This window comes from Sphingomonas sp. FUKUSWIS1 (assembly GCF_000733135.1).
Lineage (GTDB): Bacteria > Pseudomonadota > Alphaproteobacteria > Sphingomonadales > Sphingomonadaceae > Sphingomonas > Sphingomonas aerolata.
On record NZ_JPJC01000041.1, the window covers coordinates 1 to 57671 of the forward strand.

The 57671-nt window shown below is 58.5% G+C and carries 48 protein-coding genes and 3 pseudogenes (1 of these 51 running past the window's edge); 23 read left to right on the forward strand and 28 right to left on the reverse strand.

The annotated features are described in order from the left end of the window. Positions 1-246 (reverse strand): annotated as a pseudogene (locus tag sphsw_RS03495) (cytochrome c-550 PedF); the annotation flags it as partial. A 130-nt stretch (positions 247-376) separates the two neighbouring features. Between sphsw_RS03495 and sphsw_RS03500 the strand changes: the two are divergent. The 8 genes from sphsw_RS03500 (at position 377) to pqqE (ending at position 8037) form a co-directional block, all read left to right on the forward strand. After that, on the forward strand, positions 377-1339 hold the full coding sequence (locus tag sphsw_RS03500) for a PQQ-dependent catabolism-associated beta-propeller protein (protein ID WP_031439389.1): 963 nt from the start codon (positions 377-379) through the stop codon (positions 1337-1339). 104 nt (positions 1340-1443) lie between these two features. Continuing rightward, a complete protein-coding gene (locus sphsw_RS03505; RefSeq protein WP_031439390.1) occupies positions 1444-2865 on the forward strand; it encodes a porin in 1422 nt (473 codons plus the stop codon). Between the two features lie 57 nt (positions 2866-2922). Further along, a complete protein-coding gene (gene acs, locus sphsw_RS03510; RefSeq protein ID WP_031439391.1) occupies positions 2923-4860 on the forward strand; it encodes an acetate--CoA ligase in 1938 nt (645 codons plus the stop codon). A 111-nt stretch (positions 4861-4971) separates the two neighbouring features. After that, positions 4972-5052, forward strand: a complete 81-nt coding sequence (gene pqqA / locus sphsw_RS03515; RefSeq protein WP_042466497.1) for a pyrroloquinoline quinone precursor peptide PqqA — start codon at positions 4972-4974, stop codon at positions 5050-5052. Positions 5053-5058: 6 nt separating this feature from the next. Then, positions 5059-5961, forward strand: coding sequence for a pyrroloquinoline quinone biosynthesis protein PqqB (gene pqqB / locus sphsw_RS03520; RefSeq protein WP_031439392.1), 903 nt, complete (start codon positions 5059-5061; stop codon positions 5959-5961). A 23-nt stretch (positions 5962-5984) separates the two neighbouring features. Then, positions 5985-6695, forward strand: coding sequence for a pyrroloquinoline-quinone synthase PqqC (gene pqqC, locus sphsw_RS03525; protein WP_235188273.1), 711 nt, complete (start codon positions 5985-5987; stop codon positions 6693-6695). Continuing rightward, positions 6692-6955: a pyrroloquinoline quinone biosynthesis peptide chaperone PqqD gene (pqqD, locus tag sphsw_RS03530; RefSeq protein ID WP_031439394.1), complete on the forward strand. Its 264-nt coding sequence runs from the start codon at positions 6692-6694 to the stop codon at positions 6953-6955. The genes pqqC and pqqD overlap by 4 nt, the downstream gene beginning before the upstream one ends. Next, entirely contained in the window at positions 6952-8037 is a 1086-nt protein-coding gene (gene pqqE / locus sphsw_RS03535) for a pyrroloquinoline quinone biosynthesis protein PqqE (RefSeq protein WP_081874103.1), read from the forward strand. Before pqqD ends, pqqE begins: the two co-directional genes overlap by 4 nt. Here pqqE and pip read toward each other — a convergent pair. After that, positions 8034-8978 (reverse strand): prolyl aminopeptidase, encoded by a 945-nt coding sequence (pip, locus tag sphsw_RS03540; protein WP_197975369.1) that lies wholly within the window; start codon positions 8976-8978, stop codon positions 8034-8036. The genes pqqE and pip overlap by 4 nt on opposite strands. A gap of 602 nt (positions 8979-9580) precedes the next feature. On the opposite strand from pip, the gene sphsw_RS03545 reads away from it, so the two are divergent. After that, a complete protein-coding gene (locus sphsw_RS03545) occupies positions 9581-9763 on the forward strand; it encodes a hypothetical protein (protein ID WP_235188274.1) in 183 nt (60 codons plus the stop codon). A gap of 7 nt (positions 9764-9770) precedes the next feature. On the opposite strand, the gene sphsw_RS20855 is transcribed toward sphsw_RS03545, so the two are convergent. From sphsw_RS20855 to sphsw_RS03565, 3 genes are all read right to left on the reverse strand, one after another. Next, a complete protein-coding gene (locus sphsw_RS20855; protein WP_031439398.1) occupies positions 9771-10088 on the reverse strand; it encodes a hypothetical protein in 318 nt (105 codons plus the stop codon). A gap of 1100 nt (positions 10089-11188) precedes the next feature. Next, positions 11189-13243 (reverse strand): PAS domain-containing sensor histidine kinase, encoded by a 2055-nt coding sequence (locus sphsw_RS03560; RefSeq protein ID WP_031439400.1) that lies wholly within the window; start codon positions 13241-13243, stop codon positions 11189-11191. Beyond that, positions 13233-14729, reverse strand: a complete 1497-nt coding sequence (locus sphsw_RS03565) for an ATPase domain-containing protein (RefSeq protein WP_031439401.1) — start codon at positions 14727-14729, stop codon at positions 13233-13235. Before sphsw_RS03565 ends, sphsw_RS03560 begins: the two co-directional genes overlap by 11 nt. A 146-nt stretch (positions 14730-14875) precedes the next feature. Between sphsw_RS03565 and sphsw_RS03570 the strand changes: the two genes are divergently transcribed. Together sphsw_RS03570 and sphsw_RS03575 are read left to right on the forward strand one after the other, a co-directional pair. Then, on the forward strand, positions 14876-15385 hold the full coding sequence (locus sphsw_RS03570) for a GAF domain-containing protein (RefSeq protein ID WP_042466498.1): 510 nt from the start codon (positions 14876-14878) through the stop codon (positions 15383-15385). Next, positions 15385-17442 (forward strand): putative bifunctional diguanylate cyclase/phosphodiesterase, encoded by a 2058-nt coding sequence (locus sphsw_RS03575; RefSeq protein ID WP_052380825.1) that lies wholly within the window; start codon positions 15385-15387, stop codon positions 17440-17442. Before sphsw_RS03570 ends, sphsw_RS03575 begins: the two co-directional genes overlap by 1 nt. 406 nt (positions 17443-17848) lie before the next feature. Here the strand turns inward: sphsw_RS03575 and sphsw_RS03580 are convergent, their stop codons facing one another. Together sphsw_RS03580 and sphsw_RS03585 are read right to left on the reverse strand one after the other, a co-directional pair. Then, positions 17849-18253, reverse strand: coding sequence for a type II toxin-antitoxin system VapC family toxin (locus sphsw_RS03580; protein ID WP_031439404.1), 405 nt, complete (start codon positions 18251-18253; stop codon positions 17849-17851). Continuing rightward, entirely contained in the window at positions 18250-18495 is a 246-nt protein-coding gene (locus sphsw_RS03585; protein ID WP_031439405.1) for an AbrB/MazE/SpoVT family DNA-binding domain-containing protein, read from the reverse strand. The genes sphsw_RS03580 and sphsw_RS03585 overlap by 4 nt, the downstream gene beginning before the upstream one ends. Positions 18496-18764: 269 nt before the next feature. Between sphsw_RS03585 and sphsw_RS03590 the strand changes: the two genes are divergently transcribed. The 3 genes from sphsw_RS03590 (at position 18765) to sphsw_RS03600 (ending at position 20324) form a co-directional block, all read left to right on the forward strand. Further along, complete coding sequence (locus tag sphsw_RS03590) at positions 18765-19427, forward strand: recombinase family protein (RefSeq protein WP_042466501.1); 663 nt, start codon at positions 18765-18767, stop codon at positions 19425-19427. 220 nt (positions 19428-19647) lie between these two features. After that, positions 19648-19941 carry an AbrB/MazE/SpoVT family DNA-binding domain-containing protein gene (locus sphsw_RS18610; protein WP_081874105.1) on the forward strand — a complete coding sequence of 98 codons (294 nt, stop codon included), beginning with the start codon at positions 19648-19650 and terminating at the stop codon, positions 19939-19941. Further along, positions 19938-20324, forward strand: a complete 387-nt coding sequence (locus tag sphsw_RS03600) for a type II toxin-antitoxin system VapC family toxin (RefSeq protein ID WP_031439408.1) — start codon at positions 19938-19940, stop codon at positions 20322-20324. Before sphsw_RS18610 ends, sphsw_RS03600 begins: the two co-directional genes overlap by 4 nt. A gap of 727 nt (positions 20325-21051) precedes the next feature. Here sphsw_RS03600 and sphsw_RS03605 read toward each other — a convergent pair. Continuing rightward, the gene (locus sphsw_RS03605) at positions 21052-21636 is read right to left on the reverse strand and encodes a DUF4142 domain-containing protein (protein WP_052380831.1); all 585 of its coding nucleotides are present in this window, start codon (positions 21634-21636) and stop codon (positions 21052-21054) included. Between the two features lie 152 nt (positions 21637-21788). Between sphsw_RS03605 and sphsw_RS03610 the strand changes: the two genes are divergently transcribed. Beyond that, on the forward strand, positions 21789-22199 hold the full coding sequence (locus tag sphsw_RS03610; RefSeq protein WP_031439410.1) for a DUF3597 family protein: 411 nt from the start codon (positions 21789-21791) through the stop codon (positions 22197-22199). A 408-nt stretch (positions 22200-22607) separates the two neighbouring features. On the opposite strand, the gene sphsw_RS03615 is transcribed toward sphsw_RS03610, so the two are convergent. The 9 genes from sphsw_RS03615 to sphsw_RS20860 all read right to left on the reverse strand — a co-directional run bounded on the left by sphsw_RS03615 (position 22608) and on the right by sphsw_RS20860 (position 31404). Beyond that, positions 22608-23132 carry a DUF937 domain-containing protein gene (locus sphsw_RS03615; protein WP_031439411.1) on the reverse strand — a complete coding sequence of 175 codons (525 nt, stop codon included), beginning with the start codon at positions 23130-23132 and terminating at the stop codon, positions 22608-22610. 423 nt (positions 23133-23555) lie between these two features. Beyond that, positions 23556-24848 (reverse strand): cation:proton antiporter, encoded by a 1293-nt coding sequence (locus sphsw_RS03620; RefSeq protein ID WP_031439412.1) that lies wholly within the window; start codon positions 24846-24848, stop codon positions 23556-23558. A gap of 116 nt (positions 24849-24964) precedes the next feature. Further along, positions 24965-25657, reverse strand: coding sequence for a CsbD family protein (locus sphsw_RS18235; protein WP_152555365.1), 693 nt, complete (start codon positions 25655-25657; stop codon positions 24965-24967). A 26-nt stretch (positions 25658-25683) separates the two neighbouring features. Then, complete coding sequence (locus sphsw_RS03630; protein WP_042466503.1) at positions 25684-26304, reverse strand: OmpA family protein; 621 nt, start codon at positions 26302-26304, stop codon at positions 25684-25686. A 283-nt stretch (positions 26305-26587) separates the two neighbouring features. Continuing rightward, on the reverse strand, positions 26588-27082 hold the full coding sequence (locus tag sphsw_RS18615) for a MucR family transcriptional regulator (RefSeq protein WP_081874106.1): 495 nt from the start codon (positions 27080-27082) through the stop codon (positions 26588-26590). A 274-nt stretch (positions 27083-27356) separates the two neighbouring features. Continuing rightward, positions 27357-27941 carry a recombinase family protein gene (locus sphsw_RS03635; protein WP_031439415.1) on the reverse strand — a complete coding sequence of 195 codons (585 nt, stop codon included), beginning with the start codon at positions 27939-27941 and terminating at the stop codon, positions 27357-27359. Between the two features lie 355 nt (positions 27942-28296). After that, positions 28297-28788 carry a MucR family transcriptional regulator gene (locus sphsw_RS18620; RefSeq protein WP_081874107.1) on the reverse strand — a complete coding sequence of 164 codons (492 nt, stop codon included), beginning with the start codon at positions 28786-28788 and terminating at the stop codon, positions 28297-28299. 701 nt (positions 28789-29489) lie between these two features. Beyond that, complete coding sequence (locus sphsw_RS18625) at positions 29490-30992, reverse strand: recombinase family protein (protein ID WP_152555366.1); 1503 nt, start codon at positions 30990-30992, stop codon at positions 29490-29492. Between the two features lie 256 nt (positions 30993-31248). Next, entirely contained in the window at positions 31249-31404 is a 156-nt protein-coding gene (locus sphsw_RS20860) for a DUF4113 domain-containing protein (RefSeq protein WP_081874109.1), read from the reverse strand. 144 nt (positions 31405-31548) lie between these two features. Between sphsw_RS20860 and sphsw_RS03640 the strand changes: the two genes are divergently transcribed. Beyond that, complete coding sequence (locus sphsw_RS03640) at positions 31549-33378, forward strand: sensor domain-containing diguanylate cyclase (RefSeq protein WP_052380827.1); 1830 nt, start codon at positions 31549-31551, stop codon at positions 33376-33378. 400 nt (positions 33379-33778) lie between these two features. Here sphsw_RS03640 and sphsw_RS18240 read toward each other — a convergent pair whose 3' ends face one another. From sphsw_RS18240 to sphsw_RS20215, 4 genes and pseudogenes are all read right to left on the reverse strand, one after another. Next, positions 33779-36355 carry a sensor domain-containing protein gene (locus sphsw_RS18240; RefSeq protein ID WP_152555367.1) on the reverse strand — a complete coding sequence of 859 codons (2577 nt, stop codon included), beginning with the start codon at positions 36353-36355 and terminating at the stop codon, positions 33779-33781. A gap of 150 nt (positions 36356-36505) precedes the next feature. After that, on the reverse strand, positions 36506-36760 hold the full coding sequence (locus sphsw_RS20865) for an integrase core domain-containing protein (protein WP_081874110.1): 255 nt from the start codon (positions 36758-36760) through the stop codon (positions 36506-36508). Between the two features lie 1530 nt (positions 36761-38290). Further along, positions 38291-38440, reverse strand: a complete 150-nt coding sequence (locus sphsw_RS19625; protein ID WP_160172596.1) for a hypothetical protein — start codon at positions 38438-38440, stop codon at positions 38291-38293. Positions 38441-38599: 159 nt separating this feature from the next. Next, positions 38600-38829, reverse strand: a pseudogene (locus tag sphsw_RS20215) (IS5/IS1182 family transposase); the annotation flags it as partial. A gap of 985 nt (positions 38830-39814) precedes the next feature. Between sphsw_RS20215 and sphsw_RS03665 the strand changes: the two are divergent. Beyond that, positions 39815-40006: pseudogene (locus tag sphsw_RS03665) on the forward strand (transposase); the annotation flags it as partial. 233 nt (positions 40007-40239) lie between these two features. Then, positions 40240-40986 (forward strand): Crp/Fnr family transcriptional regulator, encoded by a 747-nt coding sequence (locus sphsw_RS18640; RefSeq protein WP_081874111.1) that lies wholly within the window; start codon positions 40240-40242, stop codon positions 40984-40986. Between the two features lie 722 nt (positions 40987-41708). Here sphsw_RS18640 and sphsw_RS03670 read toward each other — a convergent pair. Further along, positions 41709-42299, reverse strand: coding sequence for a DsbA family protein (locus tag sphsw_RS03670; protein WP_235188275.1), 591 nt, complete (start codon positions 42297-42299; stop codon positions 41709-41711). A 313-nt stretch (positions 42300-42612) separates the two neighbouring features. On the opposite strand from sphsw_RS03670, the gene sphsw_RS03675 reads away from it, so the two are divergent. After that, positions 42613-43161 (forward strand): FxDxF family PEP-CTERM protein, encoded by a 549-nt coding sequence (locus sphsw_RS03675; RefSeq protein WP_042466505.1) that lies wholly within the window; start codon positions 42613-42615, stop codon positions 43159-43161. A gap of 720 nt (positions 43162-43881) precedes the next feature. Here sphsw_RS03675 and sphsw_RS03680 read toward each other — a convergent pair. Together sphsw_RS03680 and sphsw_RS03685 are read right to left on the reverse strand one after the other, a co-directional pair. Beyond that, on the reverse strand, positions 43882-45696 hold the full coding sequence (locus tag sphsw_RS03680) for a vanadium-dependent haloperoxidase (protein ID WP_152555368.1): 1815 nt from the start codon (positions 45694-45696) through the stop codon (positions 43882-43884). Between the two features lie 679 nt (positions 45697-46375). Further along, positions 46376-48760, reverse strand: a complete 2385-nt coding sequence (locus sphsw_RS03685) for a hybrid sensor histidine kinase/response regulator (protein WP_052380830.1) — start codon at positions 48758-48760, stop codon at positions 46376-46378. A 276-nt stretch (positions 48761-49036) separates the two neighbouring features. Here sphsw_RS03685 and sphsw_RS03690 point away from each other — a divergent pair, with 276 nt between their 5' ends. Together sphsw_RS03690 and sphsw_RS03695 are read left to right on the forward strand one after the other, a co-directional pair. Next, positions 49037-50143 (forward strand): PAS domain-containing protein, encoded by a 1107-nt coding sequence (locus sphsw_RS03690; protein WP_031439426.1) that lies wholly within the window; start codon positions 49037-49039, stop codon positions 50141-50143. Continuing rightward, on the forward strand, positions 50140-50592 hold the full coding sequence (locus tag sphsw_RS03695; protein ID WP_031439427.1) for a response regulator: 453 nt from the start codon (positions 50140-50142) through the stop codon (positions 50590-50592). The genes sphsw_RS03690 and sphsw_RS03695 overlap by 4 nt, the downstream gene beginning before the upstream one ends. Before the next feature lie 166 nt (positions 50593-50758). Here the strand turns inward: sphsw_RS03695 and tnpC are convergent, their stop codons facing one another. The 4 genes from tnpC to sphsw_RS03715 form a co-directional block, all read right to left on the reverse strand. After that, entirely contained in the window at positions 50759-52312 is a 1554-nt protein-coding gene (gene tnpC, locus sphsw_RS03700; RefSeq protein WP_031439428.1) for an IS66 family transposase, read from the reverse strand. Positions 52313-52373: 61 nt separating this feature from the next. After that, complete coding sequence (gene tnpB / locus sphsw_RS03705; protein ID WP_031439429.1) at positions 52374-52721, reverse strand: IS66 family insertion sequence element accessory protein TnpB; 348 nt, start codon at positions 52719-52721, stop codon at positions 52374-52376. Beyond that, positions 52718-53116 (reverse strand): IS66-like element accessory protein TnpA, encoded by a 399-nt coding sequence (gene tnpA, locus sphsw_RS03710; protein WP_031439430.1) that lies wholly within the window; start codon positions 53114-53116, stop codon positions 52718-52720. Before tnpA ends, tnpB begins: the two co-directional genes overlap by 4 nt. Before the next feature lie 584 nt (positions 53117-53700). Beyond that, complete coding sequence (locus sphsw_RS03715) at positions 53701-54087, reverse strand: hypothetical protein (RefSeq protein WP_152555369.1); 387 nt, start codon at positions 54085-54087, stop codon at positions 53701-53703. A gap of 133 nt (positions 54088-54220) precedes the next feature. On the opposite strand from sphsw_RS03715, the gene sphsw_RS03720 reads away from it, so the two are divergent. Both sphsw_RS03720 and sphsw_RS03725 read left to right on the forward strand, forming a co-directional pair. Next, a complete protein-coding gene (locus sphsw_RS03720; protein ID WP_160172597.1) occupies positions 54221-56479 on the forward strand; it encodes a bifunctional diguanylate cyclase/phosphodiesterase in 2259 nt (752 codons plus the stop codon). A gap of 131 nt (positions 56480-56610) precedes the next feature. Next, positions 56611-57671: the 5' end (the start) of a TonB-dependent receptor gene (locus sphsw_RS03725; protein ID WP_160172598.1), read on the forward strand. Its footprint extends 1123 nt past the window's final position; 1061 of the gene's 2184 nt are visible here — the first part of the coding sequence; the start codon lies at positions 56611-56613; the stop codon falls past the right edge of the window.

A 57671-nucleotide genomic window follows, 5' to 3' on the forward strand; every position in this document is an offset into this window, starting at 1 on the left:
GGAGATGGCCTCCAAGCCGTGGCAGCGCGCGCAATTCTGGCCATACGCGCTCTCGCCGATCTTGATCGCGGTCGCGTCGCTGCGATACGGGTTCACCTTCAGCCATGTAGTGCCAATGTCCTTCAGCGCGGTCGTGTCGACGGCTTGGGGCGTTACATTGCCATGCGCATACACATTGATGCCGATCGATCCGGCCGCGACCATTGCCGAAGCCGCGAAGACGAACCGCGATACTCTTCCAGCCATTCCAAACACCTCACCATTGCCGTCGGCCGATCTGACGCGGCATGGCAGAACCCTATGGACGGCCCACGCGCTAGTCCTATTGCACTTTGGTATCAGGGTGTTGCGCGCTCATCGGAGTTAGTGTCGGCAAATGCGAACCCTGACCCTGCTTCCCCTGCTGGCGTTGACCGCCGCCGCTCCTGCACTTGCGGAGACGATCTACGTTTCCAACGAGAAGGGAAACTCGATCACCGTCATAGACGGCGCGACGCTGAAACCGATCGCGACGTGGCCAGTTGGCCGTCGCCCGCGCGGCATCATCCTGTCGCGTGACGGTACTCAGCTCTACGTCTGCGCCAGCGACGAGAATGCCGTGCAGGTGATTGACAGCAAGACCGGCAAGCTCATCGCCGACCTGCCTTCGGGCGAGGATCCGGAGACGTTCGCGCTCTCCCCCGACGGCACGCTGCTGTTCGCCTCCAACGAGCGGGACGCCGCGGTCACCGCGATCGACGTGCCGGGGCGGAAAGTCGCGTTCCAAGTCGTGGTCGGCGTCGAGCCCGAGGGGATGGCGGTCAGTCCCGACGGCAAGACCGCGGTATCGACCGCGGAGACCGACAATTCGCTCCACTGGATCGATATCGCCAGCCACCAGCCGACCGGCGTCACCGCGGTCGAGCAACGTCCGCGTCATGCCGAATATACGCGCGACGGCAAACAGTTATGGGTTTCGGCCGAGATCGGCGGGACGGTTCAGATCGTCGACACCGCAGCTCGGACGGTAACCGACACGATCCGCTTCGCAATCCCCGGCACCAACCCCGAGAAGATCATGCCGGTCGGCATCCGGTTTACCCCCGATCACAAGACCGCGTTGGTTGCCTTGGGCCGCGGCAACGCCGTCGCGTTCATCGACGTTGCCAGCCACAAGGTGACGCGGATCGTTCCCGTCGGCCTCCGCGTCTGGCACCTCGCGATCAGCCCCGACGGCAGGCGCGCCTTCGCCGCCAATGGCCTCAGCGACACCGTGTCGGTGATCGACATCGCGACCGCCAAGGTGACCGCGACGATCCCCGCCGGCCGCGCACCCTGGGGAGTCGCGATCGCACCCTGACGTCATTCGCACGCCGGACCCAAAGTCTAATTTTCGCGACCGCCTGTATCCGCCAGCCTTTGCAACAAGGCGCAGATCACATCGCGTCGCAAAGGGAGGTTTCGATGATCGGACTAGGCAATCTGCTGGCAACGGCGGCAGGCGGGACTTTACTGTGCTGTGCGGCAACGCCCGCTTTCGCACAGGCCGATGACACGACCAGTCAGTTGCTCTTGCGCTTGAAGGAAAAGGGCATCCTCACCAATGACGAATACAACGCGCTCGTTGCCCGCAAGACCGCCGAAGTCGCACCGTCTCAGCCTACCGCCGTCGCCACCAGTGCGCCCCAGGCGCCGCAACAGGCCGCGCAGGCTCAGCTTGACGACAAGCGCTCCGTCCGCATGACCGAAGCCGGCGTCGGCATGGAGTTCGGCGGCGTGACCGTGAAATTCTCCGGATCGGTCAACGGCTTCTACGTCCACGACAATGGCGACCGCCCGATTGCCAGCAATACCGTCGTCGGCGGCCTCGCCGCCGTTGGCAAAAGCAGCTCGTCGATCCGCAACGGCCTGTTGCCCGGCATCTTCGGCATCGACGTATCGACCAACCAGGGCGGTTGGGACGTCGCCGCGCATATTGGCCTGTATCCCGGCATCAACAGCGTCTCCAATGTGGGCGGGGCCAATTCAGCCGGTACGCCGCAAGCGCTCGCCACATCGGGCATCGACGCCCGCCAGACCTACCTTACCTTCGGAAAGCCCAATTTCGGCACGATCAAGGTCGGTCGCGACATCGGCCTGTTCGGCTCGGACGCGATCCTCAACGATATTACACTGCTCGGCGTCGGCTCGACCGGCGGCAACGTCGCGCCGTCGAACACCTCGCTCGGGCGGATCGGCATCGGCTATATCTACACCGACTTCCAGCCCCAGATCACCTATTCCAGCCCCAAATTCGGTGGGCTCCAGGTAAGCGCCGGCATCTTCCAGCCGCTCCAGACGATCGGCAATTCGGAGGTCAATGGTTCGCCCGGCTTCCAAGCTAAAGTCACCTATGACTTCAAGTCGGATCAGCTCGGTGGACACTTTTGGGCTGGCGGCATCACCCAGAAGCATGACGGGGTCGATGGATCTCCCAGCTACACCGGCAGCGGCTTCGATGTCGGCGCGAAGCTGACCTATGCCGGCTTTGGTTTGCTTGGTTACTATTACAATGGCTCGGGCATCGGTACGACCGGCTTGTTCATCCTCTCCACAGACGCCGCCGGGCGCAAGCGCGACAGTAGCGGCTATTATGCCCAGGGCACGTACACGATCGGCAAGCTCACGCTCGGCGGAAGCTACGGCGCGAGCTTCCTCGATCTTGCCCGCAACGAGGTCAACCCGACGCTGCTTGACAAGAACAGCAGTTGGGTCGGTCAGGCGCGCTACGGCCTGACCAGCTGGGTCACGCTGATCGGCGAATACACGCGGACCAAGGCCGAGGCCCATAACGGCAACGATGCCAAGTCCGATACTTTGGCAGCGGGTGCGATCCTGTTCTTCTGATCCGACGCCCGGCCGCGGGACATCATCGCCCCGCGGCCTCTTCTTTCCGGGACACCTATGACCGAACAGACCATCTTCCCCGTAACCAGTGGCTGGGCCGACCACGCCCGCATCGACGGGGACGGCTACGACACGCTGTATGAAGCGGCGTCGAGCAATCCGGGCGCGTTCTGGCTGGAACAGGCGAAGCGGCTGGACTGGACGAAGGTACCCGAGATCGCAGGCGACTGGTCGTTCGCGAAAGATGATTTCCACATCAAATGGTTCGAGGACGGCGAACTGAACGTCGCCGCGAACTGTCTAGACCGGCATCTCGATACACGCGGCGATCAGGTCGCGATCATCTGGGAGCCGGACTGCCCCACCGATGCGCCTCGTCACATCACCTACCGCGAACTCCATGCCGGAGTGTGCCGCTTCGCCAACGTGCTGACCGCGCAGGGCGTTGCGAAGGGCGATCGCGTCACGATCTACCTGCCGATGATCCCCGAAGCGGCATTCGCGGTACTCGCCTGCGCGCGGCTCGGTGCGGTGCATTCGGTGGTGTTCGGCGGCTTCTCCCCCGAGGCGATTGCCGGGCGGATCGAGGATTGTGGATCGACGATCGTCGTCACCGCCGACGAAGGCTGTCGTGGCGGCAAGCGCATTCCATTGAAGGCCAATGTCGATGCCGCCGCCGAAAAGGCTCCAGGCCTCAAGCGCGTCATCGTCGTCAAGGCGACCGGCGGCGACGTGACGATGCACACCCGCGACGTCTGGTATCACGAAGCAGCCGAGGGAGTCGGCACCGACTGCCCCGCGGTGCCGGTCGCCGCCGAAGATCCGCTGTTCGTGCTCTACACCAGCGGATCGACCGGCAAGCCCAAGGGCGTGCTGCACACTAGTGGCGGCTATCTGCTCTGGGCGGCCTACACCCATGAGATGGCGTTCGATTACCAGCCCGGCGACATCTACTGGTGTGCCGCCGATATCGGTTGGGTCACCGGCCACACGTACATCCTCTACGGCCCGCTAGCCAATGGTGCGACGACCTTGATGTACGAGGGGCTTCCGAACTGGCCGAACGCCAGCCGGATCTGGGAGATCGTCGATCGCCACAAGGTCCACACACTGTTTACCGCACCGACCGTGCTGCGCGCGCTGATGAAAGAAGGCGACGATTTCGTCACGCGCACCGATCGCTCGTCGCTCAAGCTGCTCGGCAGTGTCGGCGAACCGATCAATCCCGAGGCATGGCGCTGGTATCACGATGTCGTCGGCGGCGGACGAGCGCCGATCATCGACGCGTGGTGGCAGACCGAGACCGGCGGTATCATGATCTGCCCACTGCCCGGCGCGACCGCATTGAAGCCGGGTTCGGCAACCAAGCCCCTGCCCGGCGTGACGCTGGAACTGGTCGACGAGAAGGGCAACGTGCTGGTCGGTCCGGCGGAAGGCAACCTCGTCATCACGCAGAGCTGGCCAGGCCAGATGCGGACCGTCTGGGGCGATCACGAACGCTTCTTTCAGACCTATTTCTCGACCTACCAGGGCAAGTATTTCACCGGCGATGGATGTCGCCGCGATGAGGACGGTTATTACTGGATCACCGGCCGCGTCGACGACGTGATCAACGTTAGCGGGCACCGGATGGGCACGGCCGAAGTCGAAAGCGCGCTGGTGCTGCACAAACACGTCGCCGAGGCGGCAGTGGTCGGCATGCCGCACGACGTGAAGGGCCAGGGCATCTACGCCTATGTCACACTCAACGACGGCATCGACCATAGCCACGACCTGCGCGACGAGCTGTGCCGCTGGGTACGCACCGAGATCGGCCCGATCGCAACCCCCGACAAACTCCAATTCGCTCCGGCTTTGCCCAAGACGCGCTCGGGAAAGATCATGCGCCGCATCCTGCGCAAGATCGCGGAAGGCGACACCTCGAGCCTCGGCGACACCAGCACGCTGGGCGATCCAAGCGTCGTCGATCACCTGATCGCCAACCGGGTCGGATGATCAAGCAGCTAGTCCGGCGCGATTTGGCCAAGTCGTACTTAAGGCCAATTCCCTCGCATCGACCGATCGCTAGGGTCCAGCAGGCGCATATCCGCGCACAGGAGACAGTGAATGGCCTGGAAGAAGCCCCGGATCGTCGAGATCGCCCTCGGTGCCGAAATCAACTGCTATGCGTGCGCCGAACTCGTCTGATAGCAGATGGACGTCATCGTCCTGGGGGCGGCGGCCGGCGGCGGCTTCCCCCAATGGAACTGCCATTCGCCCGCCTCCCGCCGCGCCCGCGCCGGTGACACTGCAGCACGTCCGCGGACGCAAGCCAGCATCGTGGTCAGCGGCGATGGTCAGCGCTGGCACCTTTTCAACGCCTCGCCCGACCTACGTCGCCAGCTTGAACTCACGTCGGCGCTGCATCCCACCCATGGCCGACGCTCGACCCCGATTGCTAGCGTCGTGCTCACCGGCGGCGACGTCGACGTGATTGCCGGACTGTTGACCTTGCGCGAACGCGAGCCCTTCGCACTGCATGCGACCACAGCCGTGCACGCCATCCTCACCGCCAATCCGATCTTCGACGTGCTGGCGGATGGCATCGTCGACCGTCACACGGTCATGCTCGGCCAGCCCATAGCGCTGGACGACACGCTAACCGCGACGCTCTTCGCGGTGCCGGGCAAGGTCCCGCTTTACATGGAGGATGGCGACCGCATGCAGCCGATCCTGGTCGACGACACCACGGTCGGCGCAGAGATTTCCGACGGCACGCACCGCGTCCTCTTCATTCCCGGCTGCGCGGCGATGACGGACGACCTGCGTGCGCGGATCGACGGCGCCGACCTGCTCTTCTTCGATGCGACTTTGTGGGACGACGACGAGATGATCCATGCCGGGCTCGGCGCCAAGACGGGCCGCCGTATGGGCCATATGAGCATGGCCGGTGCAGGAGGCTCGATAGCATCGCTTGCCGACCTGACGATCGGACGACGCATCGCGCTCCACATCAACAATTCCAACCCCGTGCTGCTAGACGACAGCCCCGAGCGCACCGAGGCCGAAGCCGCGAAGTGGATCATCGCCGAGGACGGTTTGCGGTTCACATTATGACCGAATTGATGGACGACGATGGCTTGGAAACAGCGCTTCGCGCGATCGGCGCCGAGCGTTATCATATCCTCCATCCGTTCCACCGCCTCCTCCACGACGGTAAGCTCACCCGCGGCCAGGTTCAGGCCTGGGCACTGAACCGTTATTACTACCAGAATCAGATCCCGGTGAAGGACGCGCATCTGCTCGCGCGCCTGCCGACTTCGGAGCTGCGCCGCGAGTGGCGCCGAAGGATCGAGGATCACGACGGCGATGGCAGCAAGCCCGGCGGTATCGAACGCTGGATCAAGCTGGCCGAGGGCGTCGGCCTGGACCGTGCGCTGGTCAAGAGTACCGACGCGATCCTGCCGACCACCCGTTTCGCGGTCGACGCCTACGTCCATTTCGTCCGCGACCGCACGTTGCTGGAGGCGGTGGCATCGTCGCTGACCGAACTCTTCTCGCCGACCATCATCGCCGAGCGCGTGTCCGGCATGCTCGCGCATTACGACTTCATAACGCCCGATACGCTGTCCTACTTCACCCCGCGCCTCACCCAGGCGCCGCAGGACAGCGACTTCGCGCTCGCCTATGTGAAGGCGCATGCCGATACGGCGGAGAAGCAGCAGGCGGTGCTGTCGGCGTTGCGCTTCAAGTGCGACGTGCTCTGGTCGCAGCTCGATGGGCTGTACCTCGCCTATGTCGCGCCCGGACTGATCCCGCCCGGCGCGTTCGTGCCGCAGGACGTACGATGACTGCAGTGCCTCGTTTCAAGCGCGGCGTGAAGTTCCGCTTCGACACCGTCCGCAACGTCTGGATCATCCTCGCGCCCGAAAAGCTGTTCATGCCCGACGACATTGCGGTGGAAATCCTGAGGCTCGTCGACGGAGCGCGCACGACCGACCATATCGTCGACGACCTTGCCCGCCGGTTCGATGCCCCGCGCGAGACGATCGCGGACGACGTCGTGGCGGCCCTCGACGACCTTTCCCTCCGCGGAGCGATACAGCTATGACCCCACCCCCGATGGGACTCATCATTGAACTCACCCACCGCTGCCCCCTCCAATGCGCCTATTGCTCGAATCCGCTGAAGCTCGATCCGCCGTCCAGCGAACTGGCGACCGACGAATGGCTCCGCGTGCTCGACGAGGCGGCCGCGCTCGGCGTGCTGCAGGTTCATTTCTCGGGTGGCGAACCGATGGCGCGGCGCGATCTGGAACAGCTCGTAGCCCATGCGAACGCCGCTGGGCTTTATACCAACATCATCACCTCCGGGGTGCTGCTCGACGCCGAGCGGATGCGCGCGCTGATCACGGCGGGGGTGGATCATGTACAGCTGAGCTTCCAGGACAGCGAGGCGCTGCGCGCGGACGTCGCGGGCGGTTATCGTGGCGGCCATGCGAAGAAACTGCTCGCCGCTGCGCTGATCCGCAACTCTGGCCTGCCTCTGACGAGCAACTTCGTCGTTCACCGCCAGAATATCGATCGGGTCGAGGAGATGATCGCGCTTGGCGAAGCGCTCGGTTCCGAACGCATGGAGATCGCTCACGTCCAGTATTACGGGTGGGCGCTGCGCAATCGCAACGCGCTGCTGCCGACGATCGACCAGCTTGAGAGCACCACCGCGATCGTCGAGGCTGCGCGCGCTCGACTGCACGGCCGGATCGCGATCGATTACGTCGTCCCCGATTATTATGCGGCGCGGCCCAAGGCCTGTATGGGCGGCTGGGGCCAGCGTTTCATCAACATCTCGCCCTCCGGCAAGGCACTGCCCTGCCATGCCGCCGAGACGATCCCCGACATGGAATTCCCCTCGGTCCGCGAATGGTCGCTCTTCGATCTTTGGCATGACGCCGAAGCATTTGCGCGGTTCCGCGGCACCGACTGGATGCCGGCACCATGCCAAGGCTGCGACCGCCGCGAGATCGATTGGGGCGGATGTCGCTGCCAGGCGCTAGCACTTGCCGGCAACGCCGCCGCGACCGATCCCGCCTGCACGCGCGCGCCGATGCACCACGTGATGGCAACCGCGATCTCAGAGGCTGGCGAAACCGACTTCACCATTCCTCGCCGACTGGCCCGCGCGCCCGCCTAATCGGCGGCGTAGCGGTCCGTCGCGCGGATCAATTGGTTGAGGATACCCGGCTCGTTCCAGGCATGACCGGCGCCCTCCACCAGATGAAAGTCCGCTTCGGGCCAGGCGTGATGCAGATCGTACGCGGTGCGTGCCGGGCAGACCATGTCGTAACGGCCCTGGACGATCGTGCCGGGAATGCCCGCGAGCATGCCCGCATTGCGGATCAACTGTCCCTCGTCGAGCCAGCCGTTATTGACGAAATAATGGTTCTCGATCCGTGCGAACGCCAGCGCGAAATGCGCGTCCTCGAACCCCGCGCTGGTCGCCGGATCGGGCAGCAAGGTGATCGTCTCGCCCTCCCACAACGCCCAGGCCTTGGCCGCCTCGATCTGTGCCGCGGGATCGTAGCCGGTCAGACGCTTGCGGTACGCGCCGCGCATGTCGTCACGCTCAGTAATCGGGATCGGCGCCTCGAATGCTGCCCATTTGTCGGGGAACACCTCCGACGCGCCAAACTGATAATACCAGTCGAGCTCCGACGTCCGCAAGGTGAAGATGCCGCGCAGGACCAGCTCGCTGACTCGTTCGGGATGCGTCTGTGCATAAGCTAGCGCCAGCGTCGATCCCCAGGATCCACCGAACACTAGCCAGCGTTCGACACCGATCATCGTGCGCAGTTGCTCCATGTCAGCGACCAGATCCCAGGTGGTGTTCGCGTCGAGCCCGGCATGCGGCGTCGACCGCCCACATCCTCGCTGATCGAACAGCAGCACATCGTATCTCGCAGGATCGAACAGCTGGCGATGTTTTGCCGAGATGCCCCCGCCTGGCCCGCCATGGAGGAACACTGCGGGCTTGCCCCCAGGCGTGCCGCAGCGCTCGAAATACACCGAATGCCCGTCACCGACGTCGAGCATGCCGGAATGATAGGGCTCGATCGTTTCGTATAGCGTGTGCAAATCCAAGTCCTCTTACAGTTCACCGACGCTATCAGCCTGGGTCTAGGTTTGCCTGCTCGGTATTTTAAGGCGTACTCATGGTTATCACTACCCACGGGGATTTAACGCCCTTGTCCCGCTGCATCAACGATAGTCAGGTTACGGCACATCGTCACCCGTAACAGGCCGAGCTGCTAAACGGGCGACCAGCGGCTTACCCCGTGACAGATCAAGTGAACTAACGAATGCTTGATGCAACTGCACGCCGAAAGCGGCCCGTCCGGTCTACCAGAACCCGGCCAATTAGGCTCCTGCCCTATCAAATGAACGAACGGCTGCTTACAGCGACCGCTGCCCGAAAGCGGCCGGGCCGCTTTCCACCAGTTTTACCGCAAATGCGGGCAGTCCGCATGCACCGCGATGGCGCCGTTCGCTCTTTGAAGCTGTGCGTTCCTGCAGCTTTGGGATCTGCTGCCAGAACGCGGTGCGGTTCTCCGTCAAAGAAGCTTCTTCCGCCTGCAGATAGCAGGCATTTTTGGCCGATTTATCTCAGCCAACCGGCCGTAAATGCCCCTGCCGCCCCCGCGACGTTTATGATAAAAGGCGGCATGCTCAAGACAAGAATGAAGCGGGTCGCCGATCGCGGCGATCACGCCGTGCGGCGCCTTGCCGAGATCGAAGCCTCGATCGCGGACCTTTCCAACGAGGATCTGCTCGATTTGGCTGACATCTTTAAAGCCGAGCCCCGCTCACCAATCGGGGATATGGCATTCGTTGAAATGGCGCGGCGGAATATCAGTCTTTAGAGACCGGTCAGGAATGAATTAGCAGGATCATGGGACTACCAAGGAGCATCGGCTGCCCCAAGGATCGCCCGCAATTTTGCATGATCATCAACGGAGCGACGACATAGCGATGATAGCGATTGGTACGCGGATCAACGAGATAGGCACGTTGGTCCGCGATGGCGGAGCCTTCTATCTTCGCCGCGATGTCGGTGGCCGCTACGAGCTGGAATTGCATCGTACCCCCGTAGATCTGGTAGAAAAGCGCGTCCGGCTCATCGGCACACTGGTTGGCCGAAATCTGGTGAACGCTGACGGCGTTGCGCCAGCTTAGTTGGCTGGACATTCCCGTTCAGTCGTCAGCCACTGGCCGCGATTCTGATTCAACCTGACTCATTGGCGTTGCGCACAAACCACGAACGGGCATCATCCATGCCATGGAACAGCGGATCATTCATGCCTGCGGTCATGAGCAGGCTCATCATCTTACCGGCTTTGAAAGCCAGCAGGAACGTAAGGCCAAGTGGCTGAAGACGACTACCTGTCGAGACTGCTTCGTTGCGAAAAAGCGGGCTGAGGAGGTCGCTGCGGCAGCGTTGAGCAGCGCCGCTGTCTCACACCTTGTTCTTCCGCCGCTAGCGGGGACCGATCGGCAAATCGGATGGGCGTCGACGATCAGGACCAAGCGGCTCGCAGCGCTAACCAACTCAAACAGCGACGCCGACTGTAGCGCATGCCTTCGGGTCACTGACGCCAAATGGTGGATCGATCACCGCGATCTGACGGACGTCGATCTGATGGCAGCAGTTACGAAGGCATCGGACATCCAGGACGTCAGGGCAGTGACGGCGTCGATAACCGACATGCCTCGGACGGCATGATCACCTAGCTGACGCCGTCGCACGACCAGCCTTGCAGAAACGGTGTCATTGATAGCACGAACTTTAACGGGATACCGCGCGCTCCCCCCCCTGCCCGAGATCCAAGCCGGTGCGAAACGTCCGTCTTCATCACAGTGCTTTTAGGGTATGCTCTAAGTGCACTAGTGGCAGGTGGGTCTGTTTTCCGTGAGAACACGACGTATACATTTCTGGTCGATTTAGTCGCTTGGTCCGCCTGAAGTCCGAACCAAGGAGGACCATACGGAACCTAATCAAACGGCACCGTTGAACCTCCGTGCCGGTAACAAGGAACGTCTCCGTCTCTGCCTTGAGCGCATCCTCGAGACGGAGTCCGGGCGAGAAAGCTTTCCGTGCTGAATCCGGATCTAAACGGCTACGATTGGGGACTTTCCAGCCAGTCAGCTATTAGGAACTTCGAAGCGGATAGCTGCCGCTCCATGATACCTATAGCTGTCCTGAAAACGATCATAATTTGGGACTGAGCTTATTTACTCAAACTTGTCTAAAAAGACGAGAGAGCCCTAAAATACCGATAAAAGGTGGCTTATCCGCCAAGCATTTCGGTGATCTTAGCCCCTAGCGCGTCCAGGGCGAAGGGCTTGGTTATCATGTCCATGTTGGTGCCGAGGAAACCGGCCCGAATGGCGGCATTCTCGGCATAGCCGGTCACAAAAAGCACCGGCAGTTCGGGCCGATGCGTCCGTGCAATCTCGGCCAGCTGCCGACCGTTCATACCCGGCAGACCGACATCCGACACCAAGAGATCGATCGTTTGGTCTGACGCCAGCACCGGGATTGCCTCGTCAGCATCTTTGGCAAGGATCGTGCGATAGGCCAGTTCGCTCAGCACCTCGTGGATGAGTACGCGGACCGAGTCATCGTCCTCGACCAGTAGAACCGTCTGGCCGTCACCCTCCTGAAGCTGCGGGGCAACAGATGAATCGCTGCCTTCCGGCGCTTCGCCGGCCGGCAAGTAGAGCTTGACCGAAGTTCCTTCACCGGGGCGGCTATGGATGCGAACCTGCCCACCCGATTGCCGGGCAAAACCGTAGACCATCGACAGACCGAGGCCGGTCCCCTGGCCGATCGGCTTGGTGGTGAAGAACGGATCGAACACTTTGGCAACGAGGTCAGGTGACATGCCCACGCCGGTGTCGGAGACGGCAACCATGACGTATCGCCCGGCCGCAATGTCAGGCTTGGCGGTTGCATAGGCCTCATCGAGCTCGACGAGCGATGTTTCAATCGTGAGCTGTCCGCCATCGGGCATTGCGTCGCGCGCGTTGATGACGAGGTTCAGGATCGCGTTCTCGAGCTGGTTGGCGTCGGTGACGGCAAAACCGACCTGCTCGTTGGAAACGATGGCGAGAGCGATGTTTTCGCGGATCGTTCGGCGAAGCAGATCCTCCAGCGACTGCGTGAGTGCATTCACATCGACCGGACGGGTATCGAGCGACTGCCGGCGTGAGAAGGCGAGCAGTCGCTGGGTCAGCGCTGCGGCACGCTGTGCCGACGCCGACGCCGCATCCATGAACCGGTCGAGGTCGTCAAGCCGACCGGACGCGATCCGGCGTTTGATGATGTCGAGACCGCCGATGACACCGGTCAACATGTTGTTGAAGTCGTGAGCGATCCCACCGGTGAGCTGTCCCACCGCCTCCATCTTCTGGCTCTGTCGCAGCGCATCCTCGGCCCGCGCGCGCGTTGCCATTTCCGCTTCAAGTTCGGCGGTGCGTTCGGCGACCTTCTCTTCCAGCGTCCGGTTGAGCCGATCGAGCGAGTCCTCGGCGTCCTTGCGCGCCGTTATGTCGATGATCGTGCCGATGAAACGGATCGCCTGGCCGTCAGCAAAGAAGCTGCCACCACGCGCAGCAACCCATCGCGTAACGCCATCGGTCATTCCGATTGTGCGGTATTCGATGTCATAGCCACCATCGCCGGCGGGATCGACAGCGCCGTTTAAGGCGGCCTCGACATTCGCCCGATCGCTATCGTGGACATGAGCGAGGAACAGCGCATTATCGACAATTGTGTCTGCCGGCATGCCGAACAGCGCCTTGCAGCGGGCATCCCACCGGATCGTTCCGTCACGCGGATCGTGGTCCCAGGTCCCCACATCGGCCGCATCGGTCGCCAGGCGCAGCCGGCTCTCGCTCTCGGCAAGTTCAGCCTGCCGATCGCGCATGTCGAACTGCTTCTGACGCGACCGCATGGCGGAGGCGACAGCGCTGACCAGCGACGCCTTTCCCAGCGGCCGTTCCAACACGATGCTGTTATCGGGCCGACCAGCCGGCATTGGTCTCGGACGCGCAGCTTGATTGGTACGCTGTGCAGCGAGCAGGATAGTCGGAATGTCAGACCAGGCCGGCTGTTTTTGAAACGCCTCGCGCAGGCTCACATCGCCCTGCTTCAACGCCTCTTCGGTGAGGAGGAGAACCCCGATACGCCAGTCGAGATGTGCTGCAACAGCGCCCAAATTAGGACAGATCGCGACATCATAGCCATCGGCGTCGAGTAGCGCCTTGATGCTTGGCGCGTCCCGGCCAAATGGTGCGCAGACGAGGACGCGGTGACCTTCCGACGCCGTCTTATGATCCACCGAAGCGATCTTCCATCAAAGGTGTCTGAGCGCCGAGATATTCCGGCGTGCCGGTGAGTACGCCCTTGAACGCGGACAGCGCTTCACCGACGCGCACGCCCTGCTGGTCGATGCGCAATTCGCGAATGGTATCCTCGTGCATGCCACCACGGTTCTTGATGACCGATATCGCCTTGCGGATGCGACCTTCGGCTTCGAAAAAGCGCAGTAGCAGCACCGTGTCAGCGACGTAGGATATGTTGAGGTTGGTTGCCATCGTGCCCACCAACCCATGCTGCGGGTTGATGAGGAAGGTGACGACACCCCTCTGGCTCAAAAACGACAGCATCTCATGCATCTGCAAAATGAGCTGCTGCTCCTGCGGCATCGCAGCCATATACCCGTTGAGGCTGTCGATGACGATCATGTTGGCGCCGCGATCCTCGACCTCGCTCACCACGCGCGAGGCAAACTCACCCGGTGACAGTTCGGCCGGGTCGATCTGCTCGATGACGAGGCATCCGTTGTCGACATGATCCTGCAAGCCGAGGTTGAAGGCGCGTGCCCGCGCCATCAGCGTGCCCACCCGCTCATCGAACTCGTAGATCGTGCACTTCTCGCCACGTCGACACGCGGCATCGATATATTGCAGCGAGATCGTCGTCTTGCCGGAACCCGCCGGTCCCGTCACCAGGACGCTGGTGCCGCGCATAGGGCCACCGCCGAGCAGATTGTCGAGCTCCACCACACCGCTCGGCGTCACCTCGCCGCTGAACTCGGCATGATGGGTTGCCGCAATCAGGCGCGGGTAGATGTCGAGGCCACCCTTGCGGATCGTCATATCATGATAACCGGCGATGAAATCGACGCCGCGCAGCTTTTGTACCTGGAGCCTTCGCCGAGCCGCGCCGAAGTCCAGGGTCAGCCGCTCCAACGTGATGACACCGTGAGCAAGACTATGAAGGTGATTGTCGTGGCCCGTTGCACTACCGGTCATGTCATCGACGAGGATCACCGTAGCATCACGGCCGGCGAAAAATTGCTTCAGCGCCAGCACCTGACGGCGATAACGCAGCGGATCCTGCGCCAGCAGGCGCATTTCTGACAGGCTGTCGAACACCACCCGCCGCGGCTGCACCCGCTCGACTTCGGTCTGGATAAGCTGGACTGTCTCGCTTAGCTCCATCTCCCAGGGGTGGAGAACCGACTGTTCGCTCCCACCGCCTAGAATGTCCGAGGCAGCGCTGAACTCAAACACATCGAAATCGTCGATGCTCCAGCCGTGCGAGGACGCGACCACGGCCAGCTCTTCGCGGGTTTCCGAGAGGGTAATGTACAGGGCCTTTTCGCCCTGCCGCACGCCTTCGCGCAGGAACTGGAGCGCCAGCGTCGTCTTGCCCGACCCCGGCGTGCCTTCCAGCAGGTAAAGACGGTTGGCCGGCAGCCCCCCGGTCAGGATCGTATCGAGACCGGCATTGCCGGTCGAAATTGTTGGTGCCTGGCTCATATCTTGACCGTTGTTCGCGCTATGTCCAGTTCTTAGCCGCTTCTCGCGTGCAGAGAAAGCTCTCCTCAACAGTCCGCAACGGTGCAAACCTTTCGTAAGCTATTTCAAAATATGAAGGAAAATCCAAAGTTACGTGGTGGGTATCGATGTTCTGGAAAATGTTACGGGAGCGTAATCGGTCACGAGCCGTCCAAAGGACTGGTGCCCTGGACAATCTTGCCGAGCCAAGCTTTGACAGCTTCGTCCACAAGGCAGCCAGTGCCTTTGATGCGCCGATCTCGCTTCTGACGCTTCTCCACGACGACACCTTGTGGGTAAAGGCCTCGACCGGCCTTGATATGCAATGCGCGCCTCGTGAAGACGGATTTTGCACGCATGCCGTTGATCGTAGGGAACTGCTTGAAGTCTGTGACGCGCGCGCCGATCCGCTATTTGTCAAACTGCTGATTGTCACCGGTGAGCCCCACATCCGCTACTATATCGGAGCACCCCTGACGCTCATGGATGGTACCGACATTGGAGCTTTGTGCGTGCTGGACACACAACAGCGCGAACCCGCTTCCCGGGATCAGAAAGCGTATTTGACCGGTTTGGCGCGACAGGCGACTCAGGCACTCGAACGGAATGCTCATATCAAGGGTAGTCTGGCCGCGTGATGGAAGTGGTCAGTTGCATCGTGCAAGAGCATGATCTCCGCCTCGTGGCGGTAGCGATCGTTGTCGCCCTGATCGGCTCTGCCGCAACCGTACAGCTCTTCGGACGTATTCTCGCATCACGCGGGAAAAGCAGGACCGGATGGATCGCACTGTGCTCGGTGGGTACAGGCACGATGGTCTGGTGCACGCATTTCGTCGCGATGATGGGGTTTCAGGCTGGCGTGCCGGTCAGGCTTGATCCGGTCCTCACTCTCGGTTCGCTTGGTATTGCAATCCTGCTTGCCGCACCGGGATTGGCCTTAGCGGCACGACGCTCGCGTTCGTTCGTGCTCATCGGTGGTGCTATCGTCGGTGTCGCCGTTTCCACCATGCACTATGTTGGCATGATGGCTTACCGGATCGATGGTATCGTCGAGTGGCGATGGTCCTATGTGGCTGCATCTGTCCTGTTGTCGTCGGCGCTCTCTGCCGCAGCCTTTCACGTTTTCCGCAGCAACCGCACCGCCCGCCGTGTCATCGGAGGATTGCTGCTCGGGCTTGCGGTCGCGACGCTGCACTTCACCGGCATGGCGGCGATGAGGATCAGCGTTCTGGTTCTGAGACCGGAACTTGGGCTCTCCGATGCCACAATGATCCAGCTAGCCCTCGGCACGGCCTGTGCCGGGCTGCTGTTCATCGGCTGCGCTGCGGTCAGCGCGCTTATCGATGGCGAAACGCAGAGCGAAGCCTATCGGCGGATGCGGCGCATGGCGCTTCATGATGGCCTGACCGACCTGCCAAACCGTTTGTGCTTCAACGAAGAACTGGCGATCCGGCGGGAGCGAAAGGGTGGAACACCCCACCTTGCGGTCGTCATGCTCGATCTGTCGCGCTTCAAGAACGTCAACGACACCTACGGTCACCAAGCCGGGGATCAGCTCCTGATGGCGCTTGCCGCACGCATGAGCGATGCGCTTCTTCCTGGCGAATGCATTGCAAGGCTTGGCGGCGACGAGTTCGCAGCGCTCGTTTCCTATACGGAGCGGGCCGAGGTCGACAGCTTTCTGGAACGTGTCGGCAAGGTCTTTGCCGAACCATTCACCTTTGAGAGATTTTCCGCCTCAGTCGGTGCCAACATCGGTATCGCCTTGGCACCGCAGGATGGCACCGACGCCGACACGCTCCTCGCCCGAGCCGACCTCGCGATGTACCGCGCCAAAGGCGCGCATTCGGCTACCCCATGCTTTTACGACCCTACTATGGATGAAGTCGCGCGGGATCGGCGCGAATTGGCCAACGAGCTTCGCGACGCCGTCGCCAAGGGTGACTTTGAGCTGCACTATCAGGTGCAGGCTTCGGTCACGACTGGGGAGATCAGCGGCTACGAGGTGCTGGTGCGATGGCGGCATCCGTCCCGCGGACTGATTTCTCCTGTAATTTTCATCCCGCTCGCTGAGGAAATCGGCGCGATCATCCCGCTCAGCAACTGGATCATCGCCCAGGCCTGCTTCGAGGCCGCGCTTTGGCCGAACCGGCACGTGATCGCGGTCAACCTGTCGCCATTGCACCTGTCCGATCCTGGGTTGGTCGGAACCGTTCGCCGCGCGCTCGATGATAGCGGCCTGCCAGCGGAACGGCTGGCACTGGAATTGACTGAAAGCGCGATCATCCGCGACCGTCGTTACGCGCTCGATCAGTTGCGTGAACTCAAAGCGATGGGTATCGGATTGGCCCTAGACGACTTTGGCGTCGGCTACTCCTCGCTCGACGTGCTGCGGTCATTTTCGTTCGACAGGATCAAGCTCGACAAGTCTTTCGTCGACGAGATTGAACGGGACGAACAGGCCGTCGCGCTTCTGCGCTCGATTGTGGCGTTGGGCACGACGTTGCATATCCCTGTGCTTGCGGAAGGGATCGAGGAACCCGGACAACTGCGGATCGCAGCACGCGAGGGATGTTCGGCAATTCAGGGGTATCTGATCGGTCGACCATCACGTGATCTCGTCGACCCGAATCAGGTGCGCTTGGTGGTCAAACGTGCAAATTTCCAGGGTCCAGAAGTCAGTCTCGTCGCATAGAAACCCGTGTTTCGTGAGTGACTATCGTGACTGGCAGTCCTAATCCACTGCCCGGGTTGGAGCGGGGACCAAAGCACAGGATTTTCCCGCAAAGCAAGGAACAGCCAGGGTACGCACGGTCTCTCGATGCCTCCGGGTTGAGCCGATTCCCGGAAACGTGTTCCCGATTGCGTTTTCCCGAAACGGTCCGTCGGAGATGGAGAACCGGGACTGCTGCGAGTTGAGAAAACGGCCGGTTTTGGAATGCCCAGCCGATCTACCGAACGGCCGGAAGTGGGTCGGAAGTCGCCCGGCAGCTTTTGCCGGAACGCCGTCCAACAGCGGACAGGCGGTTTTCCACCAGAATGCAGACGTTCCGCGTTCAGAGGAGCGACAGGTGGTTGCCCCCTGCCCTTTCCGCCAAGTTCTAGCGGATCGTCATGACCTTGACCTCGACCGCATCCGCGATCTTCTTCCAATTCTGGTCACTGGTCCAAGCAGGCAACCCGTCCCGTCGGGCTAGAGCCAGACAAAAGCGATCTCCAAGGCTAAGGCCCGCCTCGGCCGTCGCGGCGCGCAGTCGCCCGGCGATTTGCGCCAAGGCCTTGTCGGCCGGCACTACGGTCAGTGGCAGCGGATCGAGCATGGCGTCCACTTGTCGCTCGGGCATTCCGGCATGTATGAAGTGGGTCACTACCTCGGCGTAGTTCACGCTGCTCACTCGCGCACCGGCGATACCGGCGATACCGGCGATACCGGCTGCAACCTTGGCGGACCCCTTTTCACCCTTGATCATCGCGATGAGAGCCGAGGCGTCGAAAACCACGCTCATTCGCCGCTGTCCTCACGACGCCGTTGTAGGAATGCGTCCACCGAGGCGTCGGGATTACCGCCGGTATATTGCGCGGCCAGCGCCTGCGCCCTTGCCACCGCTTGGCTGGCGGTTCGCAGAACAACGCCATCTTCGGTTTCGTCGAGATATACTGCACCGCCATTCGTCAGGCCCAACCGCTTGCGAACGTCAACAGGCAGGCTCATGCGCCCATTTGGCGTTATGTTGATCTGTAGCGTCATAACGGCCTCTGCACCTTCGACCAGCATCATTATCGTCTTTTAGGCATTTACTGGCCTGGCAACAACCGTCCTCACTGTATGCTAAAATGCCTCGTGCGTGCCACATCGGTAGGACTATGGTTCTCCGACTCGAAGTTGCCCGAAACGCATAATCTCCGGTGCCTTTGACGTATGCCTTTCGCAGACCCCCCAATCGCTGGTACTTTATCACCGTCCTGAATGCGTAAAAAGGACTGGACTAATAAGTACCACATATAGCAGACTGCGGCATGTTCATCCGAGCCTATCTTCGCGCATCTACCTCCGAACAGGATGCCGCGCGCGCCAAGAGCGCCCTCGACGTGTTTGCGACGGAGCACGGGCTTAGGATTGCGGCCCGCTATGTTGAAAACGAAAGTGGTGCCAAGCTTCACCGGCCCGAGCTGTTCCGCCTGCTATCGGATTGCGAGCCGGGAGACGTGCTCCTGGTCGAGCAGGTTGATCGGCTTTCTCGCCTCACCTCACCGGACTGGATCAAGCTGCGCAATCTGCTCGACACGAAGCAGGTCCGGATCGTCGCGCTCGACCTGCCGACGTCCTGGATCCTGACGGCACCGACCGATGAGTTCACCGGCCGGATGTTCGCAGCGGTCAACGCCATGATGCTGGACGTACTCGCCGCGGTTGCCCGCAAGGACTATGAGGATCGTCGTCGTCGACAGGCCGAAGGCACTGCGAAAGCCAAGGCAGCGGGCCTTTATAAGGGACGCCCCGAGAACAAGACCCGCAACGCGGCGATCTCGAGCCTTCTCCGCGATGGCCGAAGCTGGCGCGATATAATGGATGCGACTGGGTGCAGTCGAACGCTGCTCGCCAAGATTGCTCGTGATCGCCGTCTACAGGCAGAGGCTGACGCAGCGATCCGCGCGGCTGAGTCAGTCGCGCATCGCTAATGTGTTCAGGCAGCCTCTAGACCCTCATAATGAGGTGTTCATTTTAGCTGCTGCCGACCCTGATTGAACGGGTTTCGTGTACCAAAGCCCATGCCCACTCAGGGTATACCCAGAATGACATACCTGACGTGATAGGGGCGGCCTTAGGCCACAGGTGGAGTTGTGTCATACTGCCTGAAGTGGCATAGACTCCATAGAGGCATTAAGGAGACTCGCTGCCATGGCCACGCAGTCCATAGACGTTAAAGTAGCCAGTAACGGTCGGATGGTTCTGCCCGCATCGGTTCGCAAAGCGATGGGCCTGCATGGTGATGCGAAGGTCATCTTGACGGTTGAGGACGATGAGGTCCGCCTGTCGCCGATTGGCCACGGGGTTTCTCGAGCTCAGGCGCTTTATCGAGAGCATGCCAAGCAGACCCGAACAGTCGACGACTTTCTGTCTGATCGTAAGGCAGAGGCCGTCGCGGAGGCAGGCGAGCCTTCCCATTCGGACCCGCAGGGAAATCCAGCATGACATCTGTTGTAATGGATGCATCTGCGGTGTTGGCGCTGGTTCGAGATGAGCCAGGCGCTGACAAGGTCACACCGCACGTCGGACGAGCAGCGATCTCGGCCGTGAATCTACAGGAGGTCGTCAAGGAGCTCCTGCTTAGCGGTTTGGACGCGGCCACCATCCGCGAGATCCTAGACGAGCTTCGTCTCGATGTACGTTCCCACGACATGGAGGCAGCGTACGCGGCCGCTGGCCTGCACACTCAGACGAAGGAGTTTGGGCGCGGCCTCGGCGATCGTTCCTGTCTAGCGCTCGCGATGCAGCTTAGTGTTCCCGCGCTTACCGCGGACCGGGAGTGGAAAAAGGTAAAGGTCAAAGGGCTTAAGGTGGAGCATATCCGCTAGCCGCCTATCCTGCCCCGCCGTGCCCCCAGCATTTATCCCCAAACTAAGCGTCGCAAATGTGTCTCGGAACTGGTTCGTTTTGCAACGGAGTTATGCGACGATCGAACATCTGAAAGCCGGCGGTTGCTTCAACTGTTGCAGAATTTAGGAGATCAGCGACAAAGACGGGCGATGACGGCAAGCGATAAAGATCGTCCCCCACAGCGCAATGAATGAACTTGTCGCTTTGAAACGACGGATGCGCTGGACCGAGCAGCTGGCCTCCTGCGGCTCGACCAGACCTGCTGCGCTTCGCCCCGACGTCGCGGCGAGGTTTGGCATCACTAATTAAAATGCGGCGGTACTCGCCGCAGATGAGGCCAGACTTGAACGCGGCGTCGATGCGGAAGAAAGGGCCGATGTCGATGAGGGGCAGCTTAGGGCTGCCAAATAGATCCGATCGCCACGGTTCAGAACACCTAGCGCACGCCGCAATAGGGTAGCTCTTCGCCAAGCCAGTCAAGGAAGCGATCAAGCCACTGGCGCTTCCAACAGCTCTTGTAGCGCAGGTTTACCATCCCGGACTAGCTCAGCTTGCGCTCCAGAATGTCCGGCCGCCAGACCATTCCTCTGCGCGAGGATGCCATTGCAGATTGAGGTCGTGTGGCCCCTCGTTATGCAAAGCCAAGAGGTACAATACGTGCACCTCTTGGCTTCATACATCATCGCCTAAGACCCAACCTTAGGACTAAAGAGCTTTTGCCATATTGAGATGCGCTGCAACCGTCGGTGCCAAGCCCGCTGCGAACGTCTTCAACTGCGGCACGTCGCCGGTCGCAGCATATCCCTTGAGCGTATCGAGCGTCTCCTGATGCCCGGCGACCTGGGCAGCCACGTATGCGGTGTCGAAATCAGTGCCCTGCTTGGTCTTCAGATCGGCAAGCTTCTGCTGCTGCTCGGCATTCAGCGCCAGGTCAGGCGTCAGAGCTGGTGACAGCGTCGCGGTTAGGGCATTCAGCTTTGCAGTCGATCCCTCATGTGCGGTGATCATCTGGCCAGCGAACTTCTTTACCGCAGCAGATGCGCCGTTGGTCATGGCCAGCTTCGAGGTCTCGATCTCGAACGCATCGCTCGCAGCTGCCACGTTGACGAAAGCCTGCCCACCTGAGGCGGGTGCTGCCATGGCGTCATTGGAACCGGCTGCATTCACGTCCGTAGCGGTCGTGTTGGCGTAGGTGCTGTTATCAACGACGGTCGTATCGTTGGCCTTCTTGCCGCAAGCGGCCAATGACAGGGCCGCTGCCGATACCAGTGCCAGGGTTTTGAAATTCATCATACTCTCCATCTGCTCGCAACTTACTGTCTTGCGTTCAACGCGTGCGTTGAGGGGACCGTTCCGCCCCAACAACGAGCTCCGGACCGATCATAAGGCGCGTTCGTTCTGGATGTCTGCCGGCACAGCTGCCGGCTTATTGGGACACGGTTATGAGCATCTTCAGCACGATCATGAACAAGGTTTTTCACCACAAGTCCGCGCCAGCCGCAGCGCCGACTCCGGCTCCTGCCACTGCGCCGCAGGCCTCACCACAGGCCGCCCCAGCCGTTGCCGCTCAGCCCGCCCCAACGGCGCCTCAGCAGTCCGTCGACGTCGGTGCGGTCCTTAGCGAGATGGCATCGATGAAAAATGGCGGCGGCAACTACCAGAGCTCGATCGTCGATCTTCTAAAGCTGCTGGACCTGGATTCCAGTCTGACGGCTCGCAAGGAGCTTGCCAGCGAACTCAACGTCCATGCAGCCGCCGACGGCTCAGCTGAGCAGAACATCGCCCTTCACAAGGCAGTGATGCAGAAGCTTTCCGATAACGGCGGTATCGTTCCAGACAGCCTGCGCAACTAACGCGCCCAATCCGAAGGGGACCGCACCCTTTGCAGTCCCCTTCGGCCTTGGACTGCTGGCTTAACCGTCCTCAATTTAGCGAGCTGGACTAGCGTTCGGAGGCGCTACTGCTACCGTCCCCTGCGCTGCCTGAGCTGGCAGCGTCTGACTACCACGCAGTGGTCTATTCGGCTCTTTGTGAAAGCCACGCGCGGCGAGCCAGCAGATCGTGACTACGAGTGCCACGATCATCACGAAGATGGCAATTGCCACAGGACCGGCTCGCTTGTTTCCTCGTCTCCGCATCACATGCGCTCCCCAGTTATGCCGTCGATGTTATCGCCGTGCTGTAGCCACGTGGCGACGGGATGTTTCTTGCTCTCAAGACCACTGGTTTGATCAGCAGGACGGTCTTATGTCCGGACGGCTCTATCGCCGTTCGCCAAATACCGAACCAAGAATGCCCCCCAGTCCGCCGCCAAGACCGCCCCCAGGCGCAGCGCCTGCAACTCCGGCGCCACCCAGGCTACCGAGTACAGATCCCAGGATCCCACCAAGGCCACCTTGCTGCCCGGCCGAGCGCCCTGTCAGATGGCCGGCCACCAGCATGACCAGGATCGGCAGCATCTGCTTCAGAAGCTCGGGTGCCAGGCCGCTGCTTTGCGCCGCGTTGTCGGCGACCTCACGACTGCCGTCCTTCGATCCGAAGATACCGCCGAGGATCTGATTACCGTGGTCGATTTGCGTCGGCTGGTTGCCCAACACGTTCGAAGCAAGGTCTGCGCCGCCAAGCGTGTTCACATGGGCGTCTAACTGCGTCGTGTTATTTCCCATGCCGCCCAGAACCGACGGCAGCAGCGCTTCTGCGCCGCGCTGGGCTTGGTCACGCGGTATGCCTAGCTGGGCGGCGAGTGCATCGATGCCACCATCAGGCAGCAGGTCATTGAGATTCATGTCGGCTTCCTTGTTGTGACAGGTACCAACAGATGCTGGAACCTATAGGTCCGGTAACCTTCGATCGAGCTAGGACTTTGGATCGGCAGGCATGCGCTGTCTGCGCAATATTAGTCAGGAAGTTCGGGCGTAGCTCAGCACTACGGCGCCCAGCATAGGCACCATGGCGAGCACGCCGCAGAAAGCCACGCCGGAGGCTACAAGGCTGATGTTATCCTGGCCTGCTTCCTTCCATGCTCGCAGAGCAATGTCTTTCCAGCCTTTTGCAGGGATAGCCCAGGACTGCCAGCGTCGTGCCCTCTCGCGTTCCCCTTGTTCGTCTCGGTCATGCCTTGTCCCTTTACGCGTCTCTTGCATCTGGCATGCGATCGCCGTTCTCACGCTGCACACCAATGTTGATACGATCCCTGATCCAAAGCTGCCTCAAGCCCCCACGGCGGGGGGCGCATCCTTGTCTGGATCTCGCCCATGTTGCTGATCGAGCAAACGCATGATTGGCGTCACGGTGAGGCCGTGCAGAACGATCGAAAACAGCACGACCAGTCCGAGGAGGCCCCACAGACGTTCGGCCGCATCGACGTGGATGTGGTTCAGACCATAGGCGAGATAATAGATCGATCCGACGCCGCGGATACCGAAGAAGGCCAGCGTCAGCTTTTCCGAGCGGTCAGCCCGGTGGCCGGCCAGGCCGACCAGGCCAGTAATTGGACGGATGACCAGCAGGATCACGAGCGCGATCAACGCATCCGTCAACGATACCGAATTCAGGAGCCCGCTGACCAGCGCACCGCCAAACAGCAACAGCAAGACCATCATTGCCAGCCGTTCGATCTGCTCGGTGACGTCGTGCATGTCGTGATGAAAGTCGTGGGTCCGGTGCGTCCCTCGAAACGTCAAAGCAGTCACGAACACGGCGAGGAAGCCGTAACAGTGGATGATCTCGGTAAAGCCGTAGGAGATGCAGGTCGCAGCCAGCGCGATCAGGCCGTCACCGGTCTGCGCAAGCTTGGTTTGTGCTGGAACGTGGAAGGTCAGCCAGCCAAAGGCCCGACCGATCAGCCACCCGGCGCCGACGCCGGCGCCGATTTCCCATAAGACGCGGTAAGTCAGCCACTCACCCAGCCACGGCTTGCTGTTCCCGGCTGCGGTTGCGGCTGCCAGCATGATGGCAAGATGGACGAACGGAAATGCGAAGCCATCATTGAGGCCGGCTTCAGAGGTGAGTCCGAACCGTACCTCGTCCTCGTCCTCGCTCTTGGGTGGCCCGACCTGAATATCGGCTGCCAGGACAGGATCCGTGGGGGCCAGGCTGGCAGCAAGCAGCAGAGCGATCGCCCATGGCAGTCCCATTCCCCATGCCGTCACCGCCGTGATAGCAAGAATCCCCAGCGGCATCGTGATCGCTAACAGTCGCCAGGTCACCGCCCAGTCCCGCCACCTGAACACCCGGTCAATCTTCAGGCCAGCCCCCATCAGCGCGATGATCACGACAAACTCGGTGAAGCGTTCAGTGATCTCGGGGTAAAGAAGCGGCAGCGGCCTGAGCGTGACCTGCGGCAACGAGAACAGCGCAGCGCCTAGCGCGATACAGACGATCGGCAACGATAGCGGTAGCTTACGAAGCGCCAGCGGTAACCAGACAACCAGCGCGGTAAGCAGGCCAAAGCCGGTGAGAATGAGGATATATGGGTCGGGGAACCCGGAAGCGGCGATCATGACGGGTCTTTCCGGTGGGGAATGAAACTGTGCCGCAAGACGCCGCGCATTCTTAATCGCTAATAGACTAGGAGATGATGAGCGATGGCACTGCCATCGCTCATCATCATTTTAGTCTATGAGCGGTCTGGGCCCTTGCCCTGCTCACTCTCACCACGACGTTCCTGCTCGATACCGTCGTGTTTCAGGCTCTCGTTTCCAAACACGCTGCCGGTTGCCTGCTTGACGTTACCAAGCGCCTCGTCAGCCATGCCCTTCGCCTTGCTACCAATGCTATGGTCGTTGCCGTACGAGCGTACCCGCGACGAACCACGGTCTAGATCTCGACGTCCGTAGATCGATGACGTGTTAGCAGGTGGTACATCGTCGCCAGACGTTGCAAATGCCCGATCCGGCGAAGCATCGAGACCATAGCTGGCAGCGGTCGCCGCTGCCTCGGCTGGCTCGTAATCCCAACCCGACGAACGCCAGGATTGGGCACGTTCATCGATATCGACCGTGTTTGCTTCTTCCAGGACGCTGACGGCCTCACCAACGGCATCGTCATCGACATCTGCGGTTAGAAGGAAGCCGCCACGACGCACGCCCTCTTCGTATGTGTGGCGGTCATGGTCAGGCAGAAATGCATTCTTGATCGACGCCCAAATGCCGCGATCCTCGTGCGTCGAGCGCGTGGTTTCATTGTAGCCGTCGCTGGTCTTGTCATGGATGCGGATGTGATCGGCATCCACGCGTGATTGCTTCAGCCGTTCTTGAGCCGCTTCAGCGTCAATACGGTCATCAAAAAAGGCGGTGATGGTACGGGTCATAAGTGATCTCCAGATATGTCAGTGCATTAGCGCGAGGTTACGACCAGCTCGGTGCGACGATTCTCAGCCTGACCGGCGGTCGTAGCGTTGGTGTCTACCGGATCGGTCTCACCGCCAGACACGGTTTCGATGCGAGCGGCATCGATACCCTGCGCAACCAAGGCCGCTTTGACCGCGTCGGCGCGCGCCTTGCCAAGAGCAACGTTAGCAGCTGCCGGCCCCCGAGCGTCGGCATAGCCTGCGATGCGGACGCGTGTGTTTGCATACTGCTTGAGGACAGTAGCAATGGTCGCCACTTCCTGTGCGTCGCCGGCACGCAACGTGCTCTTAGCCGTATCAAAAGTCAGTTGTTCGAACTGGAATGTCCGCGGCGCAGCTTGTGTACCACTGAGGTAACCACCAAGGCCTGAGGTGCCCGAAAGCGCTGTAGCCGACGACGCACCTGGGGTCGTTGCAACGACTTCGGTCGGCGACGAACTGGATGTCGGTACAACTGCGACTGTCTCGTCATGCCCACAACGGCTGAGTGTAAACAGCAGCGCCAAAACACCTGCGGCAAGCGCAATCCAAGCAAGCCAGTTAACTTTTTTCTTCTCGATATGAATTGAGCGCGGAGGAGCCCCGTCCTTGTTGTGTGGATCGGCCATTACGTTCCCCTATCATCGCGCCATCGTAGCGCGACATTTGATACTGGAGCGTAACGACTGATGCGGGGCATTAGGTTCCTGATCCATCCAGACCATTGCTCCAGGTTTATACGATTATCGGAAGGTCGATCGTGGTCCCGATGACTATCGTTTCTCGGAATGGGGCAGGTCTAAGAGCGGCATGATGCAAGCGCGCCGGTGTCGCAAAAGTCGCGACAGACGAGACGTCCGAAACTTGGCGAAGACGAACGGAAACGGGGAGGGCTCGCCTCCCCGCTTTCGTTTATGCCTCCTCGGTTACCTTGGTTGCGCGAGGTTTGCGGGGAGCCTTAGTAGAATCATCAGTAGCCTTTTCGGCTGTCTGACCGGGTTTACGCCCCAAACCGATCGACTTTGCCATGGTCCGCCGTGCTTCCGAGTACGATGGTGCGACCATGGGATAATCGGCCTTCAGGTTGTAGCGTGCTCGGTATTCCTCGGGCGTAAGGCTATTGCTCGACAGATGGCGGCGTAACGTCTTGTATGACTTGCCGTCGATCATCGAAATGATGTGGTCGGGCGACGCCAGCGACTTACGCACCGTGACAGCAGGTTCATAAGATTGAGCAGCTTCTTCCGGGGCTGCTGAAGTAGCTGTGCCTGACAGTTGATCGACAGCGGCATGCATTGACCGCAAAAACTCAGGCACATCCTCGGCATTCGTGCGGGTGTTAGGATTGGCCAACCACGCAGCGGTCAGTTCAGCGGCCAACTCGACCGCGTTAATGTCATCGTTCATTATAATCTCGGTATCTTTGGGGGGGGCATGCAATTAGGTTCAATCGCTCCGATGTTCAAGATAAACAGATATTTAACGAGGAAGCGATCCGTTTGCCGAAAGCTCACGAAATTGCCGATCAATGGTCCATCCTGGGACGCACCACATATAATGAGGCACGAGTTGCCCCTCGTTTAGCGCCATGATTGCGGCATATCACTCAGGATGAGCGACCCTGCAGAGCCTATTATCGATAGCCGTGTGTTTTTCGGACAGACTGCTTGATGCGGCCGAGTTAGGTCTTCGCAGGTGCGGTCCAGCCGATCCGGCCCAGCGTGCCGATTAGCGTTGAGCGCGGTACCTTGAAGGTTCGGCAGACAGATGCCTTGCTGGCCCCACCATCCAGCGCGGCTGTAATCCGTTCGAGGGTTTCGGTATCGATCATCGGCGGGCGGCCACCCTTGCGTCCGCGACGCTTCGCTGCAGCAAGCCCGTCCATTACGCGCTCGCGCGTCAGTGCGCGCTCATACTGTGCGAGTGCGCCGAAAAAGGAGAAGAGCAATTCGCCGTGCGGCGTGGTCGTATCCATCTGCTCGGTTAGCGAGCGGAAAGCGATACCGCGCGTCTTCAGATCTGTAACGATCGCCAGTAGGTGCGGCAGCGACCGTCCAAGCCGGTCGAGCTTCCATACTATCAGCGTGTCGCCCTGGTTCAGATAATCGAGGCAGGCTTTCAGTCCTGGCCGATCGTCACGTGCGCCGGATGCCTTGTCGGTATGGAGATGACGATGATCGACGCCGGCTGCGACTAGCGCGTCCCGCTGAAGATCGACCGTTTGGCGGTCATCGGCCGACGAGACCCGCATATATCCACGCAGCATGTACGACAAACCCCCGAAAGCACGTTCTCGAACACTCTATCAAAGCGACAGGGTTTGTCGAACGTTATGGCCGAAGGCGGCATGATTCAGCGAATGCAAAAACCGGGGATGTCGTAAATCATGTGTTTTTCGATAGGGCGTAGCTGCACCAATCGGTCAACAGCGGCTGGGCCGATTTCCTGCATACACAAACGTTAAAGTAGGTAACTCGAACTCTCGGATGGATAGTATCCTGCTAAATCGTGCAAGCCATGCTCCAGGTTAACGATGGGGAGGCCAAACGGGAATCATACGTTAAGTGTCTTGGTTGTACTGCGCGACAAAACCTGGCCCCTATGAGGAGGCCAGCTCAGACTCACTCGGAGGGTACCGCTTTTGGCTTTTTCGGTCTTGCCGGAGCCTTCGGTGACGTGCCATCGCCCTTGCGGACGCTGCCCAGGCCAATCCTGTGGGCCATCGCACGGCGCACTTCAGAATAGGTCGGAGCAACCATAGGATAATCGTTCTTCAGGTTATACCGCAGGCGATATTCCTCTGGCGTCATGCCATGCTTTGAAAGGTGGCGACGTAGAGTTTTATACGCCTTTCCATTAACCATGCTTACGATAAAGTCGGGGTTCGCCAAAGACTTTCGCGTCGAAACTGCGGGTGAGTAATCCTGCGCGCCAGCAGCAGGACCGTCTGTTTCTTCAGCGCTGCTCATCAGAGACTGAACGCTCGAATGCATCCGGGCGAGAAACGCTGGAACCTCATCGGCGGATGTTCGGGTATTAGAATTAGACAGCCACGCAATTGTCAATTCGATGGCAAGCTCGACAGCGTTCAGCTGGATATTTTCATCAGTCATTCTATGATCCACTAAGGTTTGCCATTTAGGAAAATTATTTACGACGAAAAACTACTTCGGTACTAAACGCGTAATCAATCAAGGCCCTCCTTGAATAACGCTGCGATGCCAAGGATATACAACAGCTAAGTCCTTTTACCACTTAGCCGCACCAAGGCCATACAACGTCAAGCTCACGTGAGCTGGACCCCGTCTTATGCTGCAATTTTCACCGCCCTGTGTGAATTTTAATGCCAGATTTCCGAAGGAATAAATACGTGATCATTCGCCTCTGCGAGACTCCAAGCGTAGTCAGCATAATGCTCTGCACGAATATGGTATCGATCTCGCTCAATGGGATCTATGATTTTGGTCGATGCAGCTCTCGCAATCCCTTCTTCCTTAAGCCATTGAGAAATCTGGTTCTGCTCATGTAAAAAGACGACATACCCACTTCTCCTGAAATGTCTATAGACCTATAATGAAATAGCTGGCCCTTAACGACTTGTGATTTGTACAAACTATCAAAGTGTATCGTCTGCATTAATGTACATAATAGAAAGGTAATATCTATTCAATAGAACATTTATTGATAGCATATTATAGAGATTTTAGTTGTAATGAAGCCCGCATCTAGAAAGACTACCCTGTAAGATCGCCAATATATAATTGTTTTATGTCTTAGACGTGCTGAAGTTGGTTAAGTCTATAGTAGTACAACGCTATATATTTATACGCTGGGCCTTTCCGTCATCATGGTATAAATCAATGTGCCCTGTTTTTGAACGGACAACTACCTTAGAGAATATGATTCTTATTACTTTGTTTATGGCAATGGACGACTTTTTATCATGGCGACCTGTCGAAAGGCATCCGATGGCCTCAGATAGCTTTTTTTCTAGTTTGCTAGTCGCTGAGTGTTGATACATATCCGCCTTATCTAATAAATCCTGCTCTAATAGATAAAGGGTATGGCGCATCTCTTCCAATAAATCGGTATGAGATGAGCTAAGGCTGACCGCGAGAAGCTCGCGCCTGGCTCGATCGACATTGTTTTGAGCTACAGAAAGGCGCCTGCTTCGGCCATATCCAGGTGCGCTAATGTCGCAGGCAGTGAAAATTGCGGATAGGCCTTGGCGAAGAGCGGCATCAACGGGGCCATACGCGATGGGCGCATAATGGGCTGCTGTTCCAGCTACGGATGCCGAGCATATCATGCTCGGGCCATTCGGGGCTGATGGACTAATAATCATCAAACTGCCGCAATTTTCACACACTGCAATTTGATTAAGTATATAGCCAATACTTCCATGGCCAGCCCAATTGCTGGTCAGGCGACCGGTCTGTACTTGCTGAAACGTGTCTACTGATATGATAGCAGGATAGTATCGACGTATAGGCGGACAAGGGACGCGAGTCTGCCTCCCGTCTTTCCATTCTATGACATGAGGAACAAAGGTTCCTATGACCGCGCTTGATCTGGCAATCCAACCCACTTTGTCGCGCGTCCAGAGACTATCTGACTTCCAAGCTGGCACCTTATGGCGGTTAAACGTTTCTGCTATTTTAGTATTTGATACGCCCTTTTGAGCAAGTGAAAATATATCTCTGACTACCTTTGCCCTCGCTGGTATTATTGAAAATGTCTTGTCATTCTTATTAAGTGAAAGCCATCTCGGACAGCTGGATGTGATCGGCTCGGACTCTGCGATCGCCCTTTTCGCGCTCCAACTTGCCTTCCCCCTAAATGACTTTAACTCACTTTCTTCGTTCGCACGAATAAAGTTTATCAGCGCGTATATTAAGCCCATCGGGTCTCGACGTAACTCATCGATCGAGTAAGTTCGCCGATCGGATAGTGTGACAATCGTTATCCCAGCAAGAACAATTTGTGTCAGCAGACTCTGAGCATTCAAGGCGCTTTCTCGACTTAGTCGGTCGAGATTCTCGACAAGCAAAAGGCTGCCTTGTGGTACGATTCCTAGAGAAACTGCCCCAAGGAAATCTCCAAGGCGCCCTGACGCAGAGTTCTGACCCCGGAAACCGGATATACCATAGTCTCTGTAAGTAAGGCGATCGTCGAGAATGAGGGAGAACTCATCGGCATAAGAAACAGCCAGCGCCGTCTGGCGCCTGATGCTATCGCCGCTCATCTGCTCGGGGCTGCTGAAGCGAACATATGAATAAGCGTATCTTTTTGCTACAGATGTATCTGACTGAATCACGGCGGAGTCTCCGATAGGCAGTAACTATCATATCAGCGATATATTCAAATCAAGCGGTGTTCCGAGGCGGCTATAGCTCCAACGCAACACTGTCGATGGATCGGCGCCCAACCCAAGCTGGCACCCCCCCTTGAACCCTTAGTCCGTGGTCGGCGTCGGCTCTGGAGGCTCCGAGAGCCGCAGCTGACACATTTGAGTCATAGAAACGGGGCGGCCGCCTTGCGCGCGAAACCCGCATCGCCGATCGCTCACCAGCTTACCCTGCTCGAACTTGCGGCACTTCAGGGATATCAGGTGTCCAGGCGGCCGACTTCATCTCAGATCGTATTTTCCACTGCCGCTTGAACCCGTGCGACGCCGTTGGGGCGGCCAATTTTCCGAAGCGGGTATTAAGCTCGTTGAGAACGCCCATCAGCCGATCGCGCTTGAGGGCAGATGTACAACGCAAAGTTGCCGAGCGCGTCTACAGCCCTCTACCGAACGATGGATGTCGACACGGGGCAGCTTTGTTTGCCGCTTTACGCGATGATCCGACCACAATCTAAATTGATAAGCGGTGCCGTTAATCATTTTCGGCTACATGATTACCATGCGCCGAATGTTTGCACGGTTAGGCTATTCGCCGCTCGGTCCAGCGCTGCTCGGCATCGCCTATTTTGCCTTCGCCGTGTTGTCGCTGATCGAGGCGCGGGGGTCTCACGGAATAGCTGCAATCTGGCCGCCGAGCGGCATTCTATTAGCAACGTTGCTAATCGTGCCCCGGCGCGCGGTTTGGCGGTTCGCTATAGCTGCTATCGTTGCGAGTCTGGCGGCAAACCTTCTTGATGGAGCAGGATTCGGCGTCGCTGCTGGATTTACTGCGGCAAACGGGATCGAGGCGATGGTTGCCACGCTGATATTGCGCCGGCGAGCAGGGCGGCGGGTATCTTTTATCGATCCATCAGGCTTGTCCACGTTCTTCATCGCAACGTTGATCGCCGCGTCGGTAGGTGCAGGAGTGGCCGCCTGCATTTCTCCCCAGCCAAGCCGCGAATTCACGTTAGCTTGGCTTAGCACGGTATGGCTAGGCATGTTGCTCGTGACGCCGCTGCTGTTTGCCATATTTGAAGTAGCGGCGTCAGCGAAGCAAGCGGTGTCGGTACGCGAGTCGCTGAATTTGATCGGCATCGTGGTGCTGACGTTCGTCGCGACCGGCGTAACGTTTTACCAAAGCCAGTTTCCAATGCTTTTTGTCCCTATGATGGTCATCGTGATCGCAGTCCTGCGCGGCGGCATGCTCGGCGGGGTCATCAGCATTATCGTCGTTGTGGTGCTCGGATCTCTTGCGCTTTGGTTGGGCTCGGGACCTATCTTCCTGATCCGTGCGTCGCATGAATCGCGTATTCTGTTTTTTCAGTTCTACCTTTTGTCGCTAATCATTTCCGCGCTCCCGATGGCAACACTTCTTGCCGCTCGCGATCGTTTAAGGATCAATCTTTCGGAACGTGTCCGTTTGCTCGATCAAGCTGAGGCGGCCGCGCATATCGGGCATTGGCGTATCAATCCCTCCAATCAGGCGATCTCCTGGTCACCTGAGGTATTCCGCATTCACGGCCTGCCGGACGGCCAGCCCCCAGCACTCGATCAGGCCATCGATTTGTATCATCCAGGTGACCGGCGGCGTGTATCGGAGGCTGTAACGCGCGCACTCACGGATGGTCAGCCGTTTGCATTCGAAGCCCGGCTGGTACGTTCCGACGGCTCTGTCCGGCACGTCGAGACGCAAGGTGAGCGCGTTTACTCGTCGAGAGACGATGCGATCGGACTCTTCGGTTTGATCCGCGATGTCACAGAGCAAATCGAGGCGCGACAGATCCTAAGAGATGCTCGCGACACAGCCGACCGGAGTGCTGAGGCTGCGATGTTACTCGCCTCAACCGATGCTTTGACCGGTCTCGCGAACCGGCGGCGAATTGTAGAATATCTCGATGCCAGATTGAAGGGAGTCGCCGCCGGAGGAGCCAAGCTATCGATCGTTTTGTTCGACATTGACCATTTCAAATTGGTCAACGATCACTACGGGCATGATATTGGCGACGAGGTTCTTAAACGCGTCGCGTCGGCCGCCGCCGAGGGGCTGCGGAACACCGACCTTATCGGTCGCTATGGCGGGGAGGAATTCGTCATCATCCTGCCCGATACCGACGCAAGCTTGGCGTTGCAGATCGCTGAGCGCGTCCGCTCCAACGTTCAAGCGTCGCAGGATGCCGCACAACCAATGGTTACCGTCAGCCTTGGCATTGCCTCAACCGTGGGCGAGGATACCTGCAATGGTATTCTCAAGCGTGCCGACGTGGCGTTATACGACGCAAAAAGCGCAGGCCGGAATCAATCGCGCTTGGCTTAATAAGTCAAATGCGCGATGGCGCTAAACCGTTGTCTCAGACGCAATATCCGATGGCGTGCGAGGGATGAATATCCAGAGCGTATCAAAAAATCTGATTATCTTTAAATTTACGTATCCTCGATAGCACCTAGCAGCAGATCGCTCTGTAGAAAATATACCGTCGATATTGGGCTTGCTTGGTCGTTAAGCAATAAGTTATACCTAAACGTAGGTGATCGATCAAATGAATGAAGTTGGCTACGCTGTGTAACGACACTTTATCAGTACGTTGCGACCCCAAGACCAAAGGATCTTCCATACCTCGTCTGCCTTCCATAAAATAGACGTGGTTGCCTTGCAACGAGGGTGGAGGAATAACTGACTCAGAGCAGCAGGCCCTGAAAGCCGATCGTGTCAGCAATTAAGCGCCGCTACACCGGATAGGCACTGTGAAAAAACGACGTCGTGTAAGTTCGGGGATGTCGGCCGCTGGCCGTGCAGGGCTGAAGAAGAAGCCTTGTCCGATATCGCAACCGGCACGGCGTAGCAAAAGCGCCTGTTCTGCCGTCTCGATACCTTCAGCCACGGTTTTCATTCGAAAACCCGTCGCGAGGCCAATCACGGCGTTCACGATCGGCGCGTCGCTGCAGTCCGCCAGTAGAGGCGTAACGAAGGACCGGTCGATCTTCAAAACCGACACTGGAAAGCGTTGGAGATGCGACAGCGAGGCGTAGCCAGTACCGAAGTCGTCGAGGGAAAGAGAAATGCCCGCCCGGCTTAAGATGGCGAAGGCCTCCTCCACGATGTCGAGGTCCCGACCGAGAAACACTGACTCGACAATCTCGATCTCCACCATGGCAGCAGGTACGCCCGCGGCCGCCAGACGCCCCAGTAGCTCGTCGGCAAAGCCGGGGCGGCGTAGGTCTACCCCAGAGGCGTTCAGCGCGACATGGCCGAATGCCACCCCCGATTGCAACCAATGTCGCATGTCACCGATCACCTGGCGCTGCATGAACGCGCTAATCTGACATCCAAGATCGCGGTCGTCGAAGGCGGCTGCCAGTGTGTCAGGCGTCTGTACCCCCCGCGTGGGATGATCCCAGCGCAGCAATGCCTCGAAGCCAACGACCTTACCTGTGATAAGATCTACCTTGGGCTGGTAGAAGGGCCTAATCCACTCGGCGCTTAGCGCCTCACGACCTACAGCGAGCATGGACACCTGGCGCTGGAGCTCAGCGCGCAGTTCTGGCCTGAATGGGCGCAAGCAATTTCGACCACTGGCCTTGGCATCGTACAGCGCGAGGTCAGCGCTCCGGAGCAGCTCCTCGGCCGTGGGGCCATGCAAGGGGTAAATCGCAAGCCCTGCGCTCACCTGACATTCGATCCGGATATCGTCCACCTCTACTACACCGTGTAGCGCGGAGACTATGTCATGCGCCTGCTGTTCAACCCCCACTTGATCAGCGGCCTGAAGCAGCACAGCAAACTCGTCGCCGCCAAGCCGCGCCGGCGTGCCGCACTCAAGGACCGTCAATCGTTCCGCGATCCAGCGTAGTACAGTGTCGCCAGCTGCGTGGCCGTATCGGTCATTGATGAGTTTGAACCGATCGATGTCAAAAATGATCACTGCCGACGGACCGCCCCGCGATGTAGCGCGCTGCAATGTGCCCTCGAGGCATTTCTGGAACGTGGCGCGGTTGGCGAGACCGGTCAGCACGTCATGGCTCGCGCGCCACGCCACATCCAATTCCGCCAGACGCTGCTCATGGACGTCTTCGGTCGTGCCATACCAGCGTGAAATAACGCCGGTGTCGTTGCGCAAAGGGGCACCGCGCGAGCGCATCCACCTGAACGACCCGTCCTGCAGCATCAGGCGATAGATACAGTTGAGCGGCTGACCGGTCGCGATGCTTTGCTTCCAGTGGCTCCGGAGCCGGGTCACGTCGTCAAAGTGGACGGAGCGCAATAAACGTGTCCCGAGCGCTTCCTCAAGCGGGCGCCCGGTCAGTCGCGACCATGCCGACCCGACCTCAATTAACATGCCGTCATGCGAAGCGGTCCAAGCGATCTGCTCGCACAATTCAATTGTATAGCGATAGCGCTCCTCGCTCAGGTGAAGCGCAGCCGCGGCGCGGTTGCGTTCGGTCATATCCATCATCGCCCCGACCATGCGGGTGGCTTTGCCATTCTCGTCTGTCACCACGAACCCGCAGTCGACGATGTCCGCATACCGTCCATCACCGCGTCGGAAACGATAGCACTCCCGCCATCGCTCGCTTGAACCGGTGCTTATTACCTCTTCGATGCTGGCAGAAACGCGCGCTCGGTCGTCGGTATGAATCTGCGCCTTCCACCAATCCCCGTGGTTTGTTTCGGGGCTGAGAACATGGCCCAACTGGCTGCACATCGCTTCGCCCCAGGTCAACTGACCCGTATTGAAGTCCCAGTCCCAGACCACGTCGTTCGTCGCCTTGGTCGCGAGGCGGTAACGTTCCTCGCTGGCGCGCAACTTGTCCGTCGCGCAACGCCTCTCGTCGCAATCCTCGGCGGTGCCGCACCACCGTAGGATTTGGCCGTATGGATCCCGTAGCGCGGTGGCGCGGACGTGGAACCAGCGGTATTGCCCATCCGCCAGACGGATGCGACATTCAATCTCCAGGGCACAGTCGCCCTCATTCGCGTTACGCCACGCCTGCTGGAGAACCTTACGGTCGGCTTTGTGGATTGCGCTTCGCCACTGTGCGCGCAACACCTCGTGCGTCGCGAACCCAAGCTTCTGAAGCCCGCGCGGTCCCACATCCACTATCGTGCCATTCGGGAGTGCTATCCAGGGGATAATCGGGCCGAACTCGACCAGATAGGCATATCGCTCGGAAGACTGCCCGAAGGCGTCGAAGACTGGCGCGGCCGCCCGATCATCACGGCCTGGGGAAGGCTCCTTGCGCGCAGTGGCCTCGATGTGAGCCGCAGCGCGGTGCAAACGACTTTCCTCGCTCATCTGGAACCTGTCCCCCAGCGAAAACAATAGGCACCGAGTCTTAACTATGACTCAGACCCATTGAGGCCCTTTGGCAGGTCGTAACATAGAGAGCTGATCGCGACCACGGTCGAGACCGTAGTCAGTTGGTCAACGGCAAGTCGTTTAGACTTAACCGGCTATAAGAGTGAGGTGAGCAGCGGCAAGGTTTCTATCTCGGTGTTTTCGTCCCCTAAAGCTCTGACAGCGCCTCGCAGGTTTCGCAATGAACTCGCGTGGTGATCGATAGCGCAAAGCGCGGTGCAGATGCACCTCGTTATAATGGGCAAACCAGCCAGGCAGTTGGTCGATGACGCTCTGCGCATTCGGCCTGGGGTTCACACGGACGTAATCGCGCTTGAGAGTGCGAACGAACGCCTTAGCCATGCCTCGATTGAGGACTGCTGACCGGGATCGTACACGCGATCAACCCGATGTCTCGGGCGAAGGCGCGTGTGCCGCGACCGGTGTAGCAGCTGCCGTTGTCGGTAAGCCACTCGATCGGCTCGGGCACTCCGTTCACCTGTCCGTAGCTTAAAAAGATTGCTGTTGTCGGTTAGGTTACGAGATATCGGCCGCGTAAGGCGACGGGGTAAACGCTCACCCCTTTCCAAATGCACTTTACCTTTTTAAGGTTTTGACGTGGTGACGGGCTTACGCCAACGAGCAAATTACCCGCGCTTTAATCGATTCGTACGGATAGCGATCCGGAAAACTTGTGGAACCCCGAAGGGCAACCGCTGACGCGTCGTCTTCGTCTGGTCGAGTAGGACCAACCGTTCAGCGCTAATTCCGTTTTGGAAAAAATCGGCGGGATCAATCTCTATCCTTGGAAGGTTTGTCGCGTCAGTATTGAAACAGAGGCGGGGCGCTGAGACAGATTATGCCAAACGAGGAAACAGAAGATCAGCACGCTCGTGTTGCCCGGGAGTTAGGCATCGATCCAAAGGCGATTCGAAATCATCCCTATGACCTCGAACTGAGAAAAAATGGCTCTCTATTGGTTCGCTGGCACGACCAAGCACCCGACGGAGTCATTCGAGAAGGAAAGCTTGGCTCATACACGACACCCATTCAGCCCGCTAATGACTCTTTACCTCAGAAGTTTGCAGAGGAAATCGTTCGACATTCTGAATCAGGTTAGAGGATGCAGAACGGTAACGACCCTCTGGCCGCACCATATCTCGACATCGTGTTTTCGGGCGTAGGTCTTTCCGTCCGAAACGGCCTTTGCATCATTTGGACACTCTAGATCGATGCGCTCGATAATCCTACCATCGTTACTAATAACATATACGCGATATTCAAGCATCACTGTTCTTTCGAGCCCATTATGGGAGAGCCAACCTGAAAGACGGTCAAGTTTGCGTAAAGCGGTATCGCAACCGCTACGGTAAAAAGAAACGTCCAAATTGTTCAGATGTTAGCAGATGTTGCTGTCCAGTCGATTTATCCAACAGGGGCGTTAGCGTAGCACCATGACGATAATAAGTCCGTGGGGCCTGCTGGTGGCGCACCCAGGCAGAAACGCGATGGGCTAACATCGATATGATCAAACGCTGACCGACTTCGATGAAGATGTTGCGTTAACGCTCAATATGATGCGTTATGCGCTATCGAACGATAGAAAAAAATGGTGTAATCCAGCCTACGGCGTTCCCGACTGGCATGCCCTACGTGACATTCTCTTACGGCCTGTAAACTATAATAGTGGCTATAGCCAGCTTGACGTCCGCTCGCGTTATTGCATCTAACCGTTGTTAATTGTGTCAACCGCAGACGCGATACGCGCCCAATCATGTAGATCAGCCTCATCGCTTACAATTTCCAACAAGGTATCGACCATAGGCGCGGTCGCAACGGTTCTACGCGCCTCGACGATCGTCATTGCCTTCAACCAGACTTGGCGGGCGGTCATCATATCTTGAGGTTGCGACGGGCGGGTTCAGCAAGCAGCGCTTCCGCCATCGCCTTTAGCGCCAAGCCATCTGATTGAAGATATGTCTCCCGCAGGCTCTGACGGTAAAGGAATTCGATCACGTCGGGATGTAGGGGCAGTGTCGTCATCGCCTCGAGACTATGCGCGTTTGACCGACTCAGGCAAACGATCTGCATAGGCGAATGAAATGCGTTCTTTGCACGTCGGGTAACTTGGTCGAGCTACGTCTCAAGCCTACCAACCCGTCCGATGATAGTACTGCGCGATTCGGCTAACGCGACCCGGCATCGCAGGCGCAACCGATCCAGTTTTGGAATGCGCTTGAGATGCGCAAACAGCATCTAGATCTTCTTCTGCTGGCGACGGGGAGGTCCAGGTCATGCGCGCCTTCATTACTGAAGCAATTGACCTTGCGAGCAGGTATGTTGGGCTTGCGACATTGCCGCAGTTTGCAGCTGGCGCAATCCTGCTGGCGGGCGCGATAACAGATGAAGCCATCCTGACCGGCATCGCCGCGGGCCCGCATGGAAAGTGGTTGCATGGGCACAGGCGCTTGATCGGCGACCTTGTCGATGGCAACTCTACCCTTGCCTAATCAGACTACACACGCCAGCTCCGCGATAAGTTAGTCTTCCGTTTACAATATATAGTCCTTTGACCGGTTTGTATATCAATACCTCTAAAGCGCGCAAATCCGTTGTTGTCGGCTAACGTGCTTTAAACCTAATGCGGTGACGATCACTAAACAGATTCACGTCATAAGCATTTATGTCGAAAGACGTATTTGTATTTAACTCGGGGGTTAATATGCGCTACTGGCCTATCGGTAAGCCCGTCAGGGTCCAATTGAAACAACTGCCTCTGGAATTGTCATATTCAGATTAACGTGTTCCTGTAACGCCTTACTCGAAGAATGATAAGACGGAGAAATGCTAAACTCGAAAAGATGCCCGGCTTTCCAAGTCGGGCATCCTTTGCTATTTTGACCTCGCCATTTTATTGCTGCTGTTAGAACTGGGCATCGCCTCGAAGGCGACCCGCGACACTTTGTTGAAGCTTCAAGCTCGGTTCTCATTTGACGTCACGGCGATCCGACGCGATTCGACCTCGCAGCGCCTAATTAAAGACGAAGAGGCAGGCGAGAGCCCGAAGCCGCTCATGTCGTGGAGTTCGGCTAACTAGGACTTCGTACCGTTCAGGAGTAGCGAGCGGACGCCAGGAAGCGCTCCTTCTTCAGCCGCCCAAAACGATTTATTCAGGGCGTAATTTTCTCGCGGAAACCGGCCACTTGTTCATCATGGGCCGTCCCTTGCAACTGTAGTCTTGCGCTTCGATGATGACGGCTTGGATCTTGGTTGTAAAGCCGCCTCGTCTGGCGCCGAGACTGGCCGTTAGGGTCAGGACCCATTGCTTTGAGCGGCTCGATCTGACTCAGGCTCCGTGAGGAGACCGAGGATGAGTGACCTGTACTGGCTGACCGGCGAGCAGATGGCGCGGCTTGAGGCCAGGTGAGCGACTACACCGGCGCTGCCGCGTTGCTTGAGGATTTACCCAAGGCGCAGTGGATGCTGGCCGACCGAGGCTATGACGCAGACTGGTACAGGGACGCCCTGCAGGCAAAGGGCATAACGCCCTGCATTCCGGGGCGAAAATCCCGGATCATCCCCGTCAAATATGACAAGCGCCGCCACCGTCATCTCCTGGCTCTGATCAATGAGTCGTGACCCTAGGGCGTATCAGCCTTGTTCCACCACCTTCCGGCTATGACAATCCTCACAAAGGCCAAGTGTTGAAACCAATCCGGCTAGATGACAAAGTCTCGGCGCGTGCCTTTCCTACCTTAGGTTAATAATGCTAAGGTGGGCTTGTGATCCCCCATTCATATCCGCCGAAAAGCTGTGGTCGTTCGATAAGCAGGACAAAATAAATGCCTCGGCCTGACGAAAATCCACTCGCCCGGATTGTGGAGAAGCTAGGCGAATGCGCTCGTATCCCGGACAAGGCAATTGAAGCAATCCTACAGATGCCTTATGTGGACAAGCAGTTGCATCCAGGAAGCTTTCTCGTTCGGGAGGGCGCTTTTGCCAACAAGTGCGGCGTACTGGCGTCAGGCTTGCTTGTTTACCAGAAAACAAGTCGCAATGGCGACCGCCAGATTCTTTCGATCAAGATGCCCGGGGATATGTTAGGACTGGAAAGTCTTTACCTGGATACGCCAGATTACAATATCCAAGCACTTACCAGATCCAAAACAGTCATCGTACAAAGCGATCTGTTAAAATCCATCTCAGACGAGTTTGTGGTTGTACGTCATGCCATAAGCAGGATCATGTTGACCGAAGCGTCCATCCTTCGCGAACTGATATTGAACATAGGCAGACGAGACGCCCGCGCCCGGCTCGCGCATTTCCTCTGCGAGTTTGCCGTTAGAACTGGCGGCACAGATAAGATCAACAATCGATCTTTTGAACTTACACTGACACAGGAGCAGCTTGGTGATGCTCTTGGGCTTACCGCTGTTCACATAAACAGAACGCTTCAGCTTTTGACCCGAGATGGTTTGATAGCACGAGATGGGAAAAATATTCGTTTTGTCGATTGGAATCGGCTACAAAGCATAGCTGACTTTAGTACTCGGTACCTGCATTCTAGAGAAGTAAGGCTAGATGTTTAATTAGCCGGTCAATCTTTTCGGCAAAGCTTCATTCACATCGATAGTTTCAATCCGGCTGCCACGCTGGAACCCGCCATGACGTTTTCGGACGGTCTGAGGCGTTTTGCGTCATCAAGCTACCAGCCGGCGCGGGCTTTCACCAGATCACAAAACTGATGAGGGATGCCTCGTCACGGTTTTCAAAGGTCGTCACTGCCGTGGTGGAAAAGCCGGAAACTACCAAGCACGCGGCTGCCCACCGACCCGCTTAGCTGCGACTGATTCTATTTCGTTTAAGTCGGCTTGCGTCAGAGCGCCGGTTGCGAGCATCTTTCGCATCAACTCGTCCAATAGGGCCGCAAGGAAGTGTATTTCACGTCGTTCTGAGCCCGTGTCTTCGCCCTCAGTGTTCACTTCCATGCGCCGTTCCTTGGTTAGCCGTGCACTTTAGACACGGCCATTAACGTCCGCCAGGCGAGCATGTTGCACACCCCGCGTCATAAATCCGGGCAAACGTTCTCGTCGCGGAAGGATCTACGTCACGCAAAACGTCGGACATAAATACGTGGTTTAGGAGTGTATCTGAGAAGTTCGACCTGTCGTCACTGACTGGTGCAGGACAGAAGGATATCTCAGACGACAGCCTCTTGATCGTCTCAAGACGCGATCGCCGATCCTGCCTGTGACGACTTACGTGCTTCTTCCGACAGGGCGTTCGATCATGTTTGCATCCTCCCGGATCATCAGCCGTCCGCTCGCGCCCGCGCAAACAGCCGTTTAAAGTCACTTGTCTCGATCGCTCCCATCGCCAGCATACGTCCTGCAAGATAGCCCGGGGTGCCGGTCAGACCGATCGAATAGGCCTCTTGGCCGTTTGCACGCAGGCGCGCGGCGACGACTTCTGCATGTAAAGCAAGCCACGTCGTCGCGCGCTGCCAGTCCCCTCCAGCACTGGTAACGGCGTCTCGCAGCATGTCGTCGTCGATTATACGACTGTCGGTCATCAGCTGGCGATGAATGGCCGGATAGATCCCCTGTTCGGCACAGGCGAGCGCGATGCTCGCAGCACGTTCGGACGGTCGACCGAAGATTGGCCAGTCCTTATAGATGACCCTAACCTTGCTATCGCGTTCCACCGCCTCTTCCAAAGCGTGGAAGGCATGACGGCAGGCGGGGCAGCGGTAATCGGTGAAGACGGCAAGCCGGAGCGTCGCATCGGCTGGACCTTGCTCGGGTGAATTTCCACTGGTCAGGATCAGGTCGGCGGTCGGCCCAACATCCCGACCGATTGGAGCCGTGCGACGCAGCACCTGCCCGACTGCCCAGCCAGCCACCACGACAGCCCCAAGCCCTACCGCCTGCCTCCGATTAAGTGGCTCTGGCATGTTCAGGTCGTCCGAGGCTCGCTGAAAGCCGCTGCGACTAGACGGCGTAAAGTCGGCAGATCGATGGCCCCGGCTACGACCTGCATGCCGACGATCAACGATCGTGGCGCGTTCCAAGTCAGCGCCGCCTGTGATTGAAAAGACACAGCTGTCCCGAAAATAGACATCATTCGGCTAACAGCCAATTTCAGCAATATATCGGTTTGTGAGTCGTCATGACCTCCATTATACTTTTGTTAGGCATAAAGTGAAGGAGGCCGTCATGAAGCGTCTACTTTGTTCGACTATGGCATTTGTATCAGCGTTCGCGATGGCCCCAGCGGCTCATGCAATTGATTACACCCCTGGCGACCCGGAGTTCACGGTCAGCGGTGATATCACGAATGGTACCGTTTCGGCAGATTTCGGTCGTTCGGGCATCGGGATGGGCGCATTCCAAGATACTTTCAATTTCGTCATCGATCAGGCCGGTCTGGCTAGCGGTACGTTGAGCACGAACACCACGCGGCTGACGAGCTCTACCGATCTCGACATACTGTCGGTGTTTATCAATGGCTTCGCAGCGACGAAGACCATTGTGGGCAATGCTGAATTTTTCGAGATCAACAACTTGGCTATTGCTTCGGGTGCGCCGAATCAGATCGTGGTGAACGGCATGTCGCGTGGCAACGGGTCCTATGCTGGCACAGCAACCTTTGAGCCTTCGGCAGTTCCCGAGGCAGGTACCTGGGCGATCATGTTGTTCGGTATTGGCGGGATCGGTGCATCGATGCGTGTTCGCCGTCGCCAGGCAAAGGTCGCATACGCCTAAGCACATTTGATAGTGGGTCCCAGTGTCCATCTATCTTAAAACACCCGCCAACCTTTCGAGGTTGGCGGGTGTTTTTTTTGAGATTTAGCAAGCTCGGTTCTACGCAATGAACGCCATTGATCGGTGAACTTTAAAGCGAGTCAGACGGTACTGCGCTCAATGGTAAAAGACCCTAGATCGCAAATTCGTTTTAATGATCCCTATTAGTTACTGAACACAAAGTCTTGTGTCGACATCCATCGGTTTACAACCACACACCGCCGCCATCCTCGGTCTTGCACGCTCAGCGAATACGTAGCCGAGCTGATGGAGGCACAACAGAAGCGAAGGTTCGTCGACCAAAACTAAGCCAGCTGCGGTTCAGTGGTATGTCACCCGATTGCTGGGGGCATTAACACCCTGTTTACCGTTTACCGGCAGGCTTGGGGTGGGGGACATGGTATGCGATATAGAATTTATGAGCTGGGAAGTTCTGGCGAAATCGTAAGAGGGGCGGACCTCTCAGCGCTGCACGACGAACAATCGATTGCTGAAGCTGCCGATCACATCAATCGTTGCGGACTTGAGATATGGCAGGGGAATCGCAAGGTTGCCGTTATAAGTCCATTCAAGCTTGGCTAAAATATGCGTCTCAGGACAGCGCCTGGTCTGGTGAGAGAACTAGGCGTTCATTAACGGCGGAGATGGTTCTAGGCCATCAGGCATTCCTACTCGAGTGCCTCACCTGATATTGGTGTTAGACGACTCCACCCGGGGTGTTGGTGGTATAACACTGGCCATTAATGGTGTGATTTTCGCGATCGACTCAGCCACTGCAGGTCCAGGGGACATATTTGCCGCCCAGATTTGGTCTGCGATGGACAGGCCGAGCGGCACACCTCCCACCATTTCGCCTGCCGTCAGATCATAGCTGATCCGGCAAGGATCCTTATACTTGGCATTATTCCCGGTCGGGTTGCTAAGCGCATCGGAGGCGCGGAACGCATCGAAACGCCAGTGGACGCCGAGAAAAATACGACTGAGCGAGTTTTCGAAAATTGCGTGCCACAGGCTGGGGAACGATCGCGAGATCCGGGTGCGGATCGTTCCCGGCTGATCGGCGATCGGGCGCGCGGCGGTATAGGCCTGGTGAAGGTCGCGGCTGTAACCATCGAGTTCGTCTGAGACTAACGAGAAGCCGATCTCATCGCAGTCATGGTCGCCAAAGGATAGATTGTTGCGGTCTTTGTAGAACAGCCGGACGATCTGGAAGCAGGCGGCACCAAACGTTGCATGACCCGAGGGGTAGGCCGGAAAGGGCGGCTTGAACGCGATCTTGTCAGTGTTAGTCTCGGGTGCACCTAACGCCTCCCAAAACGGGTCGCCATCGCGCATGCCGTCGGTTGGCTCGCTCACTGGCTGTTCGCTCGACAAGGTCCCCGCAGCGTCGTCCCACTCGGGACCTTGGATGGCGTCATGCTCGCGGACCCCCGACAGTGGGCGCCAGAACTCGTACCGGTACTTCTCGCGCCACGAGAACTTGCCGGCATCAGCCATCGCCGTGTTCGCGAGCGCGAAGACCCGGACGAACTCGTCCACCTGCAGCGCCGGGTCGGCCTGCATGCCGCGGCGTTCCCAGGCGATGGTTCGGACAATCTGGTTGTATAGGCGTGGTGGTGTCCCGATCAGGTTGGCGCCGTCATAGGCCCAAAAATAGGCCGCGACCGTCTGGTTCGGCGTCCGCGTCGTGCCAGCGGCATGGGCCGCCCCGCCAAGTCGTTTTACCTCGCGCAGAGCCGCGCGATACTCGGCACGCTCCGGCCCGGGGTTTGCAGGCTCATCTTTAGGTGGGGGTGCCAGGATTAGAGCGTCCTCGTTCGCCACCGAGAAGGTCGCGACGGTCGTACCGTAAAAAGGCCCGTGGTATATTCGCATTGGCTTGTCGCCCCGATCCGGATGGTCGGGGTCGATGACGGGGAGCCTGACCGGGTTGACCGGTTCATCGCGAAAATAATAGCGATCGGTACGAGGCTTATAATGGCCTTGTCCGGCACCGATTTGCCCCGGTTGAACGGCGAGCAGCGTGAGAATCCTGCCAGCTACTGCCTGTCCAAACGCGAATGCGGGATCGAGTGCGTTTAGCTGGAATGGCGCGTCGGATATCATCTTATCGAGCGCCGACACGAGCTGGTCCCTGGCGAGCACGGAAATGCCCGCGCCTGCGCTCCGGTAGAGCGCGTCCAGAACCGTCACTGCAGCGCCGCCAATGGCCACCTCTTGAGCGGTAAGGCCGAGCGATCCGCCACCAGTCGGCAAGACGGGCAATGACATGCCGAGATAGGGCGGGAATGTCGGCGAGGTCTGCAGGCCGAACCACGCATCATGAATCGCTAGGTGAAAGAGACCGAGCGCACGCGAACTCATGGTTGGCCCCGTTTGCGGACCGCTCAAGCTGTGCGTTAGGCGATTCATCTCCAGCGCGACGAAGTTCCAGTAGAAAACTGGGACCACATTACGCAGTTGATCGACTGACGAAGTCGGCGCCGCTTCGAACACGAGTCACCTCCATGCTGACTAAACCGAGTCGGTCTATTGTGCCAGCGAGCAATACAACATTTTAAAGATTTAGAATAGGATCAGCATTTATCGGCAAGTATTTGTAAAAAAGAACCTTTGTATTTCGTATCACCCTCACTAACCGTTTCCATCGCAACGGGTGTGATCAAACAGGCTCGTGTTACCGTTCTAGAATGCACCTATCCGCTTGCGAACGCGGCTGACCGGCAACACCATGGCCCAACTTCGCAATCGTTGCCTTCAGCCCCTTCGCAACCAGCCCTTTTCTAACAGTCTCGAACGGTTGTGACATCAGGTACCGACGGGAAAAGCAGACGGGCAGGAAAGTTCCCAATTCAAGTCATCGAGCAACCAGATGATGGAAAACCCCGGTTGCCGTCACGAATGTGTGAGAAACAGGTGATTTCGGACGCTTGCAACGGGCTGACGGCGCTGGCGTATATCTGGGTCCGTTCTATGTACCGGCGCCATTTCGGAAAACGTTTTGGGAACGGTTTTTGGGAAAGCGGGCTTGCAGCGGTGGGCGTTCGCTTGACCATGTTGCCCGCCGTTCCGTGTCGGCCCCCAACCAATACAATTTAAGGCGGGGCGTCACGCCCTGAAACAATGTCGTCGTATATCAGCACATAGACAAAAAGGTGTCTGGTATACTAATCGATCACGTTTGTAAGTTTGTCGCTCCCCGGCGAATAGCCTTATGTAAAATGCGGGAAAGCTGCTCCAGGGAGTAGGGCTTATGCAAAAGCTCGAACCCATGCGCACCGTTTTCTGCAAGAACATGGCTGTAGCCGCTCGTAAGAATTATCGGTAGATCCGGGTAGTGACGTCGAACGCGCTCTGCCAATTCAACGCCGCTTACTCCGGGCATGACTACATCAGTGAATAAGACATCAAACTTTTCAGCGTCCTTTTCCAATTCGGCGAGGGCCTTTTCTGCGTCCCGGGCGAGGACGCTGGCATAGCCCAAATCCTGCAACGCGCTGGTCGCAAAGTCTCCGACGTCAGCATTGTCTTCGACGATGAGTACGCAGATGCCGCGTCCGTCTATGCTCTCCTCAGCCAACGGCTCGTCCTGTCTTCCGGCGTCTGTCAGCATCCGTGGAAGATAGAGTGTGAAGGTACTTCCCTTTCCAAACTCACTCTCCACCCTGATATCGCCGCCAGACTGCTTGGCAAAACCGATGACCTGGCTCAGACCAAGTCCGGTGCCGTGCCCGGCCCCCTTGGTCGTGAAGAAGGGTTCAAAGATACGGTTGAGATTCTCTTGAGCAATACCGGTCCCTTGATCCGTCACCGCCACAGCGACGAAGTCGCCAGCAACCGCCTCATGCGCTCGACGTGCAGGCAAACCTGAAACGGCGCCTAAAGCGATTGTAAGCACTCCCTCGCCATTCATGGCGTCACGCGCGTTAATCGCGAGATTAACGATCGCGGTGTCGAACTGGCTTCGGTCAGCCTTGACCAGCAACGGCTCTTTTGGGGACTTCAATTCTAATTCAATACGCCCCCCCGCTAGAGTCCGTACCATCGTGGCCACGTCCAGAATACTCGGAGCTACGTCAAACAGCTCCGGCATCAGCGCCTGGCGGCGCGCAAAGGCCAGCAACTGACCCGTCAGCTTCGCGGCCCGATCAGCAGTATCGCCGATTGCGGCGATATATCGGTCGCGCCGTTCGGCCGTAAGGTTCGGACGCCGCAGCAGATCGACCGACCCCCGTATCACGGTGAGGAGGTTGTTGAAGTCGTGAGCAACCCCACCAGTAAGTTGCCCGATCGCTTCCATCTTCTGTGCTTGGCGCAGGGCGTCCTCAGCCAGCTTCAGTGCTTCGGCCTGCTCCTTCTCGCCTGATATGTCGCGGGCGACGGCATGGATTAAACCTTCACCGGGCACCGCCGTCCACGACAGCCAGTGATAAGTGCCGTCCTTGCGTCGATATCGGTTTTCAAACCGCATGGTGGTCCGCCCTTCGGACAGCTTTTCCACTTCATGCAGCGTGGTTGCTACATCTTCCGGGTGGACGAGATCGATAAAGCGCCTCTCGACCAATTCACTTTCGGCCCAGCCAAGAAGGGTCGTCCACGCAGGATTTACGGCTGTGACCGTCGCGTCAAACCGAGTGACCAACATCAGGTCCGTCGAAAGCAGCCACATACGGTTACGATCGGCCGTGCGTTCGGCCACCTGCGCTTCAAGAGACTCGTTTAGCTCGCGAAGCCGCAACTCGTCAGCCTTGCGCGACGTGATGTCGACAGCCGTGCCGATCATGCGATAACATGTGCCCTCGGCATCGAACAAACCACGGCCTTTTGCGGCCACCCACCTAACGACGCCGTCTTCCCTGCCGATCGTTCGATATTCGACATCGTAAAGAGGACGATTCCGGGGGTCGGAGGCTGCTTCGTAAGCTGCGAGGGTCTTTTCCCGATCATCCGGATGCACGCCGTTGGAATAGTCTGCCAGCGTCACCGGGACATCGGGCGAAATACCGAACATCGCTTTCACTCGCGGTGGCCAGAACATAACTCCTGTGTCGGTATCGACATGCCACTGCCCGATCTCCGCAACCTCAAGTGCGAGACGAAGTCGCTCTTCGTTGAATGCCAGCTTATCTTCTGCCTCTCGACGCTCGTCGATGTCGATGACTGAGCCGACATGACCAAGAAAGCTTCCGTCATCGGCGAAGCGCGGCGCGGCAGCGTCAATTGCCCACCGATACACGCCATCGGCACGGCGCAGCCGATACTCGACGCGAAACGGACCTTGAACGGCGACCGCAGCAAGGAAAGTGTCCTCGGCTAGCTTCTGGTCATCCGGATGAGTCGCTGCCGTCCAGCCCAGACCGAGCGCTTCTTCCTCGGTTTGCCCCGTAAACTCATACCAACGCTTATTGAGATAGCTGCAGTAGCCATCCGGCTCTGTAACCCACATCATGACCGGAGCATGGTCGGCCATATTCCGAAACCGGGTTTCCGCTTCGTGCTCGCTGGCATGGAAGGAACCGCTTAAGGACATCGTCTGGTCTGCCTCGGACTGTTTCGACATTGAGCCTGAAGTTCCCTGCACAACGGCAAGGGGCATACCTTCCGTTATCTTATCAGCGCGCTACGGGCATTGCCTTGCGACAGGCGAAAACGATCCGCCGCATCGAAAAATAATCCGTTACCGGCGAGCATCCAATGTCGAGAATGCACAATCGCCATGTCACAATCAATGATCTCGACAAGAAATGCCGCCTACGATCTGGCTCTAATGGAACGATATTCCTGTAAGCGACGTTCACGCATGCGTGGAGCCTTCCGGCCTTCGCTGGAGGTAGCTTTGAAACAACGCGACGACTGGCATCTAACTGACGTACTCGATTACGAACATGGCCGTGGCGACCCCTTTGCGGCAGCTGTTCGTGCCACACGGATGCCTATGGTCATCACTGACCCGGCCCGCGATGATAACCCGATCGTGTTTTGCAACGTCGCGTTTCAGGAGTTGACGGGTTATTCCCGTGACGAGATCCTCGGACGAAACTGCCGCTTTCTACAAGGCCCCGAAACCGACCCTGCGACAGTCGATAAAGTCCGCGAAGCCATCAGGGTCGGGCAAGCCGTTGACGTCGATCTGCTGAATTATCGCAAGGACGGAACGACGTTCTGGAACGCGCTGTATCTGTCGCCAGTCAGGGATAACGAGGGGATCGTCCGCTTTTTCTTCGCATCCCAGCTTGACGTCAGCGATCGTGTCGAGGCTCAAAATATTATCAATGATCAGAAGCTGCTGGTCGAACGCGAGGTCGAGCGTCGTACCGCCGATCTGCGCGCCGCGCTGGATGCCAAGACCATCCTTCTTCATGAGGTCGATCATCGGGTTAAAAACAATCTTACCATGATCGGATCGCTGTTGCGCCTTCAGGTCCGCACTATCGACGATCCTTCCGTGGCATCGAAGCTGGATTCCATGCTCGAACGTGTCGATGCCCTCGCGGTGGTCCATCGCCAGCTCTACCAATCCTCCGACATCGCACGGTTCGATATAGGTAGCTTCGCGCAAAGCCTGGTATCGGATGTGGTCGGGTCAAGCGGTCGTAGCGACATCACGTTGGACGTTAAGGCTCAGCCTCTGTTCGTGGATGCAGCCAATGCATCCGCGCTCGGGCTGATCCTCAACGAGATTCTAACGAATGCCGTCAAGCACGCCTTCACAGATGGCCGCTCGGGTCACCTCAGTCTCGTTGTCGAAGGAGGTAACGACTATGGGACCATCCAAATATGCGATGACGGCCCGGGCATGCCTTCAGCCGCCCGCAGCAAGAGCATTGGCACGTCGCTGATTACTCGTCTTGCGCGCCAAGCTCGCGCGGAGGCTACTTGGCGCAACAATATGCCTGGAACATGCGTGACGATCACGTTTCCTCAGACCGAAGCGCGATCATGACCAATACAATGCAAGTTTTGATTGTTGAGGACGAAATGCTCCTCGCAATGGATATGGAGGCGATGGTCGAGGATAGTGGACATCGCGTTCTGGCTGAGGCGGCCAGCCTCCATGACGTTGAGGCGCTACCCGACGATCTCAATCCGCAGCTCGCGTTTGTTGATATTCATCTAGCGCATGGCTCGAGCGGCCTGGACGTGTGTCGTTACATACGGACGCACTGGCCGGACGCGCTGATCGTTTTCGTCACGGCCAACGTCTCGAAGATACCGGCGGATTTCTCCGGTGCGCATGGAGTGATTGCCAAACCTTTCTCCCATGCAGGTGTCGTTAATGCCATTAACTACTTGGCGAACGGTGTGTTTGCACCACCGCCTAGCATGCCGCGGCCAGCGAGCCTCATTCCATCACCCAGCCTCGAAGGCCGGTGGGCGAGGACGGTAGCGTAGAAGCCTTATCGACGCCGACTAGGATGGCACATCGCCACCATACCACTATCTGAGAAATACGAACCTTAGTAACGGCCCCACCAACAGGCGGCATCCGCTAACGCCACATGCACTTCCAATAACGGACGGGCTGCCTTCCTCGTAAGCGTGGCCGGCAGGCCGCAGATTACGCGGCTTGCGCCACTCGCTCTGCGGTTTGCGCGGACCAGTTCCAGGGCATGAGTTCGTCCCATCGCGCGGCCGGCCAATCCGCTGCGATCTTCCCAGTGACGTCGGCGATGTAGGCCTGCGGGTCGACGCCGTTGGCCTTGCAGGTCTGGATGACGGTGTAGATCGCCGCAGCGCGCTCGCCGCCCGTATTCGAACCAGCGAACAGCCAGTTTCGCCGTCCGACGGCAACGCCGCGCAACGCGCGTTCGGCGATGTTGTTGTCGATCTCCAGGCGCCCGTCATCGAGGAAGCGACACAGTGCGAGCCATCGCTTCGTGCCATAGGCGATAGCCTTGGCCATGTCGGACTTTGGCGACAGGCGGCGCAGTGCTGCGTCCAGTGCCTCGCGCAGCGCATCGACTAGCGGCTTCGTCCGGTTCTGCCGCGCCGCCAGCCGCACGTCAGGCGGCCTGCCGCGGACCTCGGCCTCTATGCTGTACAAGGCACCGATGCGTTCAAGAATCTCGGTGGTCAGCGGCGTGGCAACCCGCTCGTGCAAGTCGAACACCTTGCGCCTGAAATGGGCCCAGCACGCGACTTCTGTGACGCCGCTTCGATAGAGCCCGTCGTAACCGGCATAGGCGTCGGCCTGGAGGAAGCCTCGAAATCCGGCGAGATGGGCTTGCGGATGTGCACCGGTACGGTCGGTCGTGAAGCGATACCATGTCGCTGGCGGAGCCGTGTTACCGGAGGCGCGGTCATCGACTGCATAGACCCATAGTCGCCCGGTCGCGGTGCGTCCGCGGCCTGGGTCGAGCACCGGGACTGGCGTGTCGTCCGCGTGGATCTTGTCGCCTTTCAGCACTTCCTCGCGGATGCGACTGACGATGGGGTCAAGCAGCGCGGCTGCATGACCGACCCAGCCCGCCAGCGTCGAGCGGTCGATGTCCAAGCCTTGGGCCGCCATCATCTCGGACTGCCGATAAAGCGGCAGGTGATGTTCGAACTTCGAGACGACGACATGGGCCAGCGTTGCGAATGTCGCCTTTCCGCGTGCGACTGCCTTCACCGGGGCAGCCGCCTGGACGATCTTCTCACACGTCCGGCAGCTGTATTTCGGTCGGACGTTCCGCACCACGCGCCAGTGCACCGGCAGGACATCGAGCATCTCATGGGCGTCCTGCCCGAGACGGCGTAGCGCACCGCCACAGTCCGGGCATGTGCAGGCGCCGGAGGCGGGTTCGTGGACGACCTCCGCGCGTGGCAGGTGGTCGGGCAACGCACGGACTGGTGCCGGCCGCACGGGCGTGTCTGACAAGACCGCGCCGGTCTCCGGGACTGCGCTCTCGGTTTCCAGTTCCTCAAGTGCGAGTTCGAGCTGGGCGATCTCGCGCGTCAACTTCTCGGAGGATGCGCCAAACTGCATCCGCCGCAGCCGAGCGATCTGTCCACGCAGTGTCTCGATGAGCAGGTCGCGGGCGGCAAGTGCTGCATTGGCTCGGGCGAGCGAGGCCTCCAGCACGGCGATCCGCGCCTCGGCATCAGATGGGGCAAGAGATGCTTGCGACACCTCACTTTCATAGCAGTTCGCGCACTCTCACACGAGCAAAAATGGCGGAAAAGCTATGTTTTCAGCCGGCCAATGTTGGTGCCCATGTCCGCTCTGGGCGGCGCCAGTCGATGCCCTCCAGAAGCATCGACACCTGCGCCGATGTCAGCGCCACTGTGCCTGTCGCGGTCACCGGCCAGACGAAACGCCCCCGGTCCATCCGCTTCGAAAACAGGCAGAGTCCCTGACCGTCGAACCACAGCAATTTGATCAGGTCGCCGCGCTTGCCACGGAACGCGAACAGCGCACCGGAATGTGGTTTCTCCCGGAGCACCTGCTGCACCAATACCGCCAGGCCATCGAAGCCCTTGCGCATGTCGGTGACGCCGCACGCCAGGAATATCCGCGTCGATGTCGGCTGCGGGATCATCGGGTCAGCACGCCGATCACGCGCGACAGCGCCTCGGCGTCGACCGTGCCGTCGACGGTAAGTCGCACACCCGAAGGCAGCTCGATGCCGATCTGCCCCGCGGTCCGGGCGTCCGCTGGCGCCTCGACGGGCGGCGCCGGCAGCATCATGGGCGGCTCGCTGATTTGGACTTCGGCAAATGCGGTCTGAGGCCGGGCCGGCACTCCGCTCAGTGCACCCGACATCGCCTGGCGCCGCCAGGTGTAGATCGCGCCGCTGCCGACCTCGTGACGCTCGACCGCCGCCCGGACCGACCCATCCGGCCCAAACGCATCGCGCAGGATCGCCAGCTTCTCCTCGACCGTCCAGCGGCGTCGACCCGACACCCGCCCGACAATCTCGATACGACCACTCATACGACCGGTCGTATGACTACTCGCTACATCTGCAGCTGGTTCGATAGTCTCGTCCGACATTACGGCCCCGTTCAAAGAGCTGCCATCAACCCGTTGAACGCTCCGCCTACAAGGCGGCCCTCAGACCGCGCTTACCCTTCCTCCCCCGTTATCGTCATTTGGCGATCAGATGTGTGAAAAACCCGGTCGTAAATATCGTTGTGCGACAAACTGGTGATTTCAGACGGCAGCCTCCCGACCGTCGCAAAACGCCGTCGCCAACCCCTACTGGCGTTTATCGTGTATTTTGCGCCGCCTAATAGGCGTTTGGGCCGCTTGCGTGTCGGCTTCTGAAAGCAAATATGACACCTGCATCTCCAATTCTCTGGCTGCATATTGAGAAACCGGGGCTTATCAACCTACACATCATCTATTGGCTGAAGATTTCGCGATGAGCCGGGCACGGATGCCGGCGATCGTGTCCTCGGCACCGCGCGCTGCCAAGCGGAGTGGATCCGGCACGGTCGCTCGGGAAATAGTGAAGGTTCCCGATGACGATCGTGCGGCGAGAGCCAAATCTCGCTGAGCGACCCGCCCGATAGGCGTCAAGCCACCAGGCGTTCAGCCATGATAGCGATCATAGCTGCATTCAGCGTCAGCCTATTACCGCTGTTCTTCTCAATCACCAGATAGCTTTGCGTGCGCCTAAGTGGATCAAGTCCGTTCCAGCGACGCAGGCATTCGCCTAGCGTTGCCTTCCAAGGCTGATGGATGGTTTCGATCAGTTCGGCGCGATTGTCTGGATCGGTGATGGGCATGCCGCCGCCATAGTCCAGTCTGCTGAACGCTCTGCTAACGCTGCCGCGCACTTCTGCATCTCGTAGATCGGCGTTGTCAGCAACCGCGAACGCACGTGTGTTGCGAGAGGTGTAGCAGCTGCCGTTATCGGTCAACCACTTGATTGGCTCGGGCACGCGGTTCAGACCGCACATGCCTCTTAACCGCCTGTAAAGCATATGCTAACCATAGGCTCAAACGATGCTAAAACACTATTGGCCTATGATTTCTAGGGGAGGCAGACGAGAAGGCCGATCGGGTATGACATACGTTCCTCCAACGATCAGTATGCCCCGTCATGTGAAGCCCACTGCAACCGTTGCAAGCGTCGTGTTATGCCTGGCTCTCGCCGGGATCCTTGCGATCATGCTTGCCGGACTCTCAATGAATTCCGATGCAATGAACACGCAAAGGCAGCTAATTGACAATGCTGTCAGCCAAGACGTGGTGGAAGCCTTAAACGAAATTCAGAGTATCGCATTTTGGGACGTCGCAGCCGAGAAGACCACGACATCGGTTATGGATGTTGACTGGTTTAACAATGAAATCGGTCAATATCTCAGCAAGGTGAACGGACACGATGCCGTCTGGATACTCGATCAGGATAACAAGCCAGTCTACGGTTACGAAGGCGGTCGGCAGCTTCCCCCCTCTTCGCTTCGACCTTACGGCGGCGAATTAGCAGAACTGGTCAGGATCGTGCGCAGCGGCAAAGAGGACGGTCGCCGAATACGCGACGCGAACATTGAGACACATCGTGGAGCGTACCCTGGCTCCCTCGGCAGCAACTCGCGTGGCCGTTGGAGTTCGCATATCATCGGGGATGCCGGCGAGGCTGTGATACTAACGGTCATGACGATCGTGCCAGTCACTGAACGTGTGGTCTTGCGGCAGCGGCCGCATTTGATCGTCAGCGCCGTCAAAATCAATGAGCAGCGCATTCAGACCTATGCCGACACGTTGCTGATCAACGGGCTTCATGTAAGACCGCTAACGTCCTCGCATAAATATTCGGGCACATATATTTTAACAGATGATAAGGGCCAACCGATCGTCCAACTTGTATGGGCCTCCCGCCGACCAGGCCGGATCCTCTTACAATACGTCTTGCCGCTCTTCGTCATCGTTACCGCGATCGCCGCATTTCTGCTAGTCGCAACATTCCGCCGAATGCAGAAAATGACAATCTCGCTGATCGACAAAGAGCGAGAGGCCAGTTTCCTTGCCAACTTTGATCCGCTATCTTCGCTTCCCAATCGTCGTCTCTTCATGCAACACTTCAACAAATTGCTTGCTCCCCACCTGATTGACTCAAATCCCGCAATGGTAGCATTTTGCGACATCGATAACTTCAAGACCGTCAATGACACATGGGGCCACGAGGTCGGCGATGTTCTCATCAAGACCGTCGCCAAACGATTGCGAAATGGTTTCCCGGACAGTGTTCTCGTCTCGCGCTTCGGCGGCGACGAGTTTGCTCTGGTGCATGCGGAAAAGTGGCTATCGGTAGAGGACTTTGGAAATCGCATACAACGCGCTTTCGCAGAGCCTTTCGATCTCGCAGGAAAGCCGTCACGCATTGGCGTATCGGTCGGTATTGCGATTGCACCAGATCACGGCCGCGGAAGCAGCGAGTTGCTGCGCAACGCTGATATTGGCCTGTACGAGGCCAAGGACGGCGGCCGCGCGCGTTGCGCAGTGTATCACCGCGGCATGCACGACCAGATCGTTGTGCGGAAGGAACGTGAAACGCGGATTCAGGATGCGCTTGAAGCCAGCCGCTTCGAACTCCACTACCAACCCATCGTCGATATCCGCAGCGCCTGCGTCTGCGGCATGGAAGCCCTGCTGCGCTGGCCGGCGGACGATGCGGCAGCGATGCCGCCAGCAGAATTCATCCCGATCGCCGAGCGAGCGGGACTGATGCCCATACTTGGGGACTGGATCATCTCACAGGCCTTCCGTGATTCCCTGCGGTGGCCGGGGCTATGGGTTTCTATCAACCTGTCACCGCTGCAGATCAGCACCGCTGGCCTGATCAACACCCTTAGTCGCGAACTACGCATAAGCGGCGCTGACCCTGCGCACATAATGTTCGAGATAACGGAGGGTCTCCTTCTGAATTCAACTGCCGATACCCGGAAAACCTTTGACGCCATTCGAGCTATGGGCTTCAAGATCAGTCTCGACGACTTTGGAACGGGCTATTCAAGCCTGAGCTACCTCCAAGACTTTACCTTCGACAAACTTAAGATAGACCGCAGCTTCATCTGCGACGGCAAGCTGCAGGACCCGCGCTCTGCTTCCTTGGTGAAGGCCGTCATCGACGTTGGCCGTGCACTCGGCATCGAAGTGGTGGCCGAAGGCGTCGAGTACCTTAGCGAAGCGCGGATTCTTCAGGCGCTCGGTTGCTATCAGTTCCAGGGGTGGCTCTACGGACGAGCGCTTCCACCTATCAAAGCAACTGACCATGTACGAGAATTGAACACACTTGTATCCCAGGGGTTCACCGTCGATCCGGTAGCGTCGCTGCGCGTGGCGAAATAGCAATTCGTATCTCACAAATCTTGCTCTCGCGACTGGTGGCAGGTGCGATGTTGACGGGATCGGTCTCGACCACGTCATCAGCCCAGCTTCCCACATCACGAATTGACGTCGACGAACCAAGGGACATCATCGTGACCGCACAGCGTCGATCGGAGCGTCAAATAGACGTACCGGCCGCGATCACTTCCTTGTCCGGAAAAGGCTTCGACGCAGCGGATTTGGGTGATACCAAGGCAGTTATACGGTTCACGCCCGGTTTTTCCGGCTTCGCAGAGAACAACTTCGTCGACGGCATCGCCATTCGCGGCATCGTTTCAAACGACTACGGGCTTGGTGGCGACCCCTCGATTGGAATTTTTCGAGACGGCGTTCACCAAGGTCGGACAGGTTCGGTGATCACCACCGCCTATGATTTGGAACGCGTTGAGGCGCTACGCGGGCCGCAGGTGTTCCTGTTCGGTCGCAATGCGATTTCCGGAGCTCTGGCAATCGTCACCAAGGCGCCCGAACCGGACGCGGCCGAAGGCTACGTGACGATCCGTGCGGGCACTAGGCACCGCTTTGAGGTTCAGGGGGCTTACAACGCCGCTTTAGGCGATGGTTGGGCGCTTCGCGCGGCCGTTGATCGGGAAACCGAGAGAGGATCGTCACAAAATGCGAGCTTCCCCAATGCGAAACAATTGGGATCCCGCGACGTGGCCGCAACTCGTGTATCACTGCTTCATCGGGGCAATGACACGACGGTACGGCTTACGGGTGAATATGACGACCGCGAACTTGGCGGCACACCGCATCGCGCTAGGATCAACGATGCGGCGGTGATTGACCTGCTACGCGAACTGAATCCACAACTGGAGATCCGGGGCGGTCGGCGGGACGTCGACAGTGATCTATCGAAGCTGCGTGACCACAGCCGTGTCGGATCGCTAACCCTACGGATCGATCACGATGCAGGCTCGGTGACGCTTGCCTCGCTGACCGGACTACGTGCTCATCGCTATCGGTATCTTGAGGACTACGACGGCACACCCTTGGTCATCGATTCGTTCGGCGTCAGACAGCACGGCGACTATGCCAGTCAGGAGTTCACCGCCGTCTCGACGGGCAATGGTCCGCTGCAATGGGCGGCAGGCATTTCGGCTTACCATGAGCGCGTGAAAGGCAGTTATACCAACGGCATATCGGAGAAGAT

Bases quoted from the DNA above. Each gene is read 5' to 3' on its own strand.
- sphsw_RS03605 (WP_052380831.1), bottom strand. From the start codon at position 21,636: ATGAATTTCAAAACCCTGGCACTGGTATCGGCAGCGGCCCTGTCATTG.
- sphsw_RS19625 (WP_160172596.1), bottom strand. From the start codon at position 38,440: ATGACGACACTGCCCCTACATCCCGACGTGATCGAATTCCTTTACCGT.
- sphsw_RS18240 (WP_152555367.1), bottom strand. From the start codon at position 36,355: ATGAGCGAGGAAAGTCGTTTGCACCGCGCTGCGGCTCACATCGAGGCC.
- pqqB (WP_031439392.1), top strand. From the start codon at position 5,059: ATGGACGTCATCGTCCTGGGGGCGGCGGCCGGCGGCGGCTTCCCCCAA.
- sphsw_RS03635 (WP_031439415.1), bottom strand. From the start codon at position 27,941: ATGCTGCGTGGATATATGCGGGTCTCGTCGGCCGATGACCGCCAAACG.
- sphsw_RS20865 (WP_081874110.1), bottom strand. From the start codon at position 36,760: ATGGCTAAGGCGTTCGTTCGCACTCTCAAGCGCGATTACGTCCGTGTG.
- sphsw_RS18640 (WP_081874111.1), top strand. From the start codon at position 40,240: ATGCCTCGGCCTGACGAAAATCCACTCGCCCGGATTGTGGAGAAGCTA.
- sphsw_RS03590 (WP_042466501.1), top strand. From the start codon at position 18,765: ATGTTCATCCGAGCCTATCTTCGCGCATCTACCTCCGAACAGGATGCC.
- sphsw_RS18235 (WP_152555365.1), bottom strand. From the start codon at position 25,657: ATGACCCGTACCATCACCGCCTTTTTTGATGACCGTATTGACGCTGAA.
- sphsw_RS20860 (WP_081874109.1), bottom strand. From the start codon at position 31,404: ATGGGCGTTCTCAACGAGCTTAATACCCGCTTCGGAAAATTGGCCGCC.
- sphsw_RS03620 (WP_031439412.1), bottom strand. From the start codon at position 24,848: ATGATCGCCGCTTCCGGGTTCCCCGACCCATATATCCTCATTCTCACC.
- tnpB (WP_031439429.1), bottom strand. From the start codon at position 52,721: ATGATCCCGCAGCCGACATCGACGCGGATATTCCTGGCGTGCGGCGTC.
- pqqE (WP_081874103.1), top strand. From the start codon at position 6,952: ATGACCCCACCCCCGATGGGACTCATCATTGAACTCACCCACCGCTGC.
- sphsw_RS03570 (WP_042466498.1), top strand. From the start codon at position 14,876: ATGTTCTGGAAAATGTTACGGGAGCGTAATCGGTCACGAGCCGTCCAA.
- acs (WP_031439391.1), top strand. From the start codon at position 2,923: ATGACCGAACAGACCATCTTCCCCGTAACCAGTGGCTGGGCCGACCAC.
- sphsw_RS03600 (WP_031439408.1), top strand. From the start codon at position 19,938: ATGACATCTGTTGTAATGGATGCATCTGCGGTGTTGGCGCTGGTTCGA.
- sphsw_RS18620 (WP_081874107.1), bottom strand. From the start codon at position 28,788: ATGACTGATGAAAATATCCAGCTGAACGCTGTCGAGCTTGCCATCGAA.
- sphsw_RS03610 (WP_031439410.1), top strand. From the start codon at position 21,789: ATGAGCATCTTCAGCACGATCATGAACAAGGTTTTTCACCACAAGTCC.
- sphsw_RS18615 (WP_081874106.1), bottom strand. From the start codon at position 27,082: ATGAACGATGACATTAACGCGGTCGAGTTGGCCGCTGAACTGACCGCT.
- sphsw_RS03685 (WP_052380830.1), bottom strand. From the start codon at position 48,760: ATGTCGAAACAGTCCGAGGCAGACCAGACGATGTCCTTAAGCGGTTCC.
- sphsw_RS20855 (WP_031439398.1), bottom strand. From the start codon at position 10,088: ATGTCCAGCCAACTAAGCTGGCGCAACGCCGTCAGCGTTCACCAGATT.
- sphsw_RS03505 (WP_031439390.1), top strand. From the start codon at position 1,444: ATGATCGGACTAGGCAATCTGCTGGCAACGGCGGCAGGCGGGACTTTA.
- sphsw_RS03630 (WP_042466503.1), bottom strand. From the start codon at position 26,304: ATGGCCGATCCACACAACAAGGACGGGGCTCCTCCGCGCTCAATTCAT.
- sphsw_RS03715 (WP_152555369.1), bottom strand. From the start codon at position 54,087: ATGTGCGGTCTGAACCGCGTGCCCGAGCCAATCAAGTGGTTGACCGAT.
- sphsw_RS03545 (WP_235188274.1), top strand. From the start codon at position 9,581: ATGAAGCGGGTCGCCGATCGCGGCGATCACGCCGTGCGGCGCCTTGCC.
- sphsw_RS03585 (WP_031439405.1), bottom strand. From the start codon at position 18,495: ATGACGCTACAGATCAACATAACGCCAAATGGGCGCATGAGCCTGCCT.
- sphsw_RS03565 (WP_031439401.1), bottom strand. From the start codon at position 14,729: ATGAGCCAGGCACCAACAATTTCGACCGGCAATGCCGGTCTCGATACG.
- pqqD (WP_031439394.1), top strand. From the start codon at position 6,692: ATGACTGCAGTGCCTCGTTTCAAGCGCGGCGTGAAGTTCCGCTTCGAC.
- sphsw_RS03500 (WP_031439389.1), top strand. From the start codon at position 377: ATGCGAACCCTGACCCTGCTTCCCCTGCTGGCGTTGACCGCCGCCGCT.
- sphsw_RS03675 (WP_042466505.1), top strand. From the start codon at position 42,613: ATGAAGCGTCTACTTTGTTCGACTATGGCATTTGTATCAGCGTTCGCG.
- sphsw_RS03580 (WP_031439404.1), bottom strand. From the start codon at position 18,253: ATGAGCGTGGTTTTCGACGCCTCGGCTCTCATCGCGATGATCAAGGGT.
- sphsw_RS03575 (WP_052380825.1), top strand. From the start codon at position 15,385: ATGGAAGTGGTCAGTTGCATCGTGCAAGAGCATGATCTCCGCCTCGTG.
- tnpA (WP_031439430.1), bottom strand. From the start codon at position 53,116: ATGAGTGGTCGTATCGAGATTGTCGGGCGGGTGTCGGGTCGACGCCGC.
- sphsw_RS03615 (WP_031439411.1), bottom strand. From the start codon at position 23,132: ATGAATCTCAATGACCTGCTGCCTGATGGTGGCATCGATGCACTCGCC.
- sphsw_RS03695 (WP_031439427.1), top strand. From the start codon at position 50,140: ATGACCAATACAATGCAAGTTTTGATTGTTGAGGACGAAATGCTCCTC.
- pqqA (WP_042466497.1), top strand. From the start codon at position 4,972: ATGGCCTGGAAGAAGCCCCGGATCGTCGAGATCGCCCTCGGTGCCGAA.
- sphsw_RS03720 (WP_160172597.1), top strand. From the start codon at position 54,221: ATGCCCCGTCATGTGAAGCCCACTGCAACCGTTGCAAGCGTCGTGTTA.
- sphsw_RS18610 (WP_081874105.1), top strand. From the start codon at position 19,648: ATGGCCACGCAGTCCATAGACGTTAAAGTAGCCAGTAACGGTCGGATG.